This window comes from Streptomyces antimicrobicus, from assembly GCF_020532625.1.
GTDB classification, from domain to species: Bacteria; Actinomycetota; Actinomycetes; order Streptomycetales; family Streptomycetaceae; genus Streptomyces; species Streptomyces antimicrobicus.
This window is the reverse complement of the sequence record NZ_JAJAUY010000042.1, coordinates 1-43,377: the sequence shown is the minus strand read 5'-3', so window position 1 is coordinate 43,377 and position 43,377 is coordinate 1. Positions and strand designations below refer to the sequence as shown.

Here is a 43,377-nt window from a genome sequence, read left to right as displayed (position 1 = left end):
GACACCGCGGGCGAGGCCGAGTGCGAACTGGCCGGAGCCCTGCTCCGGCTGTGGCGCCTGCAACGCGACCCGGACCTGTTGACCGAGGCCGAGCGGGCGGCGCGGGTGGCGGCGGCGGGCGGGACCGGGGGCGTGGGGCCGGCCGGGCCGGGGGGCGGGCCGGGGGCCGGATCCGGTGCAGGGGGGACTGAGCGGGGGGTCTCGGCGGAGCCGGGTGCGGGTGCGGGCGCGGGTACGGACGCGGGTGCGGGGCGGGGGGCTGCGGCGGGGCCGGGGCCTGGGCTCGGGCCGGGGCCAGCGCCTGGGCTCGGGCCGGGGTCGGGGGCGCTGCCCGATGCCGGGACGTTGCCCGATGCCGGGGCGCTGCCGGGCTCGCCGCCGGTGCCCGCGGCCGTGCCCGGGGCGAGGCCGCGGGGACCCGCGGCAGGAGCGGACCGCGCGGCGGCGCCCGGACCCGGGACGGGCACCGGCCCCGACCGGAACCCCTCGCCCGCGAACGGTGCGTCGCCGGGAACCTCACCAGGGGTGGTCCGCGGCCGGGCGATGCTGGGCCGGGTGCTGTACGAACGGGCCTCGGCGGACGTGGCCCCGGCGGAGGCGGAGTCCTTGCTGATGGCCGCCGCCGAGGAGTTCGCGGCCGTGGCCGCCGTACCCGACCTGGACCGCGACTTCCGCCTGGACTGCGCGGTCCGCCGCGCCCGGACCCTGACCCGCCTGTCGCACCTGCGCCGCGACCCGGCCCCGCTGCGCGAGGCCCTGGCGGCACTGGAGCACACGGCGGGCACGGACCCCGTACGGCCGGACGACGCGCTCCCCCTGTCCCCGGCCACGTCCGCGGCGCTCCCGCTGGCCCTGGGCCGCGTCCTGCTGGCCCTCCTGGACCACACGACGGACACCCAGGAACGACTCCGCCTCGCGGAACGGGCAGTGACAGAACTGACGACGGGCCTGTCCCTCCTCCAACCCCCGCCCACCCCACCACCCGACCGCCCCGACGACGACGGCAGCGGGCCGGACGTCCGCCGGGGTGGCGGCGGCGGACCGGGCGGTGGGGCCGGGGGCGGTGACGTCCGGCCCGGCGCAGACGGTACGGCCGTCCGGCCCGGCGGTGGCGGTCCCGGCGGCGGTCGTCCCGGCGGTGGCGCCGCCCGAGCCGGTGAGCGGGGCCCGGCGGGGGAGGGCGCGGCGGCGGTCCACGGCATGGTGCGGCGGGAGCGGTTGGCCGTGGCGCGGGCCCGGCTGGATCTGGCCGGGGCGCTCCGGTTCCTGCCCGGGCGGTTGGACGAGGCTCCGGCGCAGCTCGCCGCCGCGCTGGACGAGGCCGCGACCGACCCCGAGCTCCGGCTCGCCGGGCTGGTCTGCCTGGCCCGGGTGCACCGGGCCCGGTTCGTGCGCGACGGCGACCCGGCCGCCCTGGAGGCGGCCGCCGAGGCCTACGCCCGCGCCCGCCGGCTGGTCCCCCGCGACGACGCCGCGTACGGCGACCTCCTCGCCGAATGGGGCGAGGTCCTGCTGGAGCGGGCCCGCGCCGAGGAGGGCCGCCGCTTCACCTCGACGGCGGTACGGGTGCTGCGCGAGAGCCGCGCGGCGGTCCCCCAGTCCGACCCCCGCTCCGGCCCCCGCCTGCTCCGCCTGGCGGCGGGCCTGCGCCTGCGGCACACGTACGAGGGCGACCTCGTCGACCTCCGCGAGGCGGAGTACCTCCTCGAACTCGCCGTCCGGCACAGCCCGGACCCCCTCGACCGCGCCCGGGCCTGGCGCGACCACGGCGACGTCCAGCAGGAGATCCACGCCCACACCTACGCCCACACCCACGCCCTGGACCGCCTCGACCGGGCGGCCGACTCCTACCGGCGCGCCTGGCGGGCCGCCCTGGAACCGGACGACGCCACCTCGGACCCCGCCGCCCTGCGCCTCGCCGCCCTCGCCCAGCAACTGCGCGGCGAGGTCCTCGAACGCCTCTCCCGCCCCCGCGCGGCCCTGGACGCCTACCGCACGTCCCTCACCCTCCTCACCCGCCTCCCCGCCCCCGGCACGGACATCGACACCGGTACCGACGGGGGCGCGGGCCCGGCGGTCCTGCGCACACGCATCCGGGCGTTGGAGGCCGTGCTGTGAGACGCAGACCCTGGCACCGGGAGCGGCCGTCTCCTCACCGAAGGGAGACGGCCGCTCCACCGCGGCGGCGCCGTCAGGTCACGCGGCGGGCCGCGGATCCGGCACCGGCAGCGGGGCCGTGGCCAGGGCCGGGACGGTCCACCGCTGCGCATCGGTGCCGTTGCAGCTCCAGAGCCACAGCTGGGTCCCGCTGTCCGTCCGCGCCCCGCTCAGGTCGAGGCAACGGCCCGAGACGGGGTTGTGGATGCTGCCGTCGGCCCGGGGGTGGAACTGCTGGGCCGGGTTGCCCTTGCAGGTGGCGAGCTGGATGAGGGTCCCGTCGGTGGTTCCGCCGTTGAGGGCGTCGAGGCACTTGCCCTGTACGCGGATGGATCCGTCGGCGCGGACCTCGAAGGTCTGGGGGCCGGTGCCGTTGCAGTCCCAGAGCTGGATCTTGTTGCCGTCGGCCGTGCCGCCCTGGTCATTGTCGATGCACTTGTTGCCGAGCGCGGTCAGCGTGACGGGGCCGGTGGCTCCCGGGGCGACGGGGGCGGCGGCGTACGGGTAGACGGCGAGGTTGCTGACGCCACCGGTGAAACCGCCGTAGGTGTCGGGCTGCCCGTTGACCTTGTACCGGCCGAGGACGAGCGGGCCGACCGGTGCCGGGCTGTCGGAGGCGCGGTGGTGTCCGCTGGCGGCGAGGACCCCGTTGACGTACAGCCCCATGCGCCCGGTCCCGGAGTCGTAGACGGCGGTCAGCCGGGTCCACTCGCCCTTGGTGACGCGGGCGGCGGAATTGCCGCCGGGGGAGGTCCAGTCGTACGCCGGGCCGGTGGTGTCCCCCTTGGCCAGGGCGAAGTTCCATACGCCTTCGGTGCTGGCGTAGAGCGTGAACGCGCTGCTGGTCGTGCCGTCCTGGCTCAGCACGAGGCCGCCGGCGCTGTCGACCTTGGCCATGGTGGAGACGGTGAAGCTCTTGCGGGTGTCGACGACCTTGTCGGCCCCGGTCCCGGCGGTGATGGACGAGCCCGCGCCGCTGAAGGCCGCGTAGGCAGTGGTGCGGCCGTCGACGGTCCCGGTGGGCCAGGTGATGCCGGTGGGCGTGGCGGGGTTGTTGCCGATCTTGCTGGGGGTCGTGCTGCCGTTCTGGCCGGTCAGCAGCCACTGGAAGCGAGGCGTGTTGAGGTTGCCGAGGGGCACGACGGCCGGCTCGATGCCGGTGACGGCCGGGTACGGGGACGCCGAGCCGAGGCCGGTGAACGAGACGAGCTGCTGGTCGGTGCCCACGGCCCACAGGTCGGGCACGCCGTCACCGGTGAGGTCGCCGTCGGAGCCGACGCGAGGGTAGGCCTTCGGGTCGACCTTGCCGGTGAGCAGGCCGGCGGCCGGGTCGGTGAACCCGGTGAGGTCGGGCGCCTGCGGCGTTCCCTTGACGGTGAAGGCGTGGAGCGATCCGTCGGCCTTGGAGCGGGCCCACAGGGTCGGGAAGTCGGTGCCCTGGGCGCGGCCGGGCGTGATGAGGTCGTAGCCGTCCCAGCGCTGGTCGTTCGCGGACAGGAGGACGGCATGTGTGTCCAGCTGGTCGGGCTCACCGGCCGCGCTCAACCAGAGGCGGCCGTTCTCGACGAACAGCAGCGACGTGCGCGGCAGCGTGCCGGGAGCGGCACCGGTGTCGCCGCTGAGGGAACCGAGGGCGGCGATCTGGGTGACCTTCGACCAGTCCCGGCCGTAGCCGTGGGAAGCGCAGTCGATGGCGACGTGGCCGGGTGTGACGCAGCTCGTCGGCTTGACGACGTCGATCGACTCCTGGGTGTCGAACCGGCCCGCGCCGCCGTTGTGCGTGTAGAGGTACAGGTAGAGGTTCGGATGATCCGGCGCGTGGGCGAAGAGGTCGTCGACCGTCTTGTACCCGGGGCTGCCACGGTGGGTGATCTGGACGCCGGTCCAGGTCTTGGACGCGCTCGGTGACGATCCCTGGACGGCGCTCAGCGCGGCAGCGGGGTCGCCGCCGCCGACGAACTGGCGGAGGTCGCCGGCGCCGTCCGGCAGCAGGACGTCCGCCTTCCGGTCGCCGGTGAAGTCTCCGAAGATCGGCGCGGGCGCCTGGGGGTCGGAGGGCGCGTAGTAGCTGTAGGCGACCGGCTGGGAGAGGTTGCCCGCGACGTCCTGGGTCTGGAAGTAGACGAAGTTGGTGCCCCAGCGGGGCGGGGTGACCTTGATGTCGGTCCTGCCGTTCGTCAGCTTGACGATGCCGGGGGTGGTGTCCGTGCACTTCCAGCTGGTGTTCGCGGCCTTGACCGGGTCGGTGGTCCAGCGGCCGCAGGCCAGACCCGAGAAGCGGCCGCCGCCGAGCGGGGCCGGGTCGGCGCCCGAGAGGGTGAACGTTCCCTCCTCGCCGGCCTTCTTGGGGTGCGCGCCGATGGAGCCGGAGGCCGGGAAGTCGGTGGAGGTGACGGCGGCCGTGGGAGGTGTCCGGTCCACCCGGAAGTAGCAAAGATCCGTGTTCGCGCTGGTCAGCGTGCCGTCCGTGGTGCTGGCGAGCCAGCCGTACTGATGGCCGTCGATGCCCTTGCCGACGTTGACGGTCACGTCCCCGTAGCTGCTGTTCCAGCCCGTGGGCCAGTAGTTCGCCGCTTGGCCCGCGTCGTCGTCCCACGTCTTGAACGTGGTGTGGAGCTGCTGGTTGGTGGGTGACCAGGTGGAGACCTTCAGCATGATGTCGGTGTTGGCACCCACCCAGCCGGGGTTCGCCCACGGGGTGGCCGCCCCGGGCGTCGAGCAGTCGTGCGAGGAAGCGGTATCGGCGAAGCCGGGGGCCGGGCTGGTGCGCGGCCACCAGATCGTGGGCGTGATGTCGTACGTGACGACGATGTGCGGGGTGTTGCTGAAGCGCTGACGGAAGTACTTGTTGTACTCGTCGTCCGGTGCGAGGCCGAAGGTGAAGTTGCTCCACTTCTCCCGGGCGGCCGCCTTCATCTGGGTGACGACGTCGAAGGAGATCTCTCCCGAGCCGGACATCCACGTGCTGCCGATCTTCGCGCAGCCGGCCATGCGGGAGGCCTCGCCGCAGGGCTGGTGGTCCCAGCTGGTCGGGTTGCCGATCGGCGGCGTGTGGTACAGGCCCATCGGCGTGCTGGTGGACGGGCTGGAGGAGGAGACGACCGTGGCGTGCAGGCGGGCTTCGAGGACCTCGGCGCCGTGGATCGCGGAGTTGATGCCGACCTGGAAGTAGGCGCGGGTGCGGCCGATTCCGGTGCAGGGCGGGTTGCCCACGTCGTAGCCGCAGTAGCCGGTCGCCGGCCGGTCCTGCCCGTCGGTGGTGCCGTTGTACTCGTTGGTGGACCGGTACGCCTCCTGGACCTGGGCCCAGGCCTGGGTGGTGTTGTCGGCCGTCGGGTTCAGGCCCGGGTCGATGAACCAGGGGCCGGTGCCCCGGCTCAGCAGCGTCGCGTCCGGGACGAGCTGGATGCCTTTCGCGTCGGCCGAGATGCCGATCCGGGCGACGGCGGCTCCGGAGCCGGGGCCCTCCGTGGTGGACGGCGTGGCCGGCTCGCTGTCGGCCGGGGCGGCCGCCTGGGTGCGGGTGGCGCCTGACAGCTTCGATGCGCCCTGAGGACTGCCGGTGGTGGACGAGTCCCACATGATCGGCGTGGGTGCGGAGAAGCGGGTACGTCCCTGCGCATCGGCGGCCTTGAGGTTGCCGGCGCTGTCGGCCGACACCGTGAGACCCTCCGTCTCGACGCCGAGGTGCAGCTTCTTGACCACCGGATCGGCCGCGGCCTCGGGGGTGCGGACGATGAGGATCTGGCGCCAGCCTCCGAGGGTGGTCGCGCTCAGTTCGAGGTCCACGTCCGGCAGGACCCCCCGGTAGAGGGCGCTGTCGCCGTTGAGGGTCGGCTTGGGGAGTGCGAACGGGGCCTTGAGCGCGAGCCTCTTGCCGTCGGCGGTGGTCATGGTGGCCATGGGGCCGGTTCCGCCGCCGGAGAAGCTGAGCCGGGAGGGCACCGCGGTCGGGGCGATCGAGCCGTCCGCCTGGACGCGGAGGGTGGCGTCGATTCCGCGCCAGTTGCCCGCGGCGTCCTTGACGCGCTGCGGAACGGGCGTGGTGTCGGTGGTGAGCGTGCCGTCGGGGTTGGCGAAGGTCTGGGAGCTCTCGGTCGTCAGACGGTCGACGGCGGTGGGCCTGCCGCTGGCCTTGGCCTGGGCGCGCGCGGCGTCCAGCGCCCTTTCCGCTTCTGTGGGCGCGGGCTTCGGCGGCGGAGCCGGCCAGGCGGTGGAACCGGCGGGGCCTTGACCTGGGCCGGCTGCGGCTTGGGCGGGCGGGGCGGCGAGCACGCCGGCACCGAGCGCGAGTACGGCGGCGAGGGGAAGCGCGAGGGCGCCCGACGCAGCCCGCCGACTGCGTAGGGCCCCGGATCGCCAGGGAGAGCGGGAAGGAAGTTTCGGCCTCAAGGCAGAGGTCCTCGCTGTGAGCGGTCTGTGGACAGAGATCAGCCGCACGGTTCCTTCCTGTCTGCAAATCTGTCAACACTTTTTCAAGTGCGGAAGTCCGCTTCATGGCAACGAGGACCGGCTTGTCCCCTGCGTGACATAGATCATGCGGCGAGGAATCGAAAATTCCGTGGGCGTGTCGAAGTCGCGTTCTCTAGGGTGCGTTCGATCCGGGCTCCGTCAGTCCGGTGTCGTCATGTTCCTGTGTCCTGTGGGGGGATTCAGTTGTCTCGTCGGGGTGGATCCGCCGTTCGCTCGAAACACGGGCGAGCGCGGATCGCGGTGCTGGCCGCGCTCGCGGTCGTCTTCTCCGGGCTCGGTCTTCCTGCGGTCCAGGCGGCGGACAAGCCGCCGAAGGTGTGGGTTCCGCCGAACACGCCCCTGCCGGACACCAAGCCGGTGAAGGGCTCGCATGCGAAGCCGGCCGGAAATGAGACAGTCACCGGCCGGAAATGGTCGGCCCCCAAGGATGTGAATAAGCCATCCGGTGCGGCGGACGTGAATCTCTCGTCCGGAGAGAAAAGTCGGTCGGTGAACGGCCCCGCCCCGGTGCGTGCGGGTGAATTACCCGTATGGGTCACTCCCCGCGGTGGCGCAAACAAAACGCTGTCGCTGGCGCAAAGTGTGCTGGGATCGGGAATCGGTGACAGCTCCGCTCTGCGCGTCGAGGTCAAGAACGACGCCCAGACCCGCGCCGCGGGCGTCAACGGCGCCCTGGTCGCCCTCACCGACACCGCCACCGCCGCCGGCACCGCCCCGGCCGGCACGGTGCAGGTCGGTCTCGACGTCTCGGCCTGGGCGAAGTCGGCCGGTGCCAACTGGGCGGACCGGGCCCGTCTGGTCCAGCTCCCCGCGTGTGCCCTGACCACGCCCGGAGCGCAGGGCTGCACCCGGCGGACTCCCGTCGAGACCCGCCGCGACGCCTCCGGGCGCCTGGTCGCCGAGGTCGACGTACCCAAGAGCCCGGCCATGACGGGCGTGCTGAAGGCCCCGGCGACCGGGAACTCCGCCCCCGCCTCGGCTCCGCAGGTCCTCGCCCCGCAGTCCGTGGCCCTCGCCGTCGAGCCGGGTCCCTCGGGTGCCAGCGGTGACTTCACCGCGACCCCGCTGCTGCCCTCCGCTTCCTGGCAGGCCGGTTCGAACGCCGCGAACTTCACCTACGGCTACACCGTCGAGCTGCCCTCCACCATCGCCGGCCCGGCACCGAGCCTGGGCCTGGGCTACGACTCCTCGTCCATCGACGGCCGGACCGCCTCCACGAACGCCCAGTCCGGCATCTTCGGCGAGGGCTGGGACTGGCACCCGGGATCGATCTCACGCACGTACAAGTCCTGCAAGGACGCCGGCATCAAGGACTCGGGCGACGAGTGCTGGGCCGGAGACATCCTGTCCCTGAACCTGGCCGGCCACGCCGGCCAGATCGTCCGCGACGACGCGACGTGCGTCTACCGCCTCCAGGGCGAGGACGGCACGAAGATCGAGCGCCTGACCGGGCAGCGCAACGCCGCCTGGAAGGGCGAGGGCTTCAAGGTCACCACGACCGACGGCACCCAGTACTACTTCGGCGCCAACCGCCTGCCCGGCGGCGACGGCACCGACCCCGAGGCCAAGTCCGTCTCGACCGTCCCCGTCTACTTCACCAGCGGCCAGGACAAGTGCCTGGGCGCCGAGACCCCCGCCAACGGCTCGTGGGTGCAGATGGGCTGGCAGTGGAACCTCGACTTCGTCGTGGACCCGCACCAGAACCTGCTCCAGTACCGCTACGAGCAGGAGGGCAACTTCTACGGGCGCGGCGGCGGCCAGAACGACGGCAACGGGACCCTCACCGCATACCAGCGCGGCTCCTACCCGACCTGGATCGGCTACGGCCAGCGCCTCCCGGACCAGATCACCGCCAAGGGCGCTGCCAAGCCCGCCGCGCAGGCGTGGCTGCGTACCGCCGAGCGCTGCTTCGCGTCCGGCGCCATCACCTGCGACCCGTCCCAGCGCACCAAGGCCAACGCCAAGTCCTGGCCCGACACCCCCGTCGACCAGGAGTGCGCCGCCACCGGCCAGTGCCTGAACCTGTCGCCGACGTACTTCACCACCCGGCGCGTCACCAAGATCGACACCGAGGTCCTGGACGGCACGGCGTACCGCACGGTCGACTCCTACGCCCTGAACCAGTCCTTCCAGGACCCGGGCGACGGCACCTCCCCGACCCTGTGGCTGGACTCCGTCCAGCGCACCGGCTCCAACGGCCGGACGCCGCTGACCCTCCCGGCCGTCTCCTTCCAGCCGCTGCAGATTCCCAACCGCGTCGACGGCGTCGTCAAGCGCCCGGACGGGACCGAGGCCTCCGCGCCGTCGTACCGCCGGCCGCGCATCCAGTCGATCACCACCGAGACCGGCGGCCGCATCAACGTCGTCTACAAGGCGCCCGAATGCTCCCGGCTGCGCGGCACCATGCCGGCGTCCGAGGACACCAACACCATGGCCTGCATGCCGGTGAAGTGGTACCTGCCCGGCCAGTCCTACCCGGACCCGGTGAACGACTGGTTCCACAAGGTCGTCGTCCAGTCCGTCACCCACCAGGACCTGGTCGCCGGCCAGGTCTCCACGGTCACCGAGTACGAGTACGGCGGCGGCATCGCCTGGCACCGCAACGACTCCGAGTTCACCGACCCCAAGACCCGCACCTGGGACCAGTTCCGCGGCTTCGCCACCGTCACCACCCGGGGCGGCACCGGCAGCGACGGCCCGCGCACCAAGTCCGTCGCCACCTTCCTGCGCGGCATGGACGGCGACGTCCTGGCCAACGGCACCAAGCGCACCGTGAACGTCACCGACACCCACGGCGGCACCATCAAGGACGAGGAAGTGCTCTCCGGCTTCGTCCGCCAGACCCAGACCTACGACGGTGACGGCGGGAACGTCGTCGCCGACGAGGTCTCCACCCCCTGGCTCGGGCCGATCACCGCGACCCGCGCCCAGTCCGGCGGCATGCCGCCGATCACCGCCCGTGCCATGAACACCGCCAAGGTGACCAGCCGCGCCAAGCTCGCGAACGGCAGCTGGCGCACCGGCGAGCGCACGTCCACCTACGACACCACCCTCGCCACCCGGCCGCTGCAGGTCGACGACTGGGCCGACACCTCGCGCCCGGACCAGCGCCTGTGCACCACCTTCGAGTACGCCACCGCCCCCGGCGGCGTCCCCACCCCGCTGGCCTCGCGCACCCTGGTTCTCTCGGGCCCCTGCGGCCAGACGCCCAACCGCAACAACACGGTCGGCGACACCCGCACCTACTTCGACAACCTCCCCCTCGGCCAGACCGGCACCACCGCCGAGCAGACCGGCACGGAGGTCCTGGAGCGCTACGACGGCTTCAACGCCCCGGTCTACCGTCTGAACGCCACCTCGACGTACGACGCGTACGGCCGCGTCACCAGCACCACCAACCACACCCGCAAGGACGCGGCCCATCCGGGCGGCGCCGTCACCAGGACCGAGTACACCCCGGCCACCGGCGCCCTGCCGACCCAGGTCACCCACACCAACCCCCTGGGCTGGAAGTCCGTCAACACCCTCGACCCCGGCCGCTCCCTGCCGCTCAAGACCACCGACGAGAACAACCACGTCGCCGAACGCGAGTACGACGCCTTCGGCCGCATCGTCAACGTCTGGCAGCCCGGCCAGGAACGCTCCAAGGGCTTCAAGCCGGTCCGCACGTTCTCGTACGGGATGAACGGCACCAACGCGCCGACCACCGTCCTCAGCCAGGCGCTGATGAGCGACGGGACGAACTACACGTCCAGCTACACGATCTACGACGGCATCGGACGCGTCCGGCAGACCCAGGCCAGCAATCCGGCCGGCGTGGGCGGCCCCAGCCGTCTGATCACGGACGCGACGTTCGACTCGCACGGCCGGCAGGTGAAGACCAGCGCCGCCTACTACAACGACGAAGCGCCCCCGTCAGCCGCGCTCTTCCTGCCGAACGGCGGGGTCCAGCCGGACAGCAAGATCCCCGCACAGACGTACCAGGTCTTCGACGGCCTCGGCCGCGCCACCGCCACGGTCTTCCAGTCCTACGGCGTGGAGCAGTGGCGCGCCAGGACGGAGTACCCCGGCGCGGACGAGGTCCGCTCCATCCCGCCGAACGGCGGCTTCGCCTCGGCCTCGATCACCGACGGCCTCGGCCAGCGGGTGGCGCTGCGCCAGTACAAGAGCAACACGCCCACGGGCGCCTACGACGAGACGACGTACGGCTACAACACGCAGGGCAAGGAACTGTGGCGCAAGGACCCCTCCGGCAACGAGTGGACCTTCGCCTACGACCTCCTCGGCCGCGTGGTGAGGACCACGGACCCGGACGCGGGCACCGGCACGACCACCTACGACGACCCGAAGAACCAGGTCACGGTCACCGACGCCCGCGGAAAGAGCGCCACCACGGTCTCGGACATCCTCGGCCGCCCCGTCGCCACCTACGAGGGCACCACGCCCGATCCGGTCAGGCAGGTCGCCGGATACACCTACGACACCAAGGCACTGGGCAAGCCCAGCAGTACCACCCGCTACGTCGGCGGCGTCGCGGGCCAGGCGTACGTGTCCGAGGTCACCGGCTACGACGGCGGTTACCGTCCCCTCGGCAGCAAGATCACGATCCCGGCGTCCGAGGGCAAGCTGGCGGGCACGTACGAGACCGCCAACACCTACACCACCCTGGGCCAGCTCAAGAGCACGGAACTCCCGGCGATTCCGGCGGCGGGCCTGCTGACGGAGAGGCTGGCGTTCGGCTTCAACAAGTCCGGCAACCAGACCTCGCTGGCCGGCACCATCAACGGTGTGCGGACCCCGTACATGGTCGCGGCCGAGTACGACCCGTACGGGCGCGCGATCCGCACCACGGTCGGTGACACGGGCAAGCAGGTCGTCTCCACGATCGACTACGACGCCGCCACCGGACGTCCGATCCGTTCGACGCTGGACAAGCAGACGTCCGCGACCGCGAGCGTCGACGTCGTCGACTACACCTACAACCAGGTCGGCCAGCTGACCTCGATCGGCACCACGCAGGACGGCGCGACCCGCGACCTGCAGTGCTTCACCCACGATTACCTCGGCCGGCTCACCCAGGCCTGGACCGACACCGGCACCCAGACCACGGCCCCGCAGCCGTCGGTCCGCGGCATCGGTGGCTGCGCCAACACGGGCGGCCCGGCAGTCGACGCCACCGGCAAGCCGAGCGTCGGCGGTCCGGCCCCGTACTGGCAGCAGTACGAGTACGACAAGCTGGGCAACCGCACCAAGCTGGTCCGCAAGGACCCGACCGGTGTCACGTCGAAGGACGTGACGGTCACCCAGACCTTCGGCACCGGGCCGAACACCCCGTCCACCGACCCGAGGACGGGCGGCGGCACGGGCGGTCCGCACGCGCTGATGACCTCCACGGAGACCAGCGCCGCCACGGGCACGAAGGTCACCTCCTACACGTACGACGCGAGCGGCAACACCGCCTCGATCACCAGCACGCCGGGCACGAAGACCCTGACCTGGAACGGCCAGGGCAAGCTGGACAAGATCACCGGCACCGGCGAGAGCGCGGGCACCAGCTACCTCTACGACGCGGCCGGCAACCAGCTGATCCGCCGCGACCCGGGCAGCACGACACTGAACCTCGGCAGCGACCAGATCACCCTGGACACCGCCAGCGGCAAGGTGTCCAACGTCCGCACGTACGGAGTCCTGGGCGGGCTGTCCGTCACCCGCACCACCACGGCCGGCACGTCCACCCTGGCCTACCAGGGCTCGGACCACCACGGCACGGGCGGTGTCCAGCTCAGTGCCGCGGACCTCACCCATGTGCGCCGCCACTCCGACCCCTTCGGCAACGAGCGCGGCACGGCACCGGCCGCTGGCGCCTGGGCGGGCGACAAGGGCTTCGTGGGCGGCACCAAGGAGAAGTCCACCGGCTTCACCCTGCTGGGCGCCCGCGAGTACGACCCGACGACGGCCCGCTTCATCAGCCCGGACCCGATCATCGACCCGGGCGACCCGCAGCAGTGGAACGGCTACGCGTACTCCAGCAACAGCCCGATCAACAAGTCCGATCCCAGCGGGATGAAGGAGTTCTGCGACAACTTCTCCAGCTGCACCGTGCCTCGCTCGGGCGGAGGAGGCGGGTCGGGCAGTAGCAACCAGATCCCTCCTGACCCTGGCGGCCCTTCCCCGGCTGACCATGACTACAACGAGGCCCAGAACCAGGTCACCAAGGCCAAGCAGCGCACCGACCAGCTGAAGCACGAGGTCGTCGAGCTCATCGGGGACCTGATCGGCTACAACGACGCCCGCGACTGCTTCACCAAGGGCGACGTCATGGCCTGCATCAACACGGCCCTTAACGCCGTCCCCTGGGGGAAGATCGCAAAGGCGATCAAGGTCGGCATCAAGGCCTACAAGGTCTACAAGGAACTGAACAAGGCCTACGACGCCGTCCACGCGGCCGAACGCAACGCCTCTCGCGCGGCCGAGGCCCTCAGCCGTAGCAAGAAGGCCATCGCCGAAGCCCGGGAGGCCGAGGCGAAGGCGGCTCAGGCGGCGAAGGAGAAGGCCGGCGCGAGATCGGAGGGCGACAGCGCCGGGACAGAGGCCAAGTCCACCAAGAGCGACGCAGACGCAGAAGCCCAGTCCGCCAGCGCCGAGTCACGGAGCAGCAGCGGCGGGGAAGGCGGAGCGGCGGCCTGCAAGAAGAACAGCTTCCCGACCGGCACCCACGTCCTGATGGCCGACGGCACCACCAAGGCCATGGAGGACATCAAGGTCGGCGACCAGGTGATGGCCACCGACCCCCAGACGGGCGAAACCTCCCCCAAGGAGGTCACCAACACCATCACCACCCCGGACGACAAGGAGTTCACCGACCTCACCTTGACCGACGACGCGAACCCCCGCGGCCCGCCGTCGGTCATCACCTCCACCTACCACCACCCCTCGTGGAGCGAGACCCGCAAGCAGTGGGTCGACGCCGGCGACATCAAGGCGGGCGAAAAACTCCGCCGACCGAACGGCACCACCCTCACGGTCCAGGCAACCCGCAACTACCCCTTCGCGGTCACCACGCACAACCTCACGGTCGACGACGTCCACACCTACTATGTTGTGGCGGGCAGCGTCCCGGTCCTGGTCCATAACTGTGAATCGAACACTGATGGGTATCTGTATCGCGGTGTCGCCAAGGGGCACGCTAGCTATGGCACCGCTGCGGAAGGCCGTGCGGTGCCCCGCGGAACCAGGACGGACATCCACGGTCACTCGGGGGGAAATCAAACGGATACCGTCTTCACATCGTGGTCGGACGACCCCGACATTGCCGAGTACGGCGCCCAGAATCTGGGGGATGATTTCGTTGGGGAAGGTGTGATGCTGCGCATCAAGGTGGCAAACATCGACCCCGCCGTAGGGCCATCGAGAAACATTCAGATCCACGGCACCAAGTATGAAAGGTTCTCGGAAGATGAGCACCTTATCGTTGGCGAAATCCTGGCCGACGATATCAGCTTCGACTTCGGGCAGACCTGGTCACCCGTCAGGCGGCGATGAGATGAACGAAGTCTCCATGAATGAACTGCTCGCCGCATTCGATTCCGATTCGGAGGCCAGCCTTCAGGCCAAGAATGCATTGCTTTCTGGAGCGCCTTTCGAGATCTGGCTCGACCCCCTTCCGGCCTCGAGGCTTCGGGGCATCCTTCGCGGGAGGGTGAGGAGCCTGCAGAGGCGCGGCAAGTCGGTTGTCGGGGTCACGGAATGCCTTGCGAGGCTTGCCGAAAAGGGCGAGCAGGGCCTTCTTGTGGCGTACGTTGACGATCGCGAACGAGGCGGATATCTCTTTCCTCTCTACCTCGATCCACAACCGCTCAAAGTGGTCGGATGCATAGGGTTTGGCTCTTCCCCCGAAGGTGACCCCATCGCCGGTCCGGAGTAACACCGCGGGTAGGAAAAGCCTCACAGTGCCCCAGTGGCCCCACCGGATCTGCTTCCGGTGGGGCCACTGGGTTTTTGACAGCATGCCCGCACCTCACGGGAGCGGAACGTTGACGCGCGTGATGTTGTTCAGCTCAGGCAGACGGCCGTCGTAGCGGTCAGCGCAGGCGGTGGTCGGCCCCACGGTGCTGATGACAACGACGGCCATGATCGACGAGGTGTCCGGATCCGCCATGACGGCCAATCGTCACCTGCACTCGGTCTGCTCGCCGCTGTGGACCCGGGCGACGGCAACACCCGTACGGCCTGCGCCATCCGGTCGCCTCGGGTACGAAGACGACTCCAGGGATGTGGGCGGCCGCACGGTAGAGAGAAACCCGCCCAGGACTAATTCATGCGAACGGGTTACCGCGAGGGCTCGCCTTGTACCCTCGGCACATGACCGATGCTCCGTTCCGATGCCGCTGCGTCCTCTGCCACGACTACGGCGACCGGGACCAAGTGAACCGCATGGATCAGACGGTCATCGAGCACGTGCAGCAGCACGGATGGCACGTCGTGATGGTTCCCGAGGACGAGATCGGTCCCGGATTCGCCTACACGATCGGCCTCGCGCACACGCACGGTGCACCTGAATTGGCTGGCCATGTTCGGGCTTGATGTCCACATCATGCACCGCATCCTCAACACCCTCGGAGAGAAGTCCGCCGCGGGCGAAGCACTGGCGGACGGTCAGAGCCGTCCTGATGTGGTCGCCGGGCGCCGGGTCGCGCTCAGGCGGGTCGATCGCGGCTGGTACCGGACTTCGGACAGGCCATCGGGTTCTACCGGCGGCCGCCCCTGCCGGTGCTGCAAGTCGCGTGGCCTGATGCCGAGGACCGTTTCCACTGGGACGAGCAGGCCGACGACAGGCATCGCGAGTCACAGCCTCAGCTGTGACTGCCGCCGAGGGACCATCCTGTAGGGATCTGGACGACCGAATTGTGATCTTGGAGCACCGGGAACCGGCGATCCAGCACGTGAGCGATGCACTGTGCGAACCGGTTCAGTCGGATCGCCGCCATGCGCTCGGCACCGTGGCGGGCATGCGGTGGCCGATCTGGTGCTAGGTGTATTGCCCAGTGAGGTTGGGGACGCGGCTGGTGGGTGGTTTGCCTGCGAGGGCGGTGTGTCCGCGGTGGTGATTGTAGGAGTGCAGCCAGCTGGGGAAGGCGTCGCGTCGTTCCTGCTCTGAGCGGTAGGGGCGGGCGTAGGCCCACTCGTCCAGCAGGGTGGGGTTCAGCCTTTCGACCTTGCCGTTGGTCTGGGGCCGGTAGGGCCGGGTTCGCTTGTGGGCGATTGCGGCCGTCGCCAGGGTGTCGCGCCAGGCGTGGGACTTGTAGCGGGCGCCGTTGTCGGTCAGGACGCGCTCGACGGTGATCTCGCACGAGGTGAAGAACGCGTGGGCCCGCTGCCAGAAACCGGCGGCGGTTTCCTTCTTTTCGTCGGCCAGGATCTCGCTGTAGGCGAGGCGGGAGTGGTCGTCGACGGCGGTGTGGATGTAGCTGTAGCCGGCATTGGCTCGGTTCTTGCGGCCGGCCTGGCGGCCGAGGGTCTTGTGTCCGCCGCCGTGGGGGATGTTGCCGAGCTTCTTGATGTCCACGTGCACGAGCTCGCCCGGCCGGTCGCGCTCGTAGCGGCGTATGACGGCACCGGTGGCCCGGTCCAGGTGGGTCAGACGGGCCAGACCGAACCGGGTCAGGACACGATGAACGGTCGAAGGGACCAGGCCCAGGAGGTGAGCGATGCGGGCCGGGCCCCACCGGCGCAGGACGCGAACCTTGATGATCCGGCGTTCGGTGCGGGTCGGGGTCCGGCGTGGGCTGTGGTGCGGGCGGCTGGAGCGGTCGGCCATGCCGATCTCGCCCAGGGTCCTGTAGCGGTCGGCCCACCGTTGAGCGGTGGTGGGTGAGACCTGGAAGCGTTCAGCGGCCAGGCGCAGCGTCAGGCCGCCCTCGACGATGCAGCGGGCCAGACGCAGGCGTCCGGTCTCGGTCAGGGGTGCATTACGGTGGGGCATGAGGGCCTTCTGCTGGTCGGTGTAGACGTCGCAATCCACACCGAACCGGAAGGCCCACACCCGTTCAAGATCCCTCAGTCGAGATCTGCATCACCCGTCCACAACCTCCCTGGACAGAACAGCTAGTCCTTGGTGCAGCCGCGAACGGCCCTGCTGGCTCCGAGTAGTACGGAGCCACGTGCCACCACGCCGTCTCCCACGACGCTCTTCAGCCGGCGACCTGTTGTTCTGGGCCAAGGGCGGCTCCGAGGGCGGCTCCTCCGGCTCGATCTACCACGTCGCGGTCTACGCCGCGGACTGCAACGTCCTGCACGCCCCGCGCACCGGCCGGGTCGTGGAAACCAGCCGCTGACCGCCGCCATGCCCGCCGGTGGTTAACACCCCTCCTCCGGCACCGCCGCCTTCCGCTTTCCGCGTCCCTGCAGGGATCCGGGCTGTGGGATGACGCGCCTGGACAGCCAGGACCGGTACTCGCCTGCCGCGCTCGCACGTGTGGTGACCTCGACCGCCCTCCCGCAGCGGACAACGGCACGGCCGGAGGCCTCCGCCTGGGCCCGGTGCTCCTGCGGCTCGTGCCCAGCGGCGGGACGCCTCCACGGCCGGTATCAGGGCGAGCAGAAAGTCGAGCGCGGCGGCCGCCTGCCTGAGCTGGTTGCGCACCAGGCGCGGCGAGACGGGGGCAGCCACCATGATCAGGTCGCCGAGCGCAGCCACGTCACGGCTCCCTGACGCAGCCCCTGAACGCCGAGCCGGTCGGCGGACGCGCGAACCCGAGCGGAGGCCGCGCCGCGGGAGTGTCCGAGCGGCGACATGGTTGCGTCATCGGGCGGCCACCGCGTGCTCGGCGGCCGGCAGCCCCGGTCGATCCGGCGGCCGATCCCCTCCGGCCCTGTCCGCAGCCGTGCACCGCAGCGGGGCGGTGTCGTTTCTCGGCTTGTGTCGACGGGCAAGGCAAAGGGATGGGCCGTGCGCGGGATGGTGTTCGTGAAGGGGTCGGGGTCGGCGGCGGTTGCGGGGAGTTGCCCGATCTGTCGCGGGTGGAGCTGCGGGAGTTGCGGGGGATCGGGCATCCCGTGCTCGCCGAGGTGATCGAGGGGTTGGTCGAGCGGGTGCTGCGGCCCGCCGAGGTGCTCAACGCCTTCGACTCCGGGGTGGTGTGAGGCGCGCGGGCGGCGGCGGAGTTGACCACTTTCTGCCGTTAGGCGCGGTCGTCCGCCGGGCAGGGATGGACCGTCCGCGACGGCAGGAACGGCCGTGGAGCCGGCCGCGCCAGGCACCGGAGCAGGTCGGAGCAGGTCGGAGCGGGTCGGGGCAGGCCGGGGGAGGGCAGGGGCTTCGCCGGGTCGGCCGGTGCGGCGGTGGGGCGGGGATCAGGCTGAGAGCAGGCGAGGTTCAGGCGATGAGGGAGACTTCCACGCGCGCCGCCTCCGCGCGCGACGGCGGGCTGACCCTGCACCGCGCCCGGGCCGCCTGGCCGTACGCCGCGCTCGACGTGCCGGCGTTGCGGGCCGCGGGGCACCGGCCCTCGCCGTTGCGGCAGTTCGTGTTCAAGATGCGCAGCCGGTGCAATCTGGCCTGTACGTACTGCTACGTGTACGAGATGGCCGACCGCGGCTGGCGGGAGCAGCCCGGGGCCATGGACGCCGCCACCGTGCGGGCGGCCGCCGAGCGGATCGCCGAGCACGCCGTCGCCCACCGGCTCGACCGCGTCGACGTCGTCCTGCACGGCGGGGAACCGCTGCTGGCCTCCGACGAGGAGCTCGTCCGGCCCGTCCGGGCCGTGCGGCGCGCGCTGCGCCGGCGGGCGTCGGCGGCCACCGTGACCGCCAGCGTGCAGACCAACGGCACCTTGATCACCCCGGCCCGGCTGGACGCGCTCGCCGCCGCCGGGATCCGGGTCGGGGTCAGCCTCGACGGTGGGCTGGAGCGGCACAACCGCGAGCGGGCGGACCACGTCGGGCGCTCCCGCTTCGACGACGCCGTACGGGGGGTGAGGCTGCTGGCCCGGCGTCCGGGGAGCTTCGCCGGGGTGCTCGCCGTCATCGACCTCGACCACGACCCCGTCGAGGTCTACACCTCCCTGGCCGATCTCGGTCCGCCCAGCCTGGGACTGCTGCTGCCGCTGGCCAACTGGAGCAACCCGCCGCCCCCCGGCCGCCGCCCCGCCTCGCGGACCCCCTACGCCGACTGGCTCGTCGCCGTCTTCGAGCAGTGGTGGCACGAGCCGGTGCGGCGGACCCGGATCCGGATCTTCGAGGAGATCATCGCTCTGCTGCTCGGCGTGCCCGCCGCGACCGAGACGCTGGGGGCGGCCCCGGTCACCACCGTGGTCATCGAGACCGACGGGAGCCTGGAGCAGGGCGACTCGCTCAAGTCCGCCTACGACGGGGCCGCCCGGACGGGATGCCATGTCGCCTCCCACTCCTTCGACGAGGTGCTCCAGCACCCCGGGTTCGTCGCCCGGCAGTTGGGCCTTCGCGGGCTCGCCGACGCCTGCCGCGCCTGCGACCTCGTCCGGGTGTGCGGGGGCGGGCACTACCCGCACCGGTACCGGGCCGGCGCCGGGTTCCGGCAGCCGTCCGTCTACTGCGCCGACCTCGACGCCCTCGTCCGGCACGTCGCCGCCGCCCTCGACCGCCAGGTCCGGGCGCACCGGGCCGCCGCCGGGGCGGCCTCGTGACGCGGCCGCAGGCGGCCGTGACCGTCGCCGGGCTGCCGCGGTTCGAGGTGACCGCCGCGACGCTGGGCGAGCTGGCCTCGACCGAGCCGTCCGCCGAAGGCACCCGGCTCGTCCTGGACGTGCGCCGGTCCAAGCGGCTCCTGCTGCTGCGGGCCGTGCTCGACGCCGCCGGCACCGACGCCGCCGTCCGGGCGCACTGGGACCTGCTGGAGGAGGCCGAGCGGAGCGATCCGGCCGCCGTGCACGACGTGCTGCACTACCCGTCCACCGGCGTATGGGCCGAGGAGACCCTGCGCCGGCTGCACGCCCGGCGCGGTCCCGCGCCCGACCTCGGGCATCTGGGGGCGCTCGCGGCGGCCGCCGCGCTGCGGGCCGGGCTGCCGTTCAAGGTCGTGCTGCGGCCCAGCCACGGGCGGCTCGTGCTGCCCACGATCGGTGTGCTGCGGCCGGAGCGGCCCGGCCCGCTCGCGCTCACCGAGGCGTCGTGGGACCCCGAGGACCCGGCGTGCCTGCCGTTGCACCGGCTGCCCGGCGGCTCCCCGTCCCCGTCCGGGACAGCGTCCCCGTCCGGCACAGCGTCCCCGTCCGGGACAGCGTCCGCCTCCGGGACAGCGCCCGCCTCCGGGCCGGTGCCCGCCCCCCGGACAGCCCCCGCGGCCCGGACGGCGCCCCCGGCGGACACGGCCCCCGCCCCCGCCCCCGCCCCCGCGCTCGCCCCCGCCACCGCCCTCGACGACCTCGACCCGTACCGCGCCGCCGCCCGGTCCCCCGTCCAGCCCGCCCGCCGGCTCACCCCGCGCGGGCACAAGCGCTGGGACACCCAGTGGACCGGGGCCCTCACCCTGCTGGAGCGCTACGACACCGCCCGCGCCGAGGAGGTACGGGCGCTGCTGCGCAGCCTCGTGCCGCTCGCCGGAGGGTCCCGGTCGCCGGGGGCCACCCTGCCCGCCGCGCCCGGCTCGGTGCTGGTGCGCGGGCAGGCGCCGCCGGCGCTCGCCGCCACCCTCGTCCACGAGGTGCAGCACGGGAAGCTGGCCGCCCTCGCCGATCTGCTCACCCTCCACACCGCCGACCGCAGCCCGCGGCACTGGGCCCCGTGGCGGACCGACCCCCGGCCGCTGGACGGACTGCTGCACGGGACGTACGCCCATCTGGCGCTGGCCGGGTACTGGCAGCGCGCCGCCCTCTACGGGGCCCGCGGCGCCTGGGCCCAGCACGCCCGCTGCCGCGCCCAGGTGGCCGCCGTGCTGCCCGTGCTGCACGCGCAGGAGCAACTCACCAAGACCGGAAGGCTGTTCGTGGAGGCGATGGTCGCCGCGGAACAGCACATGGACGAACTCCCGCCCCCCGGGGACCAGTACGTCACAGCCCGCCGCGCCGTCGACCGCGAACGCCGGGCCTGGTGCGCGGCACACCCCGAACTCGCCGCGTCCGCACCGGGGTGACCCGCCCCGCGGCGCGGTACCGTGGCAACCCGGCCACGTGCGGCGCGCACCGCCCCGGCCACGTGCCGCGCGCACCACCCCGGTCGCGGGCCGCGCCCACCGCCCGGCCGCGGGCCATGAGCACCACCCGTCCACTTGCCACGAGCGAGCACAGGGAGACGGCCGCATGACCACCAGCCGCCCGGACGCGGGTTCCCGTGACCGTGACCGTGATCGCGACCCCGGTCGCGCCCGTGACCCCGGCGGTCGCGCCCGCGACCCCGGCCGCGAGCGCGACCTCCTGCCGTTCCCTACCTCCCCCTACGGCGCCCCGCCCGCCCCCCGCCGCTTCGTCGTCAGCTACGCCGGCTTCAACCGGCCCTGGGCGGTGTGGATCGCCCACCGCCTGGAGGAGCACGGCCACCGGGTCAGCCTCCAGCGGTGGGACCCCCAGCGCAGCCCCTCGCTCAGCGAGGCCCTGAACGACCTCGCCCGCGGCAACGGCAAGGTGCTGCTGGTGCTCAGCGAGCGCTACTTCTCCGTGGGCACCCACTCCGAGGACGAGTGGAACACCGCCCTGCGGGCGCTCACCGACGCGCACCCCGACCGGTTCGCCGCCGTCAGCCTCACCGACGCCCCGCTGCCCACCGCCGTCGCCGCGCTGGAGCACGCCGACCTGTGGGGGCTGGACGCGTACGAGGCCGAGTACCGGGTGCTGCGCCGGCTGGAGCTGCCCACCGACCGGATCGGCACCGAGACCGGCCGCCGCGGGCCCCGCTTCCCCAACGACCCGCCCGAGATCTGGGGCCGGGTGCCGCGCCGCAACCCCCGCTTCACCGGCCGCAACGACGTCATCGCCACCCTGCGCGAGGCCCTCACCGACGCCCCGCCCGGCGCCTCCACGGTCACCCTGCTCGGGCTCTCCGGCGTGGGCAAGACCCAGGTCGCCACCGAGTACGCGTACCGCTTCTCCTCCGAGTACGACGTCGTGTGGTGGGTGCCCGCCGAGGACCGGCCCACCCTGCGCGAACGCCTCGCCGACCTGGCCCCGGCCCTCGGCCTGCCGCGCGGCGCGGGCAGTTACGGCGAGCAGATCCGGGCGGTCCTCGAAGCGCTGCGGCGCGGCCACCCGTACAACCGCTGGCTGATCGTCTTCGACGGCTGCGACAACCCCGACGACCTCACCGACCTGCTGCCCTCCGGCGCCGGCGACGTGATCATCACCTCGCGCAACCGCGAGTGGGCCTCGCGGCACACCAGCCTGGTCGAGGTCCCCCTCTACGCCCGGCCCGAGTCGGTCACCTTCATCCGCCGCCGGGCCCGCCGGCTCACCCACGACGAGGCCGACCAGCTCGCCGAGGCGCTGGAGGACTACCCCCTCGCCCTCGACCAGACCGCCGGCTGGCTCGCCGACTCGCCGCTGACCGTCGGCGACTACCTGCACCTGCTCCAGCGCCGGCTGGACTCCCGGGAGGCGGTCACCGTTTCCGACGACTACCCGCTGCCCTTCCCCACCGCGCTCGCGATACTCCTCAACAACGTCCGGGAGAACTTCCCCGACGCCCTCGCCCTGCTGCGCCTGTTCGTGTTCTTCGCGCCCGGCCCCGTCCCGCTGCGGCTGCTGCGCGAGTTCCCCGCCGAGGAGGTCCCCGAGGCGCTCGCCGGGCTGATCAACGACCAGATCCGGTGGAACGCCGCCCTGAACAAGCTGGTGCAGTTCTCCGTGGTCCGCCTGGAGTACTCCGACCTGCCCGTGGAGGAGGGCGGCGGCGGGCTGGAGACCGTCCAGCTGCACCGCATGGTCCACGGCATCGTCCGGGAGAACCTCTCCGAGGCGGAGGCCGCGCCGCTGGCCCGCGCCGTACGGCAGGTGCTCGCGGCCGCCGACCCCGGCCGGCCCTCCGACTCCCAGCTGTGGCCGCGCTACGCCGAGCTCATCCCGCACCTGGAGACCGCCGGGGTCCTGAGCAGCTCCAACGCCCGCATCCAGACCTTCTTGCTGCACTGCCTGCGCTATCTGGTGCTGGCCGGCGAGTACCGCACCTGCCTGCGGCTGTGCGAGGAGACCGACCACCACTGGCGCAGCATGCTCGGCGACGACCACGAGAAGGTGCGCGAGCTGAGCTACCAGTACGGCGGAGCCCTGCGCAACCTCGGGCTGTTCCGGCGCGCCGAGACCCTCACCAAGGCCGTCGCCGACCAGGTGCGCGCCGAGCGCGGCGACCGCGACCTGGAGACGCTGCGGGCCACCAGCGCGTACGGCGGCGTGCTGCTGTGCATCGCCAAGTTCGAGCAGGCCCGGCTGCTGTTCGAGGACGGGCTGGCGGCGTACCGGGAACTGCTCGGCGAGGACGACGCCACCACGCTCAACGCGCAGAACAACCTGGCCGCCACCTACCGGCTGCTGGGGCGCTACCAGGAGGCGTACGACCTCGACCTCGACACGCTGCGGCGGCGCGAACGGGTGCTGCGGCCCCAGCACATCTCCACGCTGTCCTCCGGCATCGCCTGCGCGATGGGGCTGCGGCTGATGGGCCGCTACCGCGAGGCGCAGACCCGGCAGGAGCAGGGGCTGCGCCTCAACAGCCAGGTGCTGGGCCTGAACCATCCGCAGACCCTGCGCGCCGAGCACAACCTCGGGATGTGCCTGCGCCGGCTGGGCGACATCCCCGGCGCCGGGCAGCGGCTGCGGACCGTGTGGGAGCGGGCCACGCGGGTGTTCGGGGCGGACTACCCGTGGACGCTGATGGTGGCCTCCGACTTCGCGACGTACCTGCGGGAGTACGGCGACATCGAGGAGGCCCGGCGGATCTCGGAGGACGTGGTCCGGCACTACCAGGCGCAGTTGGGCCTGGCCCACCCGTACAGCATCGGTACGGTCGGCAACCTGGGGCTCGTCCTGCGGGCGCAGGGCGAGCGGGAGGCGGCGCTCAGCCTGTGCGAGCAGGCACTGGTGGGGATGCGGGGGGCGCTCGGGGAGCGGCACCCGTGGACGCTGGGGTGCGCGCTGAACGCGGCCGGGTGCCGGAACTTCACCGAACGGCTGGACGACGCCCTGGAGTTGAGCCGGCAGACGCTGCGGACGGTCGAGCAGGTGCTCGGGGCGGACCACCCGATGGCGCTCAGCGCGCACACCGCGCTGGCGGCGGACCTGCGGGCCAAGCAGCTGATGGAGGAGGCCGCCCGGCACGAGGACCACGCCCTGCGGGCCCTGGCCCGCACCCTGGGCACCCAGCACGTCCACACCATCTCCGCCCGCCAGCGGATCAGGCCCTACTGGGACTTCGAACCGCAGCCGTAGCCGCCGCGAAGGCCGGGACCGGGGCCGGGCCGGAAGCAGGAAGCCGGAAGCAGGAAGCAGGAAGCCGGAAGCAGGAAGCCGGAAGCCCGGCCCCCGCGAAGGGGGGCCGGGCTTCCGGCGTGCAGCGGGTCGGGCCTAGGCCTCGAAGACCTCGTTGATCAGCTGCTGCTGCTCGGCCTGGTGGCGCTTGGCCGAACCGACGGCCGGGGACGAGGAGTGCGGCCGCGAGATGCGGCGCAGGCGCTCGCCCGCGGGGATGTCGGCGCCGACCGCCAGGTCGAGGTGGTCGATCAGGTTGAGCGCGATGAACGGCCAGGCACCCTGGTTCGCCGGCTCCTCCTGGGCCCAGATGTACTTCGCCGCGTTCGGGTACTTGGCGATCTCCGCCTGGAGCTCGGCACCCGGCAGCGGGTACAGGCGCTCGATGCGGATGATGGCCGTGTCCGTGACGCCGCGCTTGACCCGCTCGGCCTCCAGGTCGTAGTAGACCTTGCCCGCGGTGAAGACGACCTTGCGGACGGCGTTCGGGTCCACCGTGGAGTCGCCGATGACCGGGCGGAACGTGCCGCTGGTGAACTCCTCCGCCTTCGACGCCGCGGCCTTCAGACGCAGCATCGACTTCGGGGTGAAGACGATGAGCGGCTTGTGGTGCGGGTTGTGGACCTGCCAGCGCAGCAGGTGGAAGTAGTTCGACGGGAGCGTCGGCATCGCGACCGTCATGTTGTTCTGGGCGCACAGCTGCAGGAAGCGCTCCGGGCGGGCCGAGGAGTGGTCCGGGCCCTGGCCCTCGTAGCCGTGGGGGAGGAGCAGCGTCACACCGCTGGTCTGGCCCCACTTCTGCTCGGCCGAGGAGATGAACTCGTCGACGACGGTCTGCGCGCCGTTGACGAAGTCACCGAACTGCGCCTCCCACAGCACGAGCGCGTCCGGGCGGGCCAGCGAGTAGCCGTACTCGAAGCCCATGGCCGCGTACTCGGAGAGCAGCGAGTCGTAGACGTTGAACCGGGCCTGGTCGTCCGAGAGGTACAGCAGCGGGGTGTAGTCCTCGCCGGTCTCCCGGTCGATGAGGACCGCGTGGCGCTGGCCGAAGGTGCCGCGGCGGGAGTCCTGGCCGGACAGCCGGACCGGGGTGCCCTCCATCAGCAGCGAACCGAAGGCCAGGGTCTCGCCCATGCCCCAGTCGATGGTGCCGTCGTCGATCATCGCCGCGCGGCGCTGCAGCTGCGGCAGCAGACGCGGGTGGACGGTGACGCCCTCGGGGATGCTGACCTGGGACTCGGCGATCCGCTTGACGACCTCGAAGGAGACCGCGGTCTCCACGGCCACCGGGAACTCGCCCGGCTCGGCCGGGACCGGCGCGCCGGCGGCCGGCTGCGCGGAGGCCTCGCGGACCTCGGCGAAGACCTTCTCCAGCTGGCCCTGGAAGTCCTGCAGCGCCTGCTCGGCCTCTTCCAGCGTGATGTCGCCGCGGCCGATGAGGGACTCGGTGTACAGCTTGCGCACCGAGCGCTTCTTGTCGATCAGGTCGTACATCAGCGGCTGCGTGAACGCCGGGTTGTCCGACTCGTTGTGGCCGCGGCGGCGGTAGCAGATGAGGTCGATGACCACGTCCTTGTTGAACGCCTGGCGGAACTCGAACGCCAGCCGCGCGACGCGGACGACGGCCTCGGGGTCGTCGCCGTTGACGTGGAAGATCGGGGCCTCGATCATGCGGGCCACGTCGGTCGCGTACATGGACGAACGCGAGGACTCCGGCGCCGCGGTGAAGCCGACCTGGTTGTTGATGACGACGTGGACCGTGCCGCCGGTGCGGTAGCCGCGCAGCTGCGACATGTTCAGGGTCTCGGCGACGACACCCTGGCCGGCGAAGGCCGCGTCACCGTGCAGGGCGACCGGCAGGACGGTGAAGTCCGTGCCGCCCTTGTTGATGACGTCCTGCTTGGCGCGGGCGACACCCTCCAGGACCGGGTCGACGGCCTCCAGGTGGGAGGGGTTGGCGACCAGCGAGACCTTGATCTGCTCGCCGTCGAGGCCCGTGAAGGTGCCCTCGGCGCCCAGGTGGTACTTCACGTCGCCGGAGCCGTGCATGGACTTCGGGTCGAGGTTGCCCTCGAACTCGCGGAAGATCTGCGCGTACGACTTGCCGACGATGTTCGCCAGGACGTTCAGGCGGCCGCGGTGGGCCATGCCGATGACGACCTCGTCGAGGCGGGCCTCGGCCGCGGAGTCGATGACGGCGTCGAGCAGCGGGATGACGGACTCGCCGCCCTCCAGGGAGAAGCGCTTCTGGCCGACGTACTTCGTCTGCAGGAACGTCTCGAAGGCCTCGGCCGCGTTCAGGCGGCGCAGGATGCGCAGCTGCTCCTCGCGCTCCGGCTTGCTGTGCGGGCGCTCGATGCGGTCCTGGATCCACTTGCGCTGCTTGGGGTCCTGGATGTGCATGAACTCGACGCCGGTGGTGCGGCAGTACGAGTCGCGCAGCACGCCGAGGATGTCGCGCAGCTTCATCATCGACTTGCCGGCGAAGCCGCCGACCGCGAACTCGCGCTCCAGGTCCCACAGGGTGAGGCCGTGCTCGGTGATGTCCAGGTCGGGGTGCTTGCGCTGCTTGTACTCCAGCGGGTCGGTGTCGGCCATGACGTGGCCGCGGACCCGGTAGGAGTGGATCAGCTCGAAGACGCGGGCGGCCTTGGTGACGTCGTCGTCGTGGCTGGCGTCGATGTCCCGCAGCCAGCGCACCGGCTCGTACGGGATGCGCAGCGACTCGAAGACGTCGTCGTAGAAGCCGTCCTCGCCGAGGAGGAGGTTGGCGACGATGCGCAGGAACTCGCCGGAGGCCGCGCCCTGGATGACCCGGTGGTCGTAGGTCGAGGTCAGGGTCATGACCTTGGAGATGCCCAGCTTGTTCAGGGTGTCCTGGGAGGTGCCCTGGAACTCGGCGGGGTAGTCCATGGAGCCGACGCCCATGATGACCGACTGCCCGGGCATCAGGCGGGGCACGGAGTGGACGGTGCCGAGGCCGCCCGGGTTGGTCAGGGAGACCGTGACGCCGGTGAAGTCGTCCATCGTCAGCTTGCCGACGCGGGCGCGGCGGACGATGTCCTCGTAGGCCTGCCAGAAGCCGAAGAAGTCGAGGGTCTCGGCCTTCTTGATGCCGGCGACGACGAGCTGGCGGTCACCGTTGGGCTTGACCAGGTCGATCGCGAGGCCGAAGTTGACGTGGTCCGGCTTGACGAGGGTCGGCTTGCCGTCCTTCTCCGCGTACGACCAGTTCATCGACGGCATGGCCTTGATGGCCCGCACCATCGCGTAGCCGATCAGGTGCGTGAAGGAGATCTTCCCGCCCCGGGCGCGCTTGAGGTGGTTGTTGATGACGATGCGGTTGTCGAACAGCAGCTTCACCGGGACGGCGCGCACGGACGTGGCCGTGGGCATCTCCAGCGAGGCGTTCATGTTCTTGGCGACCGCGGCGGCCGGTCCGCGGAGCGTCACGAGCTCGGGGCCGGCAGGGGCCTCGGTCGCGGGCGCGGACTTCTGAGCCGGGGCGGCGGCGGCCGGAGCGGCGGCCGCAGGGGCAGGCGCGGCCGGTGCGGCGGCCTGGGCCTGGGAGGTGACAGTCACAGCAGGGGCACCAGAGGGAGTGGCAGGAGCAGGGGCAGGAGCTGACACGGATGTGGGCGCGGCGGGCGCGGCCGTGGGGGCCGGTACGGCGGCGCCGGCCGCCCCCGTGGCGGCGGCGTCGGAGACCTGCGGGGCTGCGGCGGTGGTGGCGGCCTGTGCGGAGGCGCCGTCCGTCGTCTGCTTCTCCGTCCGGTCCGGAGCGGCTGCGCCGCCCCCCGGCTTGTAGTCGGCGAAGAAGTCCCACCAGGCGCGATCGACCGAATTCGGGTCCTGGAGGTACTGCTGGTAGATCTCGTCGACGAGCCACTCATTGGCGCCGAAGCCCGAGGCGGGGTTCTTCCCGCCTGCTGTTGCTTCGGTCGTGGTGCTCGGGTTACTCGGGGACTGTGGCGACACGGCGGCAACCGCCCTCTTCCGCTTCACAAGGTATGGACAGCGGGAATAAAGGCTACGCCTCTCAGGCGGTGAGATGCAGACCGGGCGGGACTTACGTCGCGCAGGTCACATCGAACGGCGGGTTTCGCCGGGGGGAATGGCGGGAAACCAGCCTGGTTCGGGTAGCCGGGACCGGGGTTGCGGCCGTATGGCGTCGCACCCCTGACGGATCCCGTGCACGTGTGGCCGAGATCATTTCCTTGTCCTTCGAACCCTACGTCAACCTGCGGCCTGCGGTGTTCCCGGAAGGGTGACGAGGATCCGGCAGCCGCGTGACGATTCGGCCACGCGGATGTCACCGCCGTGCAGCCCGACGGCCCACCGGGCGATCGCCAGGCCCAGCCCGGTGCCCCCGTCGCCGCCCTTGCCGCTGCCGCGGTTGAACCGCTCGAAGACCCGGTGCCACTCCGTCTGCGGGATGCCCGGGCCCTCGTCGAGCACCTCCAGCGTCAGGCTCCCGGGCGCCGCGCCGCCGCGGGCGCGGACGGTGACCCGGCCGTGCGGCGGGCTGTGCTTGACCGCGTTGTCGATCAGGTTGGCCACCACCTGGTGCAGCCGCTCCGCGTCCGCGTGCGCGGTCAGGTCGGAGGGGAAGACGTCCAGGTGCAGATGGACGTCGTTGCGGGTGTGCCCGCCGGACCCGGAGGCCAGCCCCGGCCGGCCGGCCGCCGCCAGCCCCGACTCCTTCAGCACCCCGGACAGGTACGGCCACACCTCGAAGCGCCGGGCCTTCAGCGGGACCACGCCGTTGTCCAGGCGCGACAGGTCCAGCAGCGTCTCCACCAGGCGGCCCAGCCGCTCGGTCTGCTTCAGCATGGTCCGCATGGTCTCGGGGTCGGCGGCCGACACCCCGTCGACCACGTTCTCCAGGACCGCCCGCAGCGCCGCGATGGGCGTGCGGAGCTCGTGCGAGACGTTGGCGACCAGTTCCTTGCGGTGCCGGTCGACCGCCTCCAGGTCGTCCGCCATGAGGTTGATCGTGGCGGCGAGGTCCCCGAGCTCGTCCCGGCGCCCCGCGCCGCGCACCCGCCGGGTGTAGTCGCCGTGCGAGATGGAACGGGCGACGGTGATCATGTCGTCCAGCGGCGCGGTGAGGCTGTGCGCCACGAATTGGGTGATCAGCATCGAGGCGATCACCGAGAAGACCGTGATGAACCGCAGCTCGGTCTCGGTGCGCAGGGCCACCAGCAGCAGTCCGGTCGTGATGAAGACCGAGACCACCACGAGCGTGCCCAGCTTGGTCTTGATCGAGAACGGGGAGAACGGCCGCAGCGGCGGGAACCCCTCGCCCCCGCCGCGCAGCCGCTCCGCCGGCCGGGGCCGGGGCCCGCAGCTCACGGCTGCGCCGGGGTCTCCAGGGCGTAACCCACCCCGTGGACCGTACGGATCCGCTCGGCGCCGATCTTGCGGCGCAAGGCCTTGATGTGGCTGTCCACGGTCCGGGTGCCCGAGGCGTCCGCCCAGTCCCAGACCTCCGCCAGCAGCTGCTCGCGCGAGAGTACCGCCCGGGGGGTCCCGGCCAGGCACACCAGCAGGTCGAACTCGGTCGGCGTCAGGTGCACGTCCTCGGCGTGCACCCGGACGCGGCGCTGCGCGTGGTCGATCTCCAGGTCGCCCAGCCGCAGCGTGGACCCGCGGGGGGCGGTGGCGGCGAGGTTCGCCCGCTCGACCCGGCGCAGCAGCACGTGCACGCGCGCGGCCAGCTCCCGCATGGAGAACGGCTTGGTCATGTAGTCGTCGGCGCCGACGCCGAGACCGACCAGCATGTCGGTCTCGTCGTCACGCGCCGTGAGCATCAGCACCGGGACCGGGCGCTGGGCCTGGACCCGGCGGCAGACCTCCAGGCCGTCGAAGCCCGGCAGCATCACGTCGAGCACCAGCAGCTCCGGCAGCCAGCTCTCCGCGAGCGCGACGGCGGCGGGGCCGTCGGTGGCCACCTGGACCTGGAAGCCCTCTGCTCGCAGCCGGGCGGCGATCGCCTCCGCGATCGTCCGGTCGTCCTCCACGACGAGCACCCGCCGCTGGGCGCCAGGAGTGGCCGCCGCGCCGATCGGTGTGCTGTGTGTCTGTTCCATCGTCCCGCCCCGGTAGTCCAGCGTGATGGGGGCAGCGTAGAGGAGCCACCGGCCTGCGGCTATGAGGGGTTCCGGCCGAGATGGATCACGTCCGGGACACCTCGGGCAACGGGCACCTCTTCGGTGCGTACCGAGCTGAATCCGGCATTCCGCATCGCCTCCTCGAACGCCTCCGACGGCTGCGCCGACCACACCGCCAGCACCCCTCCCGGCCTCAACCGGGCCCGGCAGGAAGCCAGTCCGGCAGGTGAGTAGAGCCCGCGGTTGTCCTCCGTGACCGTCCAGTCGGGACCGTTGTCGATGTCGAGGCAGAGGGCGTCGAAACGCTCCGGACCCTGACGCAGAAATGTGACGAGATCGGTGTGCAGCAGGCTGACGCGGGGGTCGGCGACCGCCGCCGCGGTGAGCTCGCCGAGCGGCCCGCGGCGGTGCCAGTCGATCACGGCCTGCTCACGCTCGGCAACCACGATCCGCCCCCACGCGGGCTGCGCGGCGGCGTGCACGAGCGAGAACCCGACACCGAGCCCGCCGATGAGCAGCGCGGGCCCGGCGGCCCCCGCCGGAGCGGGGTCGAGGGCGCCCAGGGCAGCGTCGACGAGCAGCCGCTCGGACCGCCCGTCGGAGGTGTCCATCAGGAAGCACCCGTTGGCGATGATCTCGAACACGTCTCCCCGCCGCCGGAGGACGACTTCGCCGTACGGCCCCTCCCGGCGCTCGATCGTCACGGACTCGGCATGGCTGTTCACTGGCGGCTCCTCTCGATCATCCGCGAGAACGAACCGAGGAGCCGCGGTGTTCCGCGCGGGCAACCCCCTGACGCGCCGCCCCGGCGCCCCGCCGCCCCGCCCCCCGGCGCCCTACGCCGCGTCGAACGGCGGCAGCGACTGGAGCACCTTCGTCAGCCCGGCCGGCATCACCGCGCCGTCCGCCGCCACCTCGTAGCCCCCGTGCACGAAGGCGTACGTGAACCCGTCGTAGACCGGCTTCTCGCTCAGCACCGTCCGGGGCAGCCGCGGGAAGTCGGCCGCCTTGAGCGCGCCCCGCAGGGCGTCGAGCTCCGCGGCCGACAGCCGCCCCGAGCCCGTCTTCTGCGCCTTCCCGTCCAGCCGGGTCCACGAGCCGTCGGCCTTGACCAGCAGGCTGATCTGCTTGCCGGCGAAGCCACCGCTGCGGGTGACGGTGACCAGGCGCTGGTCGGCGGTCGGTTCGGCGGCGGGCGCGGACGCGGTGGCGGAGGCGGAGGCGGAGGCCGAGGGCGGGGCCCCGGCGGTGGAGGTCCGGTCGTCCGCCGTACCGCTACCGGCACCGGCACCCGCACCGGCGGCGGAACCGGAGCCGCCCCCGCACCCGCCCAGCACCACGGCGCCCAGCACGGCACCGATCACCACGCCCGCCACCCTCGCCCGGCCCTCGCGCACACCCCACCTCCGCGTCGCACTGCCCCGTACCGCGAGTATGGGGGCGCCGCACCCGCACCGGAAGCACCAGGAGGCCGCCATCAGCCGGACCGCGTCCGCCGGCCGGACGGCACCGTGGCGCTGGCTGCCCCCGCTGCTCGCCCTGGCCCTCGGCCTGTGGCGCCTGGACCGCGGCGGCAGCATGTGGCGCGACGAGTCCGTCACGCTCCAGGTGGCCCGCCGTCCCCTGGGCGACCTGGTGGGGCTGCTCGGCCAGGTCGACGCCGTGCACGGCCTCCACTACGCCCTCACCCACGCGCTCCTGCCGCTCGGCGAGGCCCTGGGCCTGCCCGCGCCGGTCGCGCTCCGGCTGCCGTCGGTCCTCGCCACCGCGCTCGCCGCGACCGGGGTCGCCGCGCTCGGCCACCGGCTCGCAGGTCCCCGGGCGGCGCTGGCCGCGGGCGTGGCGTACGCCGTGCTGCCGCCCGTGCAGATGTACGCCCAGGAGGGCCGGTCCTACGCGCTGGTCGCGGCGGCCGTGGTCTGGGCGACGTACGCGCTGCACCGGCGCCGGTGGGTGGCGTACGCCGTGCTGCTGGCGGTGGCGTGCTGGCTGCACGCGTTCGCCGTGCTGGCCGTGCTCGCCCACGCCGTCGCCGGCTGGCGGCTGCGCGCCTGGCGCCGGTGCGCGGCGGCCGTGGTGGCGTGCGCGCTGCCCCTGGCCCTGGTGGGCGCCGGGCAGGCCGACCGGCAGCTGGGCTGGCTGGGGCGGCCCTCGTGGGCCGACTGGGCGGCGTACGCGCTGGTCGCGGGGCTGGCGCTGCTGCTGGCCCGGGACGCCGACCGCGACCTCGTCCGGCTCGCGCTGCCGCTCGTCCTGCTCCCGCCGGGGCTGCTGCTCGCGGTCTCGCTGGTCCGTCCGCTCTACGTCGACCGGTACGTGCTCTACGCCCTGGCGGGGCTCGCGCTGCTGGCGGGGGCACGGGCCCGGCCCCCGGCGCCGGCCCGGCCGCCGGCGCGGGCCCTGCGCCCGGCCGCGGCCCTGGCGGCGGCGCTGGCCCTGGCCGGGGCGCTGGTGCCGTGGTCCTTGTGGCTGCGGACGCCGGACAGCCGCAAGGACGACGCCCTGGCGGTGGCGGCGGCCGTACGGGACCTGGCCCGGCCGGGCGACGCGGTGCTGTTCATGCCGGCCCGGCGCCGCGAGTGGCTGCTGTCCTCGCCCGGGGTGTACGACGGCCTGACCGACCTCGCGCTCGCGGCGACGCCCACCGCCTCCCGCACCCTGCAGGGCACCGAACTGCCCTCGGACCGGCTCCGCGCCCGGCTGACCGAGGCCCCGCGCGTCCTGGCCCTGATGGACCCGGCGGACCAGCCGCTGGACGCGTTCCCCCGCGAGGCGGTCAAGCGCCAGACCCTGGCCGTCTTCTTCGACCTGTGCGAGGTCCGCGCGGTCCACGGGGCGCGGGTGGCCCTGTACGCCAGGCCGGGCGAGTGCCCCTCGGGGGAGATCGGCTAACCCCGTTCCCGGCCGATTCCCGTGCCGCGGCGCGGAGTTCCGGACTCTTGGCCGGAATCAGCCGACCCACATCACGCCGTCCTGCGGTTTTGTGAACGGAGTGTGTCGCGGGCATCGGAATTCTGTCCGGAAACGCATGGCTGCCCGGCCTTGAGCGGGAGCCGCGCGCGGCTGGTCCCCGAGGCCCACCGACCCTCGAACAGGCCTTGAGCGGAGCGGGTTCGGCGCAGGTCAGGGGCCGTTTGGGCGGTGGATACCGGTCGGACGGCCGACTGTTGACAGCCGTGATCACGCTTGCGATGTTGTGGCCCCTGCCCCGCGCCGACCGGACGAAAGGACCCGCTCGTGACGCTCGTGATCGTCGGCGCCAACCCGACCGTGGCCCGGGAGGCCGCGCGCCTGCCCGGCGAGCTGGTGCACGTCCAGCTGCCCGGCGCCGCCGCCCTCGGCCCGGACGACCGCGTCCTGACCTGCGATTTCCTGGACAGGTCGGCCTTCCTCGCCTTCACCGACGAGGTGCTGCGGCCGCTGGCCCCCACGGCGGTGGTCTCGCTCACCGAGCTCGGCCTGGAGCCGGCCGCCGTCGCGGCCCGCCACCTGGGCGTCGTCGGCGTGGACCCCGAGGTGGTCCGGGCCACCCGGGACAAGCTGGCGATGCGGCGCGTCCTGGAGCGCAAGGCCCCGCACCTGAACCCGGCGTTCGCGCCGGGCGACGACGCGGAGGCGGTCGCGCGGCTGTTCGCCGCGCACGGGCGGGTCGTGGCCAAGCCCGTCGACGGGTCCGGCAGCACCGCCATCGCGCTGCTGGAGGGCCCGGACGAGCTCCCGGCGGAGCGGCGTACGGCCGCCACCTTGCTGGAGCAGTTCGCCGAGGGGCAGGAGTTCAGCGTCGAGGCCCTCTCCGCCGGCGGCCGGCACACCGTCCTCGGCATCGCCCAGAAGGGCACCACGGGCGCGTTCATCGAGGTCAGCCACGTCATGCCGCCGCCGGCGCTGGACCGGCGCCGGCAGGAGCTCGTGGCCCGCGCGGTCGAGGAGCTCCTCGACGCCGTCGGCGTGACCGACGGGCCGAGCCACACCGAGGTCATGGTCGACGGCGACAAGGTCGTCGTGATCGAGACCCACACCCGGCTGGGCGGCGACGGCATCGCCGACCTGGTCCGCCTCACCACCGGGGTCGCCTGGCGCGAGGCGGCCCTCGGCTGGGCCGTCGGCGCCCCGGTGCGCCGGGAGCCGGTCACGGCCGCGGCCGCCGCGACCGTCTTCCTCACCGCGGCGCCCGGCCGGGTCACGGCCGTCGCGCCGCCGCCCGTCCTGACCCGCGGGCACCTGCACGCCTGGGACGTCTCCGTCCTCCCCGGGGACGTGGTGCACCCGCTGCGCTCCTCGTCGGACCGCCTGGGCATGGCCGTCGTGACGGCGGCCGACACCGACGCCTGCGTGGCGGCGGTGGCCGAGCTGACCGCGATCCCGGTGGTCACCACCGAGCCCGCGCCCTGACCGGCGCACCCCACCGTTCCGCCGGTTCCGCCGGTTCTGCCCGTTCCCACCGCGGGGCCGCCGCGGGCTGCTCGTAGTCCGTCCGCGGCCCGCCCCGCGGCCCTGACCCGACCTCACTTCTCATCGCACTTCTCACCGCAGTTCTCATCGCACGACTCACCGCACGGGGGATCGATGTCTGTCCAGAACGCTCCGATTTCGTACGATTTCCACGGGGATGAGCCCTTCTCGACGCCGTTCAAGGACATCCGGCCCGAGGACATCCACATCTACCTCGACCTGGACACCAAGGTCGGCAAGAACACCTGCGGCCAGAAGTGCACGCACTGCTGGTTCGTCAACTACGAGAAGGTCTACGACAAGTCGTTCGCCATGGAGGAGGGCCCGCGGATCCTCGCCGGGCTCAAGGAGCACGGCTACCAGGTCTACCCGCGCTACGTGGACAGCTTCGCGTACGACGGCGCGTTCATGCGGATGTACGGCCCCGCCAACAACCGCGAGTTCCGCCAGGAGTCCGACCACAAGCCCACCGAGACCATGGAGAAGGGCGACGCCTGGACCAGCGGCCGCCCGCTGCTCGCCGACAACTGGCGCGAGCTGCTCGACCTGGCCGCCGAGAACGGCTACGGCACCGTCTCCATCACCTACCACGGGCTGATCGACGAGGACCTGAACGTCGTCGACCACTCCGCGTATCCGATCAAGGGCGTGTTCAGCGGCGCCGACACCGAGGAGGTGCTGCGCCGCATCGCCGCCTACAACGAGACCGCCGCCCCCGGCAGCACGTTCCGCGTGAACATAGGCGTGACCATCGGCCGCCACAACCACGGCCGGACCTCCCTGGAGCGCTACGCCCACTACTTCAACAAGCTGGGCGTCGCCACCGTCCGCTTCAACAACTTCACCGACCACGGCGGCCGCCACCCCGAGCTGCGCCTGGACCGCTCCGAGATCGAGCAGGCGTACCGCGACTTCAAGTGGATCCACGAGAACATCGAGCTCGGCTTCCAGCTCGGCGTCAGCGAGGACTTCGGCACCTTCGGCATCAAGGCCATGGGCTTCCCCGGCCACGTCGGCTGGTGCCGGGCGGGCCGCCAGCTGTTCGCCGCGATCCCGGCCGCGGAGGAGGTCCTCTCGGACGACGCCGCGGGACGCCGCGAGAAGATCGGCGACATCGTCGGCTGCGTCAACACCTTCGAGCCCCACCTCGGCATCCTCGTGCGCACCGTGACCGGCGCGGGCACCTCGTACGACATGGAGTTCGACCACGACGCCATCGAGGAGTTCACCACCAAGCGGCTGTCGGGCGCCTACCAGGACGGCTGCTTCGCCACCGAGCTGTCCGAGGAGCTCGGGCTCGTCTCCCGGGTCCCCGCGCGGCGCCGGCTGCCGCTCCTCGTCGACTCCCAGGCCTGAGCGGAAGGCGGCACCCCGGTCATGCGCCACATCCTCGTCTTCGCCAAGACGCCCCACGCCCGGACCCCGTACGACCAGTGGCTGGCCGGTTCGGGGATCGTCCCGGTCGTCGTCACCCCGACGGAGTACGCGGCGGGCTACGCCCACCTGCCGCACGTCCACGCCTTCGACGACTACGACACCAACCAGCTCGTCGACAAGACCGCGCTGCGGCTGGCGCGGGAGTTCCGCGTCGAGGCCGTCTTCGCCCGCGCCGAGGCGGACGTCCTGCGCGCCGCCCAGCTGCGCGACCTGCTGGACCTGCCCGGCCAGCGCACCGAAAGCGCCCTCGCCTTCCGGGACAAGGTGGTCATGAAGGACCACCTGGCGGGCGGACCGGTCGAGGTACCGGCCTACCGGCGGCTCGACTCCGCCTACGACGCGCTGGAGTTCGTGGCCGAACACGGCTACCCGGTGGTCGTCAAGCCGGTCTCGGAGTCCGGCTCGCTCGGCACCGCCGTCATCCGGGACGAGGCCGCCCTGGACTCCTACCTGGCCCGCCCCTGGCGCGGGGTCAGCGAGATCGAGACGTTCGTGCCCGGGCAGATGTACCACGTGGACGGGCTCGTGGTGGGCGGCGAGGTGGTCTTCGTCCACCCGTTCCGCTACCTCAACGACTGCCTGTCCTTCCGCGACAACGACTGGGTCGCCAGCCTGCCGGTCGCCCCGCAGGACCCGGCGCACGACCGGCTGGTCAAGGCCGCCCGGGCGGTCCTGGCGGAGCTGCCGACGCCCCGCGGGACCGCGTTCCACGCCGAGTTCTGGATCACCCCGGACGACCGGCTGGTGTTCTGCGAGATCGCCAGCCGGACCGGCGGCGGCATGATCAGCCCGATGGTCCGGCACGCCTTCGGCATCGACCTGGACAAGGAGTGGCTGTACGCGGAGTGCGGCCTGCCCGGCGGCGTCGGCGCCGACCCGCTGTCCGCCCCGCCCTACCGCCCCGCCGGGGAACTGAACATCCCGCCCCTCAACGGGGTCCTGGAGGCGCTGCCGGACCCCGGCACCGAACCGGACTGCGTGCTGGAGGCCGTCCACACCGGGCAGGCCGGGCAGGAGTTCCACGGCGGGGTGAAGTCCGGGCTGTTCCTGTCCGGTTACGTGGTCGGCGGCGAGACGGAGGAGGATGTGGCCGCCCGACTCGAACACGTGGCGCGCTGGTTCTCCGAGCACACCCGGTGGCGGCCCGCCGCGCAGCCCTCCGGAGGTGCCTCATGACCACGCCCCCCACCCCTGCCCCGGCCGCCGCCGGCCTCGACCTGCCCTCCGGCCCGTCCGCCGGCCCCGACCTGCCCTCCGGCCCGTCCGCCGGCCCCGACCTGCCCTCCGGCCCGCTCGTCGGCGCCGACTGGCTGGCCGCCCGGCTCGGCACCCCCGGGCTGGTCCTCTTCGACGCCTCCGTCGGGGAGCACCGCGGCGCCCCCCGCCGCATCCCCGGGGCGCGTCCCTTCGACCTCGACGGGGAGCTGTCCGACCACGACGCCGCCCTGCCGCACACCATGCCGGGCCCGGAGGCGTTCACCGAGGCCCTGCGCGCCCTCGGCGTGGACGACACCAGCACGGTCGTCGTCTACGACGGCGCCGGCATCTACTCCAGCGCCCGCGCCTGGTGGATGCTGCGCGCCATGGGCTTCGACCGGGCCGCCGTCCTGGACGGCGGCCTGCCGGCCTGGGCCGCGGCCGGCCTGCCCGTCGAGGAGACGCCCGCCGCGTACGAGGGGCCGCGCGGCGGCTTCACCGCCCGGCCCCGCCCCGGCCTGATCGTGGACAGCGCGGCGGTGACGGCGGCCCTCGCCGACCCCGAGGCGCTCGTCCTCGACGCCCGCACCCGCGGCCGCTTCGCGGGCACCGCCCCCGAGCCGCGGCCCGGCCTGCGCGGCGGGCACATGCCCGGCGCGGCGAACCTGCCCTTCGGCGAGCTCCAGCGCGACGGGCTGATGCGTCCGCGGGCCGAGCTGCGCGCCGCCTTCGACGCGCTCGCGGCGGGCCGCCGGCGGCTGTACTTCAGCTGCGGCTCGGGCGTCACGGCCTGCGTGCTCGCCCTCGGCGCGGATCTCGCCGGCTACCGCGACCTCGCCGTGTACGACGGCTCCTGGAGCGAGTGGGGCCTGCCCTCGCAGCTGCCCGTCGCCAGCGGCGAAGGCGGCTCGCCGTGACGGCGGCCCGCGGGGCGGCCGCCAAGTGGCGGACCTTCACCGGGCTGTCGCCGAGCCTGAAGGCCCTGATCGGGCTGTCGTTCGTGGTCGCCCTCGGCAGCTACATGGTCACCCCGTTCATCGGGGTACTCATGGTCGAGGCCGTCGGCCTGGACGTCCGGGTCGCCGGGGTGCTCGTGGCCGTGGCCACGTTCATCCAGTTCGGCGGCAGCATGCTCGGCGGCCCGGTGGCCGGCCGGCTCGGTCTGAAGCGGACCATGGTGCTCGCCCTGGCCCTGCGGACGGCCGGGCTGCTGCTGCTGGGGCTGGCGGTCTCGGTGCCCTGGGTGGCGTACCCGGCGGTGGTGCTCGTCGCCGGGGGGCCCGCCCTCTACCTGCCCGCCAACAAGGCGTACATCGTCACCGGCGTCTCCGACGAGCTGCGCCCGCTCTTCCTCGGGGTCAGCAGCGCCGCGCTCAACGCCGGCATGGGTCTGGGGCCGCTGCTCGCCGCCCTGCTGATCGACGTCGCCCCGGTGTGGCTGCTGACCTGCCTCGCGGTGCTGTTCGCGCTGATCACCCTCGCCCACCAGCTGACCCTGAAGCCGCTCGCGGCGCGGCCCGCCTCGGCGGCGGGCAAGGGCGCGAGGGGCCCGGCCGGCGGGCAGGGCGCCGCGGCTGGCGGGCAGGGCGCCGGCGGCGGCGCCCGGGCGGCGCTGCGCCAGGCGCTGCGGCCCGTGCTGTTCACGGCCCTGGCCTTCTACCTCTACTTCTTCTTCCAGAGCTTCATGGGCCTGTACGCGGCCGGCGTGTCCAACATCCGCGTGCTCGGCTGGGTGATGCTGCTCAACTGCGCACTGGTCGTACTGCTCCAGCCGGCGCTGGCCGACCGGATCGCCAAGGCGGACTACCGGCGGCTGCTGGTCGGCTCGTTCGCGCTGATGGCGGCCGGCACCGGCGTCATGGCGCTGGGCCACAGCGCCGCGCTGCTGGGCGGCACCGCGCTGTTCACGCTCGGCGAGATCTTCCTCTTCCTGCGGTGCGACCTGGAGCTGGTGGAGCGGGTGCCCGGCAACCCGGCCTTCGCCTTCGGCGTGCAGCGGCTGACGGCGGGTCTCGGCGGCATGCTGGCCGGGCTGGTCGGCGGTTTCGTGTTCGCGCACTACCAGGCGGCGCAGCGGCTCGACGCGTTCTGGGTCTTCGTGGCCGTGCAGTGCGCGGCGGCCGGCGTCGTCGCACTCGTGCTGGGCGGCGGCCGGAGCCGTAAGCCCGCGCCGGACGCCGCCGCGCCCGCGGCGCCCGCCGAATCGGCCGCGTCCGCCGGACCGGCCGCGCCCGCCGCACCGGCCGCGCCCGCCGCACCGGCCGCACCGGATGCGTCGTCCGCGGTGAGCACGGCGGAGGCGGCCCGATGAGCGGGACCGAGCGCGAGACCCGCTTCGTGCACGCCGCCTCCGACCCCCGGCGGCAGGGCGGGTACGTCAACCCGCCGGTCCACCGCGCCTCCACCGTGCTGTACGAGAGCACGGCCGCGATGGACGCCTCCCAGGCCGACCCCCTCAAGCGCCGGATGCCCGTGTACGGCCGGTTCGGCACCCCCACCGCCCGGGCGTTCGAGGAGGCGGTGGCCGAGCTGGAGGACGGGTACGCGGCCGTGGCCACCTGCTCGGGCCTGTCCGCGATCACCACGGCGGTCCTGGCCTACGTACGCTCCGGCGACCACCTCCTGGTGACCGACTCCGCCTATCTGCCGACCCGGAAGTTCTGCGACTCGCTGGCCGCACTGGGGGTGCGGACGGAGTACTACGACCCGCGCACCGACGGCGCCGGGATCGCCGCCCTGATCCGCCCGGAGACCCGGCTGCTCCTGCTGGAGTCGCCGGGCTCGACCACCTTCGAGGTGCAGGACGTCCCGGCGATCACCGCGGTCTGCCGGGCCCGCGGTGTCGTCACCGTGGCGGACAACACCTGGGCCACGCCCGCCTTCTGCCGCCCGCTGGCACTCGGCGCCGACGTGGTCGTCCACTCCGCGACCAAGTACCTCACCGGCCACGCGGACAGCATCCTCGGCGTGATCGTCGGCACGGCGGACACCTTCCCCGTCGTGCGGGCCGCCGCGATCCGCCTCGGCCAGTGCGCCGGGGCCGACGAGCTGTACCTGGGCGTGCGCGGGGTGCGCACGCTGCACGTGCGGATGGCATGGCACCAGATCCAGGCCATGGAGATGGCCCGCTGGCTCGGCAAGCAGGAGGGCGTGGCGGCGGTGCTCCACCCGGCGCTGCCGGAGGACCCCGGGCACGCGCTGTGGCAGCGCGACTTCACGGGCGCGGCCGGACCGTTCGGGGTGGAACTCGAACGGGGTTTCACCAAGGCGGACGTGGACGCCCTGCTCGACCGGCTCCGCGTCTTCGGCCTCGGCCACAGCTACGGCGGCTACGAGTCCCTGATCGTCCCGGCCGACCCCGTCTCGCACCGCCTGCCGGGCACCTGGCACGACCGCGGCCCGCTGCTGCGCGTGCACGTCGGCTTCGAGGGCCTGGACGACCTGAAGGAGGACCTGACGAACGGTCTCCTGGCCCTGACGGGCCACTGACGGACCCCTCCCCGCTGCCGTTCGCCCACGGCGAACGGCAGTTGGGGAACACCAGCGGGCGCAGAAGCATTGAGTCGGCGTAGCTCAACTTCACTGCCGGAAGGAAGATCATGGCTTCGACGTCCGTAACGCTCACCCTGCCCGTGCTGCCGCTCGACGACGAGGTCGTGCTGCCCGGCATGGTGGTACCGCTGGACCTGTCCGACGCCGAGGTGCGCGCAGCCGTCGAGGCCGCGCAGGCGGCGGGCGGCAGCGGGAAGCCCCGGGTGCTGCTCGTGCCGCGCATCGACGGGAAGTACGCCGCGACGGGTGTGCTCGGGACCGTCGAGCAGGTCGGGCGGCTCTCCGGCGGTGACCCGGGCGCGCTGATCCGCGGCGTCGGGCGCGTCCGCATCGGCTCCGGGACGACCGGGCCGGGCGCCGCCCTGTGGGTCGAGGGCGAGACCGTCACCGAGCACGAGCCCGACCCGCTGCCGGGCGCGGTGACCGAGCTGGTCAGCGAGTACAAGGCGCTGGCCACCAACTGGCTGAAGAAGCGCGGCGCCTGGCAGGTCGTCGACCGGGTGCAGGGCATCAAGGGCGTCTCCGCGCTCGCCGACAACTCCGGCTACTCGCCCTTCCTGACCACCGCCCAGAAGGTCGAGCTGCTGGAGACCGCCGACCCGGTCGCCCGCCTCCGGCTCGCCGTGAAGTGGCTCAGCGACCACCTGGCCGAGCAGGACGTCGCCGAGTCCATCGCCAAGGACGTCCAGGAGGGCGTGGACAAGCAGCAGCGCGAGTTCCTGCTGCGCCGTCAGCTGGAGGCCGTCCGCAAGGAACTGCGCGAGCTCAACGGCGAGAAGGAGGGCGAGGAGTCCGACGACTACCGCGCCCGCGTCGAGGCCGCCGACCTGCCGGAGAAGGTGCGCGAGGCCGCCCTGAAGGAGGTCGACAAGCTGGAGCGCTCCAGCGACCAGTCGCCCGAGGGCTCCTGGATCCGCACCTGGCTCGACACGGTCCTGGAGCTTCCGTGGAACGAGCGCACCGAGGACGCCTACGACATCCGCGGCGCCCGGGCCGTGCTGGACGCCGAGCACGCCGGGCTGAACGACGTCAAGGAACGCATCACCGAGTACCTGGCCGTCCGCAAGCGGCGCTCCGACCGCGGCATGGGCCTGGTCGGCGGCCGGCGCGGCGGCGCCGTGCTGGCGCTGGTCGGCCCGCCCGGAGTCGGCAAGACGAGCCTGGGCGAGTCGGTGGCGCACGCCATGGGCCGCAAGTTCGTGCGTGTCGCCCTCGGCGGCGTGCGGGACGAGGCGGAGGTGCGCGGGCACCGGCGCACGTACGTCGGCGCGCTGCCCGGGCGGATCGTACGGGCGATCAAGGAGGCCGGGTCGATGAACCCGGTGGTCCTGCTCGACGAGATCGACAAGGTGGGCTCCGACTTCCGCGGCGACCCGGCCGCGGCCCTGCTGGAGGTCCTGGACCCGGCGCAGAACCACACCTTCCGCGACCACTACCTGGAGGTCGAGCTCGACCTCAGCGACGTGGTCTTCCTCGCCACGGCCAACGTCCTGGAGGCCATCCCCGAGGCGCTCGCCGACCGCATGGACATCGTCCGGCTCGACGGCTACACGGAGGACGAGAAGGTCGTCATCGCCCGCGACCACCTGCTGCCGCGCCAGCTGGAGCGGGCCGGGCTGGACGCCGAGGAGGTGGCGCTGGCCGAGGACGCGCTGCGCAAGCTGGCGGGCGAGTACACCCGCGAGGCCGGCGTGCGCAACCTGGAGCGGGCGCTGGCGCGGCTGCTGCGCAAGGTCGCCTCGCAGCACGAGCTCGGCGAGCGGGAGCTGCCCGTCACCGTGGGCGCGGGCGACCTGCGGGAGCTGCTGGGGCGGCCGCACCACGTGCCGGAGTCCGCGCAGGACCCGGCGGAGCGGCGTACGGCGGTGCCCGGCGTGGCGACCGGCCTCGCGGTGACCGGCGCGGGCGGCGACGTGCTGTTCGTGGAGGCCTCGCTCGCCGACCCGGAGACCGGCGCGGCCGGGCTCACGCTCACCGGCCAGCTGGGCGACGTGATGAAGGAGTCGGCGCAGATCGCGCTGAGCTTCCTGCGCTCGCACGGCGCGGAGCTGGAGCTCCCGGTCGCCGACCTCAAGGACCGGGGCGTGCACATCCACTTCCCGGCGGGCGCCGTGCCCAAGGACGGCCCGAGCGCGGGCATCACCATGACCACGGCCCTGGCCTCGCTGCTGTCCGGGCGGCAGGTCCGCACGGACGTGGCGATGACCGGCGAGGTCTCGCTGACCGGGCGGGTGCTGCCGATCGGCGGCGTCAAGCAGAAGCTGCTGGCCGCGCACCGGGCCGGGCTGACCACCGTGATCATCCCCAAGCGGAACGAGGCCGACCTCGACGACGTCCCGGCCGAGGTGCTGGAGGGGCTCCAGGTGCACCCGGTCACCGACGTACGGCAGGTGCTGGAGCTGGCCCTGAGCGAGGCGGAGGCGGTGGTGCCGGCCGCCGCGTGACCAGGTGGGCCGGCCCGGGCGCGACGGGGCGTGACCGGGCCGGCGGGCCGGCGGGCCTCCCATCCCCTCCGCCCCGCGCCTTCGCGGCCGCCGCCGAGGCGGAGCCGGAGCCGCAGCCCGAACTCG

Annotated in this window: 25 protein-coding genes and 1 pseudogene; 18 read left to right on the top strand and 8 right to left on the bottom strand. The window is 72.8% G+C overall.

The window, feature by feature from the left end; translation table 11 throughout:
* Positions 1-525 precede the first annotated feature (525 nt).
* On the top strand, positions 526-2,118 hold the full coding sequence (locus tag LG632_RS30240) for a hypothetical protein (RefSeq protein ID WP_264201769.1): 1,593 nt from the start codon (positions 526-528) through the stop codon (positions 2,116-2,118).
* Between the two features lie 78 nt (positions 2,119-2,196).
* Here the strand turns inward: LG632_RS30240 and LG632_RS30540 are convergent, their stop codons facing one another.
* Positions 2,197-6,432: a ricin-type beta-trefoil lectin domain protein gene (locus LG632_RS30540; protein ID WP_226727270.1), complete on the bottom strand. Its 4,236-nt coding sequence runs from the start codon at positions 6,430-6,432 to the stop codon at positions 2,197-2,199.
* Positions 6,433-7,212: 780 nt separating this feature from the next.
* Between LG632_RS30540 and LG632_RS13505 the strand changes: the two genes are divergently transcribed.
* Together LG632_RS13505 and LG632_RS13500 are read left to right on the top strand one after the other, a co-directional pair.
* Positions 7,213-14,172, top strand: a complete 6,960-nt coding sequence (locus LG632_RS13505) for a polymorphic toxin-type HINT domain-containing protein (RefSeq protein ID WP_226727269.1) — start codon at positions 7,213-7,215, stop codon at positions 14,170-14,172.
* Between the two features lie 16 nt (positions 14,173-14,188).
* On the top strand, positions 14,189-14,554 hold the full coding sequence (locus LG632_RS13500; protein WP_226727268.1) for a hypothetical protein: 366 nt from the start codon (positions 14,189-14,191) through the stop codon (positions 14,552-14,554).
* A gap of 93 nt (positions 14,555-14,647) precedes the next feature.
* Here the strand turns inward: LG632_RS13500 and LG632_RS13495 are convergent, their stop codons facing one another.
* Positions 14,648-14,788 carry a hypothetical protein gene (locus tag LG632_RS13495; RefSeq protein ID WP_226727267.1) on the bottom strand — a complete coding sequence of 47 codons (141 nt, stop codon included), beginning with the start codon at positions 14,786-14,788 and terminating at the stop codon, positions 14,648-14,650.
* A gap of 203 nt (positions 14,789-14,991) precedes the next feature.
* Here LG632_RS13495 and LG632_RS30230 point away from each other — a divergent pair, with 203 nt between their 5' ends.
* Positions 14,992-15,213 carry a DUF4262 domain-containing protein gene (locus LG632_RS30230; protein ID WP_264201768.1) on the top strand — a complete coding sequence of 74 codons (222 nt, stop codon included), beginning with the start codon at positions 14,992-14,994 and terminating at the stop codon, positions 15,211-15,213.
* Positions 15,200-15,492, top strand: a pseudogene (locus LG632_RS30225) (DUF4262 domain-containing protein). Before LG632_RS30230 ends, LG632_RS30225 begins: the two are co-directional and overlap by 14 nt.
* A 166-nt stretch (positions 15,493-15,658) precedes the next feature.
* Here LG632_RS30225 and LG632_RS13485 read toward each other — a convergent pair.
* On the bottom strand, positions 15,659-16,612 hold the full coding sequence (locus LG632_RS13485) for an IS481 family transposase (protein ID WP_226727266.1): 954 nt from the start codon (positions 16,610-16,612) through the stop codon (positions 15,659-15,661).
* Between the two features lie 223 nt (positions 16,613-16,835).
* Between LG632_RS13485 and LG632_RS30220 the strand changes: the two genes are divergently transcribed.
* The 5 genes from LG632_RS30220 (at position 16,836) to fxsT (ending at position 24,017) form a co-directional block, all read left to right on the top strand.
* Positions 16,836-16,964, top strand: a complete 129-nt coding sequence (locus LG632_RS30220) for a hypothetical protein (protein ID WP_264201767.1) — start codon at positions 16,836-16,838, stop codon at positions 16,962-16,964.
* A 667-nt stretch (positions 16,965-17,631) separates the two neighbouring features.
* Positions 17,632-17,772 carry an FxSxx-COOH cyclophane-containing RiPP peptide gene (gene fxsA / locus LG632_RS13480; protein ID WP_226727265.1) on the top strand — a complete coding sequence of 47 codons (141 nt, stop codon included), beginning with the start codon at positions 17,632-17,634 and terminating at the stop codon, positions 17,770-17,772.
* A 239-nt stretch (positions 17,773-18,011) separates the two neighbouring features.
* Positions 18,012-19,292 (top strand): FxsB family cyclophane-forming radical SAM/SPASM peptide maturase, encoded by a 1,281-nt coding sequence (locus LG632_RS13475; protein WP_226727264.1) that lies wholly within the window; start codon positions 18,012-18,014, stop codon positions 19,290-19,292.
* Positions 19,289-20,737, top strand: coding sequence for an aKG-HExxH-type peptide beta-hydroxylase (locus tag LG632_RS13470; protein ID WP_226727263.1), 1,449 nt, complete (start codon positions 19,289-19,291; stop codon positions 20,735-20,737). Before LG632_RS13475 ends, LG632_RS13470 begins: the two co-directional genes overlap by 4 nt.
* A gap of 166 nt (positions 20,738-20,903) precedes the next feature.
* The gene (gene fxsT / locus LG632_RS13465; protein WP_226727262.1) at positions 20,904-24,017 is read left to right on the top strand and encodes an FxSxx-COOH system tetratricopeptide repeat protein; all 3,114 of its coding nucleotides are present in this window, start codon (positions 20,904-20,906) and stop codon (positions 24,015-24,017) included.
* Between the two features lie 135 nt (positions 24,018-24,152).
* On the opposite strand, the gene LG632_RS13460 is transcribed toward fxsT, so the two are convergent.
* From LG632_RS13460 to LG632_RS13440, 5 genes are all read right to left on the bottom strand, one after another.
* Entirely contained in the window at positions 24,153-28,034 is a 3,882-nt protein-coding gene (locus tag LG632_RS13460; protein ID WP_226727261.1) for a multifunctional oxoglutarate decarboxylase/oxoglutarate dehydrogenase thiamine pyrophosphate-binding subunit/dihydrolipoyllysine-residue succinyltransferase subunit, read from the bottom strand.
* Positions 28,035-28,292: 258 nt separating this feature from the next.
* Positions 28,293-29,375 carry a HAMP domain-containing sensor histidine kinase gene (locus LG632_RS13455; RefSeq protein WP_226727272.1) on the bottom strand — a complete coding sequence of 361 codons (1,083 nt, stop codon included), beginning with the start codon at positions 29,373-29,375 and terminating at the stop codon, positions 28,293-28,295.
* Positions 29,376-29,407: 32 nt separating this feature from the next.
* On the bottom strand, positions 29,408-30,148 hold the full coding sequence (locus LG632_RS13450) for a response regulator transcription factor (RefSeq protein ID WP_226727260.1): 741 nt from the start codon (positions 30,146-30,148) through the stop codon (positions 29,408-29,410).
* Between the two features lie 59 nt (positions 30,149-30,207).
* Entirely contained in the window at positions 30,208-30,894 is a 687-nt protein-coding gene (locus LG632_RS13445) for a spermidine synthase family protein (protein ID WP_226727259.1), read from the bottom strand.
* A 111-nt stretch (positions 30,895-31,005) separates the two neighbouring features.
* Positions 31,006-31,536: a hypothetical protein gene (locus tag LG632_RS13440; RefSeq protein ID WP_226727258.1), complete on the bottom strand. Its 531-nt coding sequence runs from the start codon at positions 31,534-31,536 to the stop codon at positions 31,006-31,008.
* 67 nt (positions 31,537-31,603) lie between these two features.
* Here LG632_RS13440 and LG632_RS13435 point away from each other — a divergent pair, with 67 nt between their 5' ends.
* The 8 genes from LG632_RS13435 to lon all read left to right on the top strand — a co-directional run bounded on the left by LG632_RS13435 (position 31,604) and on the right by lon (position 43,251).
* On the top strand, positions 31,604-33,061 hold the full coding sequence (locus LG632_RS13435; RefSeq protein ID WP_226727257.1) for a glycosyltransferase family protein: 1,458 nt from the start codon (positions 31,604-31,606) through the stop codon (positions 33,059-33,061).
* 345 nt (positions 33,062-33,406) lie between these two features.
* Positions 33,407-34,561, top strand: a complete 1,155-nt coding sequence (locus LG632_RS13430; RefSeq protein ID WP_226727256.1) for an ATP-grasp domain-containing protein — start codon at positions 33,407-33,409, stop codon at positions 34,559-34,561.
* Between the two features lie 174 nt (positions 34,562-34,735).
* The gene (locus LG632_RS13425) at positions 34,736-35,977 is read left to right on the top strand and encodes a radical SAM protein (RefSeq protein ID WP_226727255.1); all 1,242 of its coding nucleotides are present in this window, start codon (positions 34,736-34,738) and stop codon (positions 35,975-35,977) included.
* A gap of 21 nt (positions 35,978-35,998) precedes the next feature.
* Positions 35,999-37,234: an ATP-grasp domain-containing protein gene (locus tag LG632_RS13420; protein ID WP_226727254.1), complete on the top strand. Its 1,236-nt coding sequence runs from the start codon at positions 35,999-36,001 to the stop codon at positions 37,232-37,234.
* Complete coding sequence (locus LG632_RS13415) at positions 37,231-38,172, top strand: sulfurtransferase (protein WP_226727253.1); 942 nt, start codon at positions 37,231-37,233, stop codon at positions 38,170-38,172. Before LG632_RS13420 ends, LG632_RS13415 begins: the two co-directional genes overlap by 4 nt.
* Entirely contained in the window at positions 38,169-39,566 is a 1,398-nt protein-coding gene (locus tag LG632_RS13410; RefSeq protein WP_226727252.1) for an MFS transporter, read from the top strand. Before LG632_RS13415 ends, LG632_RS13410 begins: the two co-directional genes overlap by 4 nt.
* Positions 39,563-40,744 carry a cystathionine beta-lyase gene (metC, locus tag LG632_RS13405; RefSeq protein WP_226727251.1) on the top strand — a complete coding sequence of 394 codons (1,182 nt, stop codon included), beginning with the start codon at positions 39,563-39,565 and terminating at the stop codon, positions 40,742-40,744. Before LG632_RS13410 ends, metC begins: the two co-directional genes overlap by 4 nt.
* 110 nt (positions 40,745-40,854) lie before the next feature.
* Positions 40,855-43,251, top strand: a complete 2,397-nt coding sequence (lon, locus tag LG632_RS13400; RefSeq protein ID WP_226727250.1) for an endopeptidase La — start codon at positions 40,855-40,857, stop codon at positions 43,249-43,251.
* The last annotated feature ends 126 nt before the right edge of the window (positions 43,252-43,377 follow it).

Bases quoted from the DNA above. Each gene is read 5' to 3' on its own strand.
- LG632_RS13500 (WP_226727268.1), top strand. From the start codon at position 14,189: ATGAATGAACTGCTCGCCGCATTCGATTCCGATTCGGAGGCCAGCCTT.
- LG632_RS13495 (WP_226727267.1), bottom strand. From the start codon at position 14,788: ATGGCGGATCCGGACACCTCGTCGATCATGGCCGTCGTTGTCATCAGC.
- LG632_RS30230 (WP_264201768.1), top strand. From the start codon at position 14,992: ATGACCGATGCTCCGTTCCGATGCCGCTGCGTCCTCTGCCACGACTAC.
- LG632_RS13485 (WP_226727266.1), bottom strand. From the start codon at position 16,612: ATGCCCCACCGTAATGCACCCCTGACCGAGACCGGACGCCTGCGTCTG.
- LG632_RS13475 (WP_226727264.1), top strand. From the start codon at position 18,012: ATGAGGGAGACTTCCACGCGCGCCGCCTCCGCGCGCGACGGCGGGCTG.
- fxsT (WP_226727262.1), top strand. From the start codon at position 20,904: ATGACCACCAGCCGCCCGGACGCGGGTTCCCGTGACCGTGACCGTGAT.
- LG632_RS13450 (WP_226727260.1), bottom strand. From the start codon at position 30,148: ATGGAACAGACACACAGCACACCGATCGGCGCGGCGGCCACTCCTGGC.
- LG632_RS13435 (WP_226727257.1), top strand. From the start codon at position 31,604: ATGGGGGCGCCGCACCCGCACCGGAAGCACCAGGAGGCCGCCATCAGC.
- LG632_RS13425 (WP_226727255.1), top strand. From the start codon at position 34,736: ATGTCTGTCCAGAACGCTCCGATTTCGTACGATTTCCACGGGGATGAG.
- LG632_RS13420 (WP_226727254.1), top strand. From the start codon at position 35,999: ATGCGCCACATCCTCGTCTTCGCCAAGACGCCCCACGCCCGGACCCCG.
- LG632_RS13415 (WP_226727253.1), top strand. From the start codon at position 37,231: ATGACCACGCCCCCCACCCCTGCCCCGGCCGCCGCCGGCCTCGACCTG.
- metC (WP_226727251.1), top strand. From the start codon at position 39,563: ATGAGCGGGACCGAGCGCGAGACCCGCTTCGTGCACGCCGCCTCCGAC.
- lon (WP_226727250.1), top strand. From the start codon at position 40,855: ATGGCTTCGACGTCCGTAACGCTCACCCTGCCCGTGCTGCCGCTCGAC.